Genomic DNA, 57116 nt, shown 5'->3' on the forward strand with positions numbered 1-57116 from the left:
GGCTTCACGAGCAAATGCTTCTAGAGCTTTCTTATCCATGTTGCTTATCCTTAGCCATGACTGGCTTAATTATAAGCAGATACACAAATTAAATTACAGTCTCCTTTTATTTGCCATTCTATATCGAGTATATGTAGTAGATCTGCGCTTTCATTCTAATGATAATTCCGCGTATTACATCTAAGAAACTCATAAAGCTATTCGGCTTCTCGCCACTTATCCATGCTAATCCTACAGAGCCTACCGGAATGTCATAGTCCGCCCCCTCTTCCAGCTTAAGCCTTACAAAATGGTGTTTATTCTGTAAGTTCTGCACTGTCGTCTTCGCCACTGAAGGTTCTAGCCCTAATAAGTTTGACTGTGCTTCTGCTGTCGCTTCAACTATGCCTTCCACTTGCGCTGAAAATACTTTACCCGGATAGACAGGGCTGGCAAATTCAGCCGCTTGACCTACTTTCACGTTTCTAATTGCCTGATGATTAACACGAGTCAAAATGTACTTTTCATCGGTATACATCTGGATTCTTGGTACAACCCCAACGTACTGTCCCTCACGCAAAATAAAGTTAGTAACATAGCCGTCTGTTGGCGCATACACTTTTGTTTGCTCTAAGTTCCACTCTGCTTGAGCCAATGCTTCTGTTGCACTATCAATTTGAGCTTGCTGGTTTTTCACCGTCAGCTTGGCTCTATCAATCGCAATCACCGCTTTCTCTTTTTCGACTAGGTATTTGTCTATCTGAATAATAATGGTGTTCAGTTTTTGCTGAGCTAACTCAACCGCATTCTTTTGTTCATCAATCATACTTTCGGTAATGGTGTGTTTTACCGCGCTATTCTGTTTTTTATAGCGATCTAGTGTTGTCTTTTTCCAGTCTAAATCCGCTTCAGCTGCGCTTTGTTCACTTTGGCTTATCTCAATCGTTTTGTCTGCTGTTTCAAGCTGAGCAATGGCAACTTGAACATCTTCTAACGCAACTTGATAAGACACCATAGCAGACGAGAGAGTCACTTTAGCCTGATTAAGAGCAATTTGATAAGGCTTGTCGTCCAACTCATATATAAGTTGACCGGCAGTCACGCTTTCATTTGGTTTAACATGAATGGCTTCTACTTTACCTTTGATATTAGTATTGCCCGGTCGTAATTGAATATGAGGCGACTGAACAATGGATCCACCGCTAAGATCCATCGGCGTGTAGTTGATCAACCCGATCCAAACAAATATTAGCCACGCGCCACCGCCAATGTAGGCAAACCCTTTGCTAAACTTGTTCCAAGGCATTCCTACTAGTCGCAATAAATAGATAAACAGAGCCCATACCGCTAAACCTTCAAGCATGATTGTTCTCCTCTTTGTTTGGATCGATGTCTGACTCTAATTTGGCTTCGCTTTTCCAGATATCTCTAATTCGAATCAGCGCTTTTTCAGCATCCAAAAATGCAACAATGACCGCCAGTACCCAAACCCAATGCCAAATAAACCCTATCCAAGTTAATGTAGTAATCAAACCAACTTGTTGGTGCTGCTTACTGTGAGCCTGATTAATTGGCATTTCATGGAATTTCCAAAAACCAATGGCAACGGCAATAACACTGCCTAACAACACAGTCGCAGCCACAACATGAAGCACCGTATCAGTGCCAGTACCAACAAATGGAACACTTAATAAACTCAAGATAACGCCCTCAATTAATAACTTGGCTGAATTATTGTCTATTAAACACTCTATTCTCAATGATAATGTACAGATCCTTTTAATTTAGCTGTTATAATGAGGCTTTCTGTTGCAGGGTTGTGCTATGTTTGAACCTATCTCCTTTATTCGATCGGTAACCATTGAAGAGATATACAATAATTTATACAAGTATTATCGCGTTAATCCCGATGAGTTAGACTTGCCTGCATCGATCTTTCGTAATCCAATGACATTGATTCCTTGTCACGAAGTCGCCAACTGGTATCAAAATATTGAAGTCGTATCTGGCGATGCCGACTTTATGTTTAATCTCTCTAAATACGTTCACTTCGATCGCTTGGGTAGCTTAGGGCAGTGGTTCTTATCCGCAAAAGATCTGGCGTTGACCTTCAGGCGCTTTAATTATGGGATGAGCTGTGTTCAATCTGGTGCTTACTTTTATGGAGTGCAGAACGGAAAGATTCTGAAATGGACATATAATACCGACAGTTTTTCTGGGCGTGCGCGCTTTCACGACAGCGTTCGTGTCTTGCTGCTCATGATTGGCTTGCTAAGAAAATATTTAGGCGACGATTTTTGCCCACTAAAAGTTTGCCTTCCCTACCGCAGTGAGCAAAGAAAACGTTACGAGGCGTTTTTTGGTTGTGAGGTTGAATGGAATAGTCCTCGAACCGAACTGTGGTTAAATATAACCACAGTCACAAACCAACACTACGTAGAGTATCAACCAGATAACCAAGCTGGGATGAACTTTGGCTACTTAGACAATTATATTAATATGCCTCAGCCCAACGACCATATAAAAGTCATCTACGAGCTGATCAACTACAGTTGTCACTTTGGCACTCCGTCGTTAAACAAAGTCTCTGCCATGATAGGGTTATCACCGCAGCAGTTTCAACGGAGGCTAACCTCACTTGGATTCAATTTTACCAATATCACCGGATACGTATTGTGCAATATAGCGGCGCAGCTACTGCAACATGAAACAGACATAGAACAAATTGCCAAACAGTTGGGCTATCAGCATAAATCCAGCTTTGTACGCACTTTCAAAAAATATCGTGGATTAACTCCCAGCGAATACATTAAAAGCTTACAGTGACCTAAGGGCTGTTGACCTTTCGCAACAATTTTTTGCAGCAGTTTGTTGGTGTTTTATACAAGGCTGCACCTGTGCAGAGTAGTCATCTACGCAAATCAGGTGATAACGCGGTAGAAAGTGCCAACAAACGCTGCCCGAAAGGTTCATCTGAAAATACCTTGAGCTGTGTTATGAGTCGTTTACATCGAATAACGATGCTGCTCTCCTCATACCTTGCTCGAACCCCTTTCAGGTTGAACAAAATCTATTGTCGAAAGATCAACAGACCCTAGAGATATGCTCTGTTTTGCGCAATTTCAGGATCGTTTATCGTCGGCTTCAGCCAAACCTTACTAAAATCAAACCAACCTAACGCATTGCATTTCGCATTTTGTAAAGATCCACACTGATCTTTACTTACACCTAACCAGCAGTGAAACATCGGAATGATTTGGTTATTTTCAACCAGTGACTTACCAAGCTCTCTTGCTGGGAAAGGTTGTTCTTTCTCTTCTCGCCACAGATCCACTAATCGTTGCCATTGGGCAAAAGTATCCGAATTACTTAGTAACTCGATATCGCTATAGCCTAACAGCCAACTTGCAAGCGCATCGTCCCGATAAGTCGCTAGCCCCATAGGTTTAAGCCAAATATCGACAATATTGGAATCATCAACTGTTTGCTGATACTCGATAAACTCAACCCGAAGGCCAATATTAGCTAACAGCTTTTTAATCACCTTGGCCAAGATGGGAAACACCGGATGCTCACCATGGTATGCCACTGTAACCGGCTGTTTGCTTTCTGTTTTTGGAGGCGTCGCGCTACCGACAGTATGGTACCAACCCGGTTTTAAACCGTGAGCAGGCAATAATCCCAGTTCAATCACTTTGTCTTCAGGCAACTCATTGAATAGATTAAACGAGTTTAAAATGGAGCTAAGGTATCTCGCCCACTCATCATCTTTGGCAATACCCTGCTTTCTATTTAAGAGCAGATAAGTACAGCCTGGATCCAAAGCTACATCATTATCGCCAACGTCGGTTGGTTTGCTGGGGTGCGATAAACTTGGGAAAACAAACGAGGAGTGAGCTTCATCCACTACCCACACTTCCACTTTATCTACCAGCGATCGATAGCCAAAATATCCATCAAATGCTTCTAACACCAATCGTTGGTCATCATTTCTCTCAACCTTATAAGGTCCAGTACCAATTGGATAAAGGTCACCATTCGTTGAGATCCACTCTGATGGTGGTAGTACCTTAGCGCACGATTCAGTAAAGAGCAGCGGTAAGTGCCAATCGTCTTGGTTCAGATAGATATCAAGCACTAAAGGCTTAGGTGAGTCTACTTTTTCGATATGAGAAAAAAGAGGCAATGCCGCGAGAGCCGTGATTGACTCGGTGATATGACCCTGCTCTAACAAGTTGCCATTATGAAAACGAACCCCCGGCCGGAGGTAGAACCGCCAATGCCGAGCACTGAGAGCTTGCCATGAATGAGCTAGATCAGGCTTCACTTTCTCATTTTCATCCATCACGGTTAAACCGCTAAATATCTGACTAATGATATTCTGTTCAGAACGTCTATGAGGCTTGGAAGGATTTAACATAGATAAAGGACGATAATACGGCAGGCGCATCACCTGCTGGCCTTCGCTATGCTGGATGCCGAGATAACCGTGCAGAATTTGACTCAGTCGACTGACGTCTTTACCAAGTACATTTAACGCTTGTTCTATTTTACCTTCTTCGAGGTAACGTTTGGCCAAGCTTTCACTGACATCATTTTGATTTTGAATGAAATTTAAGCGAGACAAGTTCCCTCTTCCCGCTGCTGGCATCCACTCTATCCAGCCTTCATCACTCAACTTATTTAAAACAATACGCGCATTGCGGCGCGTACAAAACAGAATATCCGTAATATCCTCTAGGCGAATATCACTGTCTTTGCCTTTAAAATGTTCGAATAACGCTTCAAATTGAGTACGAAGTCTTGGACTGCTCATAAAGAGGAAATCTCGCTATTTAAGCAAATATAAGTATTTCCTATTTTATCACAGTAACCCTGTGTCAGTTAGACGCAACGGTTACATTTTTTTATGGCGCGGCTAAAGAATAGGCAAACTCATTTCTTTAGCAATTTGTTCTAACTGCTCTGCCTGCGGTAGCTTAACCGACCATTTGCACTCACTGCCATTAACAGAGATAACATTTGCCCCCTTACCGATAAGCTGAATGGCGTCATTTTGAGCCTGTAAGGTTGTTTTATAAGCATCATCTAAACGAACCACCAGCTCAAATGCATTAACAATGATTTTTCCGCCTTCAATTGGGATAACCATTATTTTTCTCGCTTATGCTTTTTAACCGCAATGGTTAAACGGCTGGTACACACTAGTCGTTCCCGGTTATCTGTAATGGTAATTTGCCATACTTGGGTCGTCGCCCCTAAATGCATCGGTTCTGCTTTACCAATAACATGACCACTGCGCATGGCTCGTATATGATTGGCATTAATATCTAATCCGACACAGTAGTGGTTTTGATCAACACAAAAATTCGCCGCGATTGAGCCTAATGTTTCTGCCAGCACAACAGAGGCACCACCATGGAGCATACCTAACGGCTGATGAGTAAAACTACACACAGGCATAGTGGCAGAAATAGTATTATCGGTTAATTGACAGTACTCAATGTTCAGATGTTCCATCATTGTGTTTTTCGATGTAGCATTGAGAAGATCAAGGCTGATCTCTCTTTTCCAGATAGACATATTGTGTCCTTAATGAGTGACGTTTTGTAATACCCTTAGCAGCATCAGATAATCTTGAATAGGGTCTATTATATTTTTGTATATTGTAATAAGAATTTAACTAAAAAATCTTCGCTCAAACAACTACTAACAAAACAAAATTAATCATAGACGACTTTCTAAGGCAATTCCTTGCTCAGACATTTTTCAGTTTTACTATAACGTTATAAAAAGCATGCTGTTATAATTGAGGTAATAATTAAAATCAAATTGGATAGAGCATTTTGACCTCACATAAATTCGCCATTTTAACGTCGGTTGTACTTTCGCTTGCTGCATGTACCTCTTCTCCTACCGGAAGAAGTCAATTGATCCTCTTTTCTGATCAGCAGATGAGTTCATTAGGGTCACAATCTTTTGAGCAGATGAAAAGTAAGCAGAAAATAAGCACCGATAAAAAAACCAATGAGTACGTGCAGTGCGTAACGAACGCAATACTGCCTAATGTACCTAAGCAAGACGGTTTTTCTGAATGGGAAGTAGTGGTGTTTGATAGCGACCAAGTTAACGCATTTGCCCTCCCCGGCGGTAAAATAGGCGTCTATACCGGATTACTAAAAGTCGCAGAGAACCAGCATCAACTTGCCACGGTTATCGGCCATGAAATCGCTCACGTACTCGCGGATCATAGCAACGAAAGAATGTCTCAGACTCAACTGGCTCACGCCGGTTTGCAAATAACCAATATCGCTATGAATAATTCTGAATATAAAGTCGCGACAATGGCGGCGTTGGGCTTAGGTGTTCAATACGGTTTACTACTCCCTTATGGACGAACTCAGGAGTCAGAGTCAGATATTCTTGGTTTAGAACTAATGGCAAAAGCAGGATTTGATCCGTACCAGAGTGTCGACTTGTGGAAGAACATGGCCAAAGCCTCTGGCGGTAATCAGCCACCTGAACTGTTGTCGACTCACCCGTCCCACAGTACGCGAATTAAAGATCTCAAAAACAAGGCAGACTCGTTACCTCGTTACGATGTAGAAACGCCACAGTGCCAAAAACCATAATGTTGTGGAATTAAATCACAGCGTAATATACTATTCCGCCCAATTAGTTAGCCGACCATACCGCTTAGAATCTTTGCGATATGGTCTTGCTTTCCCTTTCTAAAATACACAGGTAATAAATATGTCTACTGAAGCAACTATGCTAGAGCGCTGCGATTCTAAATGCGAATTGTGCGGCTCTTCATCATCTTTATCTGCTTTTGTGGTTGCACCGCACAGCCAAGTGACGGTTGATCATGCAGTTATGCTATGCGACACATGTCACTCACAAATAGAAAACCCAGAAACAGTAGATGTTAACCACTGGCGCTGTCTTAATGACAGTATGTGGAGCCAAACACCTCCTGTTCAAGTTATGGCATGGCGACAACTTACCCGTCTTGCAAAAACTGAAGGCTGGGCAACCGACCTACTAGATATGATGTACCTAGAAGAAGACGTGGCTAAGTGGGCAGAGACTGGGATGGACGCAGACGGCCAAACACACGTTGATTGTCACGGTGCTGAGCTTAAAGCGGGTGACAACGTCACCATCATTAAAGACCTACCGGTTAAAGGCTCTAGCATGGTAGTAAAACAAGGCACAATGGTAAGAAACATTGGCCTTGCCAAGGATGACTTAGACCTGTTCTCAGGCAAAGTAGAAGGCCAATCCATGTGGCTACGTTGCGAATATTGCCGTAAGAAGTAATTTTACTGTGCTATATTTGAATTAGAGAAAAGGCGCTGATTTAGCGCCTTTTTTTGTGTAAAACATTCCATAGTCTCGCTTTCAATATAACCTTAATCATGACGAACGTTGTCTTGAACTGGCGCATCCATGCACTATCAAATTTAAGTACAACTGCAGTTATGCCTTTCATTTATTACTGTTATGCACTGCTACGTATTGTATCAAAGGCATATCCTTGCATTAGAACCTTAGCATGGCATATCCGTTTTACATCATCACTCGTTTCAACACGTTCGACGATAATAGATAACTCCGGAAACTTACTGGTAAGCTTTTGTAGCTCCCTTGAAAAGTTCTCATTTCTTGAATAATCAACTTTAAGGTAGTGATACACTCCCAATCCGACTTCCTTAATCCGAAAATCCTTCTGTATATCAAAGTCATCTGCTGCTAATAATACTCCGGATTGATCCAACTTAAGCAACGCCTGTTTTATTTCAGGACACCCGGAGCAAAAACTTAATTCCCTTTCGGTTATTTCAACAACTAATATGATATCAAATGCTTGCAATAGACTATTAAATAGAATGACTTCATTAATGAGCATTTCTACACAGAGACAGGAGCGTTCAACATTAATAAAAAGCTTTTTCCCTCTTAGTACATTTAAATCCCTGCCATTGAGCAAAGAGCCCAATAACCGAGTCATCAAATTGCTAACTAAAAAGGGACTATTAATTTCGTAGTTAAGTACGCTCTCTTTCTGTCCAACATTAACATCAGTGAAATCAATCAGGCATTCATAACCAATGGATACACCACGACGATTAACTATTGGCTCAAGCTTGTAGCCAAATACCGTCGAATATAACTTATCCGAACTAGAACTTAATAAATTGTTTAAATGAACGCAAGCCATAAGGCACTTCCTTTTTTGATAGCTAACAACATGGTTTATTTACTATCTAAACTGTCATTATTTCCGAAATTATATTTATTGCTAACAGGTACAGCTCGTAGCGACAGATCCCTAGTTATATTCAATGGTAGAAATAACATTGATCTCGTAATTGCCACTTTTCGAGTCGTTGTTCGCTTTCAGATGTGCGGTAAAAGGAACTTCAAATCTATTCCCCGTACCAAATGAAGGCAGTTTGGTTTTCCTTCCGAACACAACATTTTTGTTGGTGGAATTATCGAATAGCTGTAAGTTAACCTTTACGCCATCTTTGCTATAAGAGGCGAATGTCGGGTTAGAAGGATCAAAAGAAACCGAAGAGGACTTCACTACATCAAAACTGTAGCTGATATTTTTAGTCCCCCCAGAGGATACATTTGGGCAAAATATACCTAATTTGAAGTTCTTGCTGACACCTTCTCCACCTCGCGTTACAGAATCAAATTCAACAAAGGAAGGAACCTCCTTTCGGCAACTTGGATCATACAACTCTATAGTCGGTCCCTGTATTTTGAGATTAGAGTGCCAGACACTTTGGGGGCTCTGCTCATGTAAGTAAGTTGAAAACCTGACCGGAGAGCTCAGCCATATATTTTGTAACCTTGTAGAAGCAGACGACGAAACATTCTTATTTTTGTGCACATAGAACATAGTCACACTATAACTTCTTCTAACTATGTCATTCGGTTTATAGTCCCCTCCCCAGCCGTAACGCTCTAACAAAATAGATCGCGATTCTCCACCGTAGGTTCCGGTTCTCATTCCTGTATTCTTTGTCAGTGTTCCGGCCACATCACTTTTCGGAGGCAGTCTCAAAACTAGACCATCGATATTGCTCTTATAAATTCCTTCCGTTCCCCAGCTAGGTCCTGAAATAAAGCTCCGGCTGGAACCTGAAAAAAAAATACCTAACGATATATTATTGCTGGGCGCCGATGTATGAGTTTTGCAGGTAAAATTAAAATGCCCGACAATCTTTCCAATAGGCGATCTGAAACTTGAATCCATAAACTCCGTTCCTGTCGGTATCTTACCTGACTGCCCTCTTAGAGAAACGTACTGAGTAGTTACAGAGATCGGATTGCACTGTCCGGCTGACAGGCTCGCATAAGCGCCAGCACTCCAGAAACAGAGAGTTAGCAGCGTCATCTTTTTAGTAAAGGGAGAAAAAGGAATCACTGCGCTACCTCTTCAACGTCGATCTGCTGAGTGGTTAAACCGCTTACTCCCCCAAAATCATTAATATAGGCATAGTTAAAGGTAAGCCTACCTTTCTCTAGTTTTTCCCGACTTACAGCAAGTTCATAGTCAGAGTAGGGAGAAAGATTCACAAAGACATCGCTTAAGGCGTTTAATTTGCCGTCTTTTTGGTATTCAAAGTCGGTAATGGCAAAGTTGAAGGGGGTTGGATTGTCTGCTTTCAGCAGCAGTTTTTCGCCACGCTCAACCAGCTGCCAAGTTACTTTTTCAAACTGCTTGCTGATATCGAGTTTATTTAGCTGTTCAGGGCGAACAATAAGTTTGATTTTAGTTCTTACCGCGATACGCAAGGCGTTCTTATCGCCGTCTGTTTTCTTTGGGATCTCCTGAAATACCAGTAGATAGACGCTTTCTCTCTCCTTTGGCAGTGCATCGACAACAGGTAGTACTTTCACTCCCCCTTTAGAATTGCCGTCAATTCGGAATATAGGTGGGGTAACGACAATAGGAATTTTTTTTCGTTCTCCCTGCAATGTTTCCATCCATACCTGAACCATATAAGGTGAAGAAGAGCTATTCTCAACATCTACCTGATGCTCCTTCGGTTTTAGCTCCACAATTTCACGGGTGCGTTCAGGCCGAACACCTGAGTAACCCGAAAAACTAACCGTGCTTAATAACATCAGTAAAAGAGTAACCATTGTACTGTTAATAATGGGTTGACGAATTCTACTCACAGGAAACCTTCTTAATATTGGTTAAATTGTTAACATCAAACTCAGGACTTGAGTTCACTTCAAAACGACACTCAATACTCTCTACGGAACTTCCAATCCGGTAGCTCAGTTTTTCTCCCATTGGTACACCAGATAAATAAACAATATTTTCATCACCAACATAGGAGACAATCTTTTTGTCGTTATTAAACACAGGCTGGCCGAACAGAGATTCCTTTGCAGTTATTCTGTAAAGACCGCGGTTGCCTATCATGGCGTTCGGTTTTACTTTTACTAAACTACCTTTCGACGGATAAACAGGTTTAATCTGCCCCTGAAGCTCTACCATTGGGCTCTCTTCACTATTCAGGTAGACACGGTTCTCGTCATAAGCGGTAATATAAGGAACAACCCCAAGGCCTTCTTTATTGGTGCGGTTATTGTTTCCGTAACCAAGCTGCACGTTTTCTGCTCCCTGACCAAGGTCGATCAACAGGCTGGTTTCGCCAAGGCTTTGGGTCATCAGCACATTGTCTCCGGTCAGCAGAACACCCCCGCTGACAGACAGGCTGGAATCATACCTCTGTTCATTAGCCGACAATCCAAAGGAGTAGCGTCCTTTGGCTGACTGCCAACTAACATTGGTGTTGGCCGCCAATACATCGTTATCTGATCCGTAATTTAGCGAGGCACTATATTGGTAATCGTCGTTACTTCCGCTATAGGAAATGTTGTGATTGTTTACGCCTTTGTTATCAAAGTCGGAGTTCAGCCCGAGCCGGCCTGACGAGTAACCCAAAGGAATAGAAAGCGAGACACCAAATGCAACATCATCTTCTGAGGATCCACTCCTCTCTTCCTGCCGGCCATAAACCCGCACCGGAATGCCCGCCACATCAAAACCGAGGGACGCATAGAGTGATCGACTGGTTTCTCTGTCTTGCTGATGGTAGGTCTTAATATTGTAAGAAATATAACTGCTTATCTCGCCGATAGGCTGCGATAAACTGAGAGTAAACTCGTTTTTTGGTGCTGATAAATCGCTTCGTTGGTCGTGTCGATCAGCCAAATAATCATTCAGGTTATAAAAATTTTTCGAGTTATAGCGCAACGCCGCTAAACGGATATCTGAACCAGTAGCAAAAAAGCGTTTTGCGTATTCAATACCCAACTTATAACCAAGCTGATCACCATCATCAAATTTAGCGCTGGATACCGCGCTTTCCATACCGACGGCACCAATCATGCCTAAATTGTAATATCCATTATATCCACCGGACAGGTAATCCGAATCTGCGGTTAAAGTGGCAAAAGTGCCAAGGGTAAACCGGTCAAAACCTCTCGAATAGTAGCCGGACATCACTACCTCTTCTCCGTAGTCAGAATGGTAACGACCAAACGAGAGTGAATAGTCATTGCGACCGGGTCTTAATAGGTTGGGCAAGCGCGAGTATACGATTGTACGATCTATGGTTCTTCCGTCTGACTCTTCTATGCGCAGCAGCAGATCAGAGCTTGTACCGGGAAGATCTAACGAGGTAATTTCAAATTCACCGGGAGCCACTTTAGATTGATAGAGCAGCTTCCCTTGCTGCAACACAGATACCGTTGCCTGTGTTGAGGCATAACCCTTAATAACTGGCGAGTATTCCCTTTCTTTGCGGCTAAGCATATCGGACGGGTTTTCAACACCAATACCTGTTATCGCCAGACCATTGTTTAGTGAACTGTTGGTTTCAGAGCGGATCTGACCAGCACTAATGCGCAGTTTTGACTCATTCAGATCCGTGTAGAGATAGGCGTTACCCCAATTCAGGTTGGCTGTATCAGCGGAATAAGACACAGAGCCGTTAATTCTTGCCCTGATCTTAGCATATTTACTAAAACTATTGAGAGACAGGTAACCTGACAGATCATCGTCTGAATTTAACCCAGCAAACCCGTTGTAATTAAGTTTGGTGTGGTTGATCCCCTCGTCCCATACCACATCATTAAGATAAGAAAACGCACTGGTATTTTTATGGTAGATATTGGGAACCTTCAAAGTCAATGTTGAAAAGCTAGACTGATACTCGGTGGATGCACCTTCAAGGTAATCACTGGCTATCTGACACGAAGAAGTAGCTACTTTCTCGGGCAGTTTTTCAAGGTTAATACCCAGCTCATCCAGTTGCTCTGGCGTGAAGCAAGGCAAAACCTGACCATTGCGTTTTACAAATAAAATGTCCATTTGAATTGGCGCATTCGGGTACAACTCAACCGCTACCGAGTGGTTGCCCTCGGTAATACCGAAGTCAAACCAATCCATATTAAACTGCGAACGGTCATACCCTTGCGGTAATTTGAGGAATGCAATATCAAACTCCTCACCAGCCGTTGTTTCTGCCGCGCTGCTTACAGCCGGGCTTATCAGCATCGCCAATAAGCCCGAGGTAAGCATCGCTTTTACCTTGAACCTTGCCACCGACAGGATTACTGGTAAGTAACACTAAATGCAACGCTTGCACTTACATCCCCTGAGGGTGAAGAATTTCCGCCATAGTTGTAATACTTAGCGACTAAAGGCAGATTAAGAATAGCATTGGAGATAGGCCTTGAGGTGGCATCCATTGTGATAATCTGGTTTTTATCGTGGGCACCGTTGATTATCATTTGGTCGCCGTTATTGTCACCACCACCAGAATAAATGGCGATACCAATACCCGTCGCTCCGCCACTCGTTTCATTAACCAGTACATTGGTTGCGTCGGTGTCAGTTGTGCCTTCGAATGTCAATCCTACGGTTTTCTTGCCAGTAGATAAATCACACTTCTCAAGACTGATCACAAAAGGCATGCTACCAAACGCCGTCCCTTTCGCGCTCAATGCACTATTTGAAATTTTTTCCAGTGTCACATTGAGGGTTTTTGATTTGACACTACAGGTTGGCGCATAAACTGACCCGGCAAAGGTTATTTGACCATCTGCCGCGTATACACTGCTCGATAGCACTGCTGAGCACAACAGTAAACTTGCTTGCTTAAAGGACTGGCCATTATTTTTACCTATAAATATTTTGCTAAACTTCATTACTACTATTCTCCATTTGTACTTGTGTTTTCTGGGCGTCATACTATATTGGAGTCAACGCCTGACGAATTAGCATTAGAGAACTGTTTTTAACTGAACTGCTAAAAATTCATCACCTCGCTATATGTATAATAAAAACTTATAAATCATAGAAATAACTCATTAAATTGATACCAACGACATCAGTAGATTTAAATGCAACTCAATTGCATATATATTAATTAGGAGAGACTGTAACTTATGAGTCTTAGATTTCATGAACAACTTGCAAAATGGTTGGATGAAAAAGAAATAACCCGAAAAGATTTCATCGCTTTATTACAAAGTCACTATCACGCGGAATTTTCAGGATTAGATTCTGTCACTTTATCTCGCTGGATTAAGGGGCACAGCACACCAAGTGTTGATAAACAGTTGTATATAGCAAAATGCTTAAATGTAGACATGGTTAACTTAATTACGGATATCGAACTCAGTAAAAGAAAAACACCAGTCAAACACAGCACGGCAATATCTGAACTATCAAAAATTCTCGATAAAACAACATCATACTTCTCTTATGACATAATAATCGGTGAAGCAGATATTGAAATTAAAGCGCTAACTCATAGCGAATACGTTGAAAAATTTGGTAATTTCGACAAAAATGCGTCGGCACTAAAAGGTTATTATCAGGAGTTAAATAGCATGGGGAATGAGATTAATTACTCCTGCATACTGATCAATAATGAGCATAACAATACCATTGGGCACTTGTCAGGCATTACAGATATTCGCAAATTAAGTTTATTTAAATCTCTTAATGATATTCCAAAGAGCGATTTCGAAAGAAGTTGCATTATACATCTAGGAAAATACACAAGTTCAAAGCATTATTTTGAATTGGTTTATCAAGCCCTTTGTCTTTACTTATTAAAATATTCAAGCCGTCTTGATAAAGCCTATTTTTTTATTCCAGACTTCACCGCTATGATGCTTTTCTGCAAATTGGTGCTTAAAGCAAAGATCATAAAATACTTCCCGTCTAGTACAAAAACAGAGATCGGAGTTTATCTTGTTTCATTCGATATATTAAAAGTAATTGCATCACCGATCATTACTCAGGAAATTAGGTCCAGATTAGAGTGTGTCATGAACTGCGATCCTAACTGTAGGAAATGTAACTTGCGTGACTTCTTATAGTTGATATGGTCAAGAAAAACCGATGCCCCCTATTCAAAATCTAAAGTCATGTTAGTGTTGGTGGACTCAAAGATAATAATGACCACCAGCGCATGTTGATCCTTACAAAAGTAGAAACAGAACCCTTTAACAATAGCCCCTACAACCTGCAAATAGATAACTATCGGCAGGTTATAGCTTAAACAGTTGCAGCCTAGAAAATATTAATGCTTAACGACATTAGTGTTGCTTAAGGATATGTCACCCGTTGGGTTTATGAGATGTGGTAGGATTTTCGGTAGGTTGAGTTCAATGTCTTTGTCCGTCACTGGTGTAATGGTTTCGTTATACCAACCCAGTAACCCAAGAACGGCATAGCCAATTGCGTCATCCTCTTCACTATGCTCAATAATGATCTGTAAAAAACGCAGGATCGCTTTTTCATTCGAACCCGCTTGTCCCCGTGTCTGGTGAAAAACAACGGTTGCTTCTTCAATTAGGTTATCAAACTCAGTTTCAATCGCTACTTTGAACGAACCGCCATCAACGGAAATTTTCATTTTTGTCCCAAATATCTACATTTTAATTAGTGCAGAATTGTAACGATTTCCATTAGAATTGTCGCGTTCTAGCATTCAGTTAAACTTTGCAAATATTGATATTGTACTTGTCCACATAACAGAAAAAGTGGTGCTAATGGCGATAATTAGAATATAAGAAGTCTCGTTACTTAAACTTTTCATGAAAATGTTCAATTAAAAAATCAAGAAACAAACGCAGTCGTTTTGGCTGATACTGACGACTTAAGTAAATCACATTTAGGTCTGCCCCTGCTTGAGAAGTCGACGAGTTAAAATTCTTCATATAACCGTCTAGCACCGTGACTAAGCGATTCTGCTCGATGTCATCTTGAACATCGAGAATGGACTTTAATGCTATTCCCGCACCGTCTAATGCCCACTGGCGAATCACTTCACCATCATCAGAATAACGCTTTGGTATCACAGTGATCACACTATGCTGTTCTTGGCTTTGAAAGTGCCATGTTTTTAACTCTTCATTACTCCGAATCATCGCTAGGCAGTCATGATCAACTAAATCTTGTGGCGTATTTGGTACGCCCTTTGTTGCAAGGTATCTAGGTGATGCACACAAAACTCGTCGACTCGACGCGAGCTTACGCGAGATTAAATTACTGTCGGCCAGTTCACCGTAACGAATCATCATGTCCATCCCTGATTCCGTTAAGCTGGATAAGTTATCGTTCAGATATAGATAAGGAACCACATCTGGATATAGCGCGTTAAATTGTGACAATATTGGCGAGATGTACTGTTTACCTATGTCTCTTGGAGCGGAGATTTTTAACGTCCCGCGTACTTGCGTATTTCCGGTTTGGAGGCGGTTCTCCATCTCCTTAACACTATCAATGAGCTCCAAACAAGCTTGATAATAGGTCGCGCCGGAGTCAGTTAATGAAATGTGCCGAGTACTGCGATTAAGAAGCTTCACTCCGTAGCGTTCTTCTAGCGCTTGTAGCCGTGCAGTGACAGTTGCAGGGGATAAACCTAACTCTCTACCTGCCGCCACCAACCTTTGATTTTTGACAATGCTCACAAACAACGTCATATCAGAAAACTTGTCCACGCTCTCTCCTGCGATCTCATTGTTCGACTGAGATGAATAATAAATTCACATATTACCCAATTATCAATTATTTCCAAATCAATATACTTATTTCATCGTAGTGTGACCCCAAAAACACAGTGGGAATCAACATTAAAACTATCGGTGTACAACTAATAAAGTAAGGAACCAGCAATGAGCAGGCTATTTGAAAGCGCACATCTAAAGCAATTGAAACTACAAAACAGAATCGTTATGGCACCGATGACGCGAGCACGTACCACTCAGCCGGGAAACATCCCAAACGAAATCATGGCCACCTACTATAAGCAGAGAGCTAGCGCTGGGCTTATCATCTCTGAAGCAACACAGATTTCTGATGACGCACAAGGTTATTCATTCACACCAGGTGTTTACAACGATGAGCAAGTAGCCGGTTGGAAAACCGTTACTCAGGCGGCAAAAGAACAAGGTGCAGCCATATTCTGTCAGCTATGGCATGTTGGTCGCGTATCGCATCCTGTTTTCCAAAACGGCGAGTTACCCATAGCTCCATCAGCACTCGAACCGGTTGAAACTCAAGTTTGGATCGCCGATGAACAAAACAGTGGCAAAATGGTGGATTGTGTAAAACCAAGAGCGATGACTGAAGCAGACATAGACCGTGTTATCAAAGATTTCGCCAATGCAGCAAAACGAGGCATCGAATCCGGCTTTGACGGTGTCGAAATTCATGGTGGTAACGGCTACCTTATCGACCAATTCTTACGTACTAATTCTAACCATCGAACTGACAGTTACGGGGGCACACGTCACAACCGAATTCGTTTTTTATTAGAAGTGGTTGACGCAGTAACTGCCGCTATTGGCGTGAACAAAGTAGGCGTACGACTCGCCCCCTTTATCACATTTAAAGATATGAACTGTCCCGATATCGTCCCAACGATTTTAGAGGCATCTAAGCAACTTCAAGCACGCGATATCGCCTATTTACACCTGTCCGAAGCAGATTGGGACGATGCGCCAGTGATTCCTGAAAACTTCCGCATTCAACTTCGTCAGAATTTTACAAATACTATAATCGTAGCGGGAGGCTACACCCAAGAAAGAGGCAGTGAAATAATCGAACAAGGATATGCAGATTTAGTCGCGTTTGGACGACCATTTGTCTCTAACCCAGATTTGGTTGAACGATTAAAGCTTCACCAACCGTTAGCTGAACTTGATGGGTCAACGTTGTTTGGTGGCAACGAACATGGTTATACCGACTACCCTACTATTGGTTAATGTCGGTAGATATTAATCACCCTCACACCTTAAACACTGAATTGTGCCAAGGTGTGAGGCCTTCGATTCCGAACGTCTAGAAAAGTAATGTAAACGGGTAGCGGGTTCTCACAGCATTTTATTATGTGTGCTTCTCTAGATACACACGAACAAATCCAAACTCCGCATCGGTTTCTTCATTCACGATTTGCCAACCATTCTTCAGATAAAAATTAATGGCTTGTGTATTGGATTTGAACGTTTCCAGTTTTAAAAACGTATGGCCTGAGCTGGCCATCGTTGACTCAATATATGCCAAAAATGTAGAGCCTAATCCTTTACGTTGCACATTCGGGCTAACCATCAAGATATGAATAAACGCCTCTTTCAACACGCAATAGCCAACGAGGCTATCCCGCTCAATTGCAACTAAACAGTTTGAAAGGTTATTCGTCACTTCTTTATCGGATTCACCAGATGATAAATACCCGTCCACCGACTCATCACCAAGAAATGAGCGATAACATTTATCAATGGTGTCTCTCGCGAGAGTTTGAATTGACGCTAAGTCTGACTCTGTTGCTATTCTAAATTCCATAATTATTTCACTATGACTGTTTTTATGATGTCTTGATTCTAAGTTACTCAAGTGATTTCACAATAACGCTCATAAACGAAAAAACCACGAAAGTGCCGAGTGTTATGAATCTTTTTAGATAGTTTGTTAACGGTAGATTTGCGAAAAGCTAATTACACAGCACATAGGTGATTTAAAGGAGCCCAAGCTAACTCATCAAGATCAGCTAACTTTTTACTCCAGATCCAGCCATTTAACTCATATTCTTTTACTAGTATTTCATCAACGATTAAATTATGCTCTTTGGCATAATAGTCCTTAAGTACGGTCACTTCTCCATTATCAATAACGAGTATTTGTTTAGGAACCCAGCCTTCTTTGTTTTCGCCACGGCAGAAAATCCAGTTTGCCCAATCCCCCTCTGAGTCGGATTCCTCTACCAATTGCAACGTCTCACCTTTTACTATTCGAATAGGAGATTTAGGTGCATCTTGATAGTCTTTAACCACTTTGTATTTCATAGCTTATCTCTACTCCATTCATATACCATCGAGTTAAGTGATGAACGACACTTACCACCCAACCTAACTCGTTGTACCTTAGATACTTAAACCAATTTGAGTTTAATCACTAAGTATTTTAAATCAGTCTCAATCGCTTTATTCTGCGAGTTCTTTTAAGTCTAGCGTCATGGTAGTTGAGCCTGAAAAACCGATTAACCATTTTAAGTACGGAAAACTATCTGACTTTACTGCAACAAACCCTTTAGATTCATAAAGCTTCTTTGCTCGCGGGTTGCTATCGATAACGTCCAAGCGTACAGAGGAATAACCGTTGTTTAAGGCATAACTAATAATATGTTCAAGTAATAAAGAACCAACACCCTTACCTCGGGAATCACTCTCCACGGCAATACCGTCCATAACTAACTCACCATTTTCCGGCTGGCGCTCAAATAAGCTAAATACCGCACAAGCCCAAAGCCCGGGAAGAACGCCGAGTTGATTCATTAACCCTTTGGCGCCAATACCTCCCGTAAGCGAACCTGAAGAGATATTAAAGCCACACAGCCCGACGATATTGTCATCGCAATAAGCAGCAAATGAATATTCGGGAACAAAGCTTTTAGAGAGAGTAATGATACGACGAGTTTTATTAGGAATAGCACGACTAAACTTAGAACCGAATGCCTCTTCGTAGAGCTCAGCGACGGCCATCGAGTTCTGCAAATCCCAACCTTGTTTGATATGAATAGTCATTAGTTCTCCTCAAAATACCAAGTGTTGTGTATCCGTCCATTCCACTTTGTAACGATTTAGGCTCGATACTCATAAAGATTATTTTGTAACCCATATAGCTCTACTCTCTTTTGGAAGCTAAAACCTACTTTCTTTAGTAGTTTATTTGACCGCACATTTTCCAGAAGAGTGACTGCATAAACGGTATCTAATAAATAGGTGTCCATAGTTACAGTTAACGTCTTTTTAGCCGCTTCACTAGCATAACCTTCTCCACAAAATTCTGCCAAAAGCGCATAACCTAGATCGGGATATTCCAGTTCATCTCTTTTTAATACCCCACACATACCAATGGGTGTGAGGTCATTCTTTAAAGAGACCAAGTTCAGACCAAAACCATTTTTGTCATAGCTCGCCATTGGACCATGCTTGAGATAATGAATAGCCTCTTCTTGAGTACGAACATTTTTATCCGCAATATACCGAATAAACGACTCCTCATTGAGTAACCGGATAATAAACTCAGCATCGCTCAACTCAAACTGTCGAATAACTAACCTTTCTGTTTCACATACCACTTTCATGTGAACACGTCCTCCAACTCAAGAAACGGCTTTTGCTTTATTATGGCTTCAACCACGACAAGTAAACTGGGTTGAGATCTTTCACATCTTGATACAACCAAACCATCCTGTCTACAAACCATGTTTTTGTAAACATAAGCCAAAGCATACTTAACAGCATTAAGTCATAACTTATTGTATAAATTGCAAAACACCAAAAAGGCACTCCTATCACTTGAAGCGCAATGATGATGCGACACATCTTTAAGTGATGAGGGGGAATTAGGTCTTCTTTTTGGCGGTTTAGGTAAATACGCTCGCCAAATGTGCCCTTTGACGCCCAGTTGTTTGTATTTGTTGGTGCCGAGAACAACCGTGGGTTTAGCCAAGTCCAAAAGGAGACTACAAACAGAGCGAGGAGAGTCCACCAGCCTAATACATCCCTGACAGCAAGAGCCATGGTGAAAAGAGGTAAAATGGTAAATCGAGAATATACACTCATGGGGTTAGAGTGCCGTTGCCACGCTTTCTCATCCATCGACATGAGTTTCTCTGTTGCTTTTAAAATGTCCATGAAATCTCCGAAGTTATAAGGCTACAGTACCAATGTACGCAACACTATTTTAAACCTTGCTATCTTAAGCCTTGTTACCCTATGCCTTGTTACCTTAAGTCTTGCTAACATGGCTATCAAAATCAAAGTGGCGAACCCAGCAAGATTTCTCGAGTATGCGAACTAATTAATTTGTTTTAAAGTAAAATCATTCAACTCAGACACGGTTTTGATGATGTAGACTTTTTTGCTACTTGAGTAGCCCATTAGCCTCGCAGAGAAGTCATCGTTCCAAAACTTAGGGCATAACTTCAGTGTCTTATAGCTATTCAATGTACCTTTTAGTACTGAACTTCCATCAGGCCAACCTTCCGGCTTTACAAATAGCCCTTTCAAAAAACGCTTAGTGACAAACCAGTAGCTAACTGAGTATGACAAGTCTATATAAACCAAAGTGTCTGCTGCCGCTAAACGCTCATTAAAAGAACTGATAGGACCAAAACCATCAATGATCCAAGATTCAGAACGGAGAATATCGTTGTGTGCAGCATCAAATTCCTCTCGCGCTACAAACTCACCATTTGGTTTGTAAACGATGGAATCTAATTGATGAAGCGGTAAACCGCTCACCACTGCTAATGCTTTGCTTACTGTTGATTTTCCGCTACCCGGCTTTCCAAAAACGGCTACCTTTTTCATTTAAATCCCTCCAAGAGACTATTTCCCAAAAGGTAGAAAAAGAAAACCCACCTTCTAGGGTGGGGTCGATTTATCAAAAGCATACCAAAATCCCACCATTCCTAAGGAATGATGATAATTCGATTGTTAAGTTGCACTTGATTAAATTTCATTCAACTACTTTTATATAAATGCGGTCAGTTGTCAATTTATCTTTGTATACGGAATAGTCGCTGGTAAAGCATATAGGTAGTAACCGACACTATCACTAAAGCTTACGCATATTCAGCTAAGACCCGAATGTCATTAAGTTCTTAAGCCACTACAGCTGTTAGTTTAATTTCCATTGTTATTCCACGCACATAGCACTCTGTTGAAGGATGAGCAACACTATTTTAAACCTTGCTTACGTGGCTATCAGAACCAAAGTGCCTAGCAAACCAAAGTTTAAACGACTAAGAAGATATTGTTTCCAAAATATCTGTTGCATGGAATCGATTTCTGGATTGCTCAAAAAGGGTAACAAAAATGTGCTCAAGCAAATGGATTGACCTGACCTAACACTCCCTGATTAAAGTTGCTGGTCATGGAATCGAACATCTGCTGGGTCAGTTTAAAATCGCAGTATCGCAAGTCGTTAAATTTGCCGGTTCGGGTAATGGTGACGATGCTGCGTTTTGTTGAGGTATCCACCTTAACGGCATCGGAAGGCAGATAAATGACACCCTGCGGCGCTGAAGATGACAGAGCCAGTATTACACCAGCCGCGAGGTAAAAGCGTTTTATAAGATTTCCTATGCCTGTAAACGAAAAGAGCCCGAGCAATGCTCAGGCTCCATATTTCTACTCACCCGAAAAGTACTTGAGATACTAAAGGCTTCGGATGACAAAATTATTGGTAGAGACAGTACTCGACTAACTGTTTTTCTACACTCTGATTTGTTCTTATAAATAAAAGCAACGTAACCTTTATCTCTTGCTCAGACTCATAAATTTCATACAAAAGCCTGAAATTACCTATATTGGCATTTCTAACGAAATTGACACCTAACTCCACCAATTCCGGACACCTTGAGTAGGAATAGGGTTGCTCCATAGCCTGCGTCTCCAAGGTATCTAACACACTATCAACCTTGGTGACGACTTCAAGTTCATCTGACCAAAGGCTTAAATGCGTAATTGCATTATCTAACTTTTTATCAAACGTTTCGGCTACTTCAATTGTTACTGATTTCTTGTTCATTGTTGTTCTCCAGCGTTTGTTTTCTATCTGACAAACGAGCATGGAGATTACTTAGTGAACTTACACAACCATTAGCAACATCTTGTTTCGCAAGCATAACTAATTTCATCATTGCTAAAGCATCATCACGTCTTTCTTTCTCTTCATAAGATTCAACAACGTACTTTGGCACACCATTTAGTGTAATTACTAAAGATTCATCTACCGGCAAGTCTGCCGCGTTCTTTTTTAAATAGCTAACCGTCTCGGTTCTCATCTTTCTTACTCCTATGGCACGCCTCAGATTTAATCTAATAAACCCATTTCAGCTGCTCTTACGTTACAAATGTTTAGAAAGTCTTCTCAAATCTTCTAGACGCACTTAACTTAAAACATAATTGGTGCCTCGTCAGCAAAAAACCATATTTAGCCTAACTAAAGACTCACTATTATTCCCATGATTCTAAACTGAACTACAGTTGCTATTTCCTTCAAGCTAAAGAATAAATACAATGCAATCAAAACCATATAAGTAACAAATAAAAAGGTACTGTAATGTCTGCCTTAGAAAAAATAGGAATCATTGTTGGAATCCTTGCTAGCTTGCCTCTCATTTTTGAATACTATTTACCAAGACTAAACTTTCTAAAAATCAATCTGTTTAATCGCAAGACGACCTCAATAAATGCTCACGAGATGTGTGTTGCGTTTTTTGACAAAGATAAGTGGAAAGAAATGCCTGACTATCTTTTGGAAAGCACTAACCGAGCCATGACAGGAACGCAATTACATGCTTCGGAAATCAGGTTTTTGTTGTCACTGAAGGATCCCATGAGCAAGTGCCAACACTATGGCGACTGTAGAACCTTTCTTACTGTGAAGCAGGATGAAACAGGAAGAGAACAGATAACACTAAAAGAAGATATAACCAAAATATTGAAGCTAATTCTAAGAGGCCTTTTCATATTTTTCTATATAGTTTTTGTTGTTCTAGCTATAGTCCCCATAATGATGTTTGATACAGTGCTACAAAAAGCAGGTGAAACCGCCTTCATCATTTTACCAATATGGTTCATTTTAATGGGTATTTGTGGGATATTTTTTCTCAATCTCGGCTCAAACTTAACGCTGGCAGAACGTATAGTTGCTGAGAAATGGCACGAACTAAAAAAAACGATAAAGCCTGAGCACTAGTCACACTTATTCAACTGCCGATGCAGCCAGCAGATCCATAAACATCACAGGACTGCTTTCCTGATTATTATGTTCGGTATCGAGAAAGGTAAAACCATTGCGGTAATAAAAATCTATCGCCTTAGGTTTTGAATCCGTAACTAAAAAACGGCAACCAATCATCGGGGCGATCTCTTCAACTGAAATTGCTGTGGCTAACTCAACCAGCTCCGGACCAATACCATAGCCTCGATAACGGCTATCGACAGCCAGGCGTGCAATTTTCACAGCTGGTAAGTAGGAATATCGGTGTACACCTGGATAGTCATCCAGCATGTAGGTTCCCTTAAGATCGACCTCACTACAGGTTAGCGTAATATAACCAATAATCTGGTTAGTATCTCTACCATGTTCATCTCTCAGGATACAAACATAAGTCTGCGATACCATTGAGACAACTGAGCTATAAGCTTCTCTCTGTATATAGGTTTTTAGAGGCTGGAATTCGGAATCGCCGGTTTTAAAATTTTTGGCGCTATCTTGTGCTGAAATGGGGCGGATGATGTAATCAATAACAGAGCTCATCGCGGCTGATAAACTCAGTTACACGTTGTTTCGCGCATTTTAGCTAATGCAGCGTGACCACGTTTCAAAGTACGCTTTGCACGGGGGTTGGTCTTTTTGGTACGAACCAGTTCAGCGAAACGCGCAGCATCTTCACCACTAAGCTCAACACGACCAAATGTAGAGGTTTTGATTGCCATATGTACACCTTCAGCGGCTTTTAACACATTAATCAAATTTGATATGCAGGTATGTTAGAACAAAGCTGTTTGATGATCTATCCCTACACATGTACAAATATACATTATAGTGTGTCAAAATATTATTAGCCTGAGCAGCCGCTCATTCTTTTATCTCTCCCCTATGCCGCGACTGAAAGCTCCAGCTCTTCCAATGCATCATCAGGTTTGTCGTTTAGCTAGGAAAGCATGGAGTAGAGCTGATCGCCAGTGAGGGTCTTAAAGCAGCCTTCGTCTTCGTTGGCCAGTAAGGTACGCCGCACATTTTAGCTGCTTCAACGGTTATGGTGTGGGGAGCTTTTCTGGATCGATGTTGTGCAAACATATTGCCGCTTATCAGCGCAAAGTTGATCAACACCGGAATAAACACGGGGCCGTCGATAGCAATAAAGTTCCTGCAACGTTGGCTGAATGCTTACAACAAGCAAAGCCAATATTCAGATTTAGGCGTCAACGGCCAGATAGGCTCAGCCAATATCAATGCGCTATATGCATACCTAGAACTCACAAAGAACGGGAAAAAATAATGCTTTGGCAGTCACTAAATTGCAGCCAGGGAGCAAGGTATTTGGAGATAACAGAAGCCTGCTAAATCTCAAGTTCCATCGGAACATATCGCATACCATTGATATTGAGCTCTTCAGATAACGCCTTAAAACCCACTTTTTGATAGAAGCCTAACGCATAGATTGAAGCTTTAACTGTTATCTTATTGCTATCACATCTTTGCTTCATTTCATCTACCAGCTTGCTAGCGATTCCACAACCATGATAACTGCTATCAACGTATAATTGACCGAGATAATTCCCATCTCGCCACGCTATATAGCCAACAAGTTTATTGTTATATGATGCCTTCACCGCCTGATAGACAGTTTTATCTAAAACTCTTTCAACATCCGCTTTTAAAGCAACCCTTAAAGCCTCTTTGCCTTCTGTATTCAGTAAAGGAGCAACATGCTTTTCATTTACCGTTTCAGCTAAGATTCGAATGTCATTAAGATCTTGAGCCACTACATCTGTTATTTTAATTTCCATTTTTACTCCAAGCACATAACACGCTGTTAAGGGATGAACAACGCAAACCACCCATCCCATTGCATCATAAACACAAGATTCAACCGGAATAAATAAGATTATTCGCATTCATCTCAATCTCAAAATACATTCCATTCCCTTTACTGAAAAGAGAGCTTAGAAATACGCTAAAACTCCTTTTTATCTATTAAACCATATCAAATTTCCTACAAGGCATTCTGCTAGTGCCAGCACATCCATATAAATTTACGTCTATTTGAAGAGTGTCCGTCCCCAATGACGGATGACACCGATGATGATTCTGGAATATATGACTCTCCCTTCGCCTATTGGAGTCATGGCTATTTTTCTAAAGAAATATGTCTCAGCGAAAGATGAAAAAGCATCAAGAACTTTTAAGGGAGTGGTACTAAGTCACTCTTTTTCAGTTTAAAAACCGATAGTAACTCTCTATACTAAGCTTTCATTGGCAAAATCCAATGACGGGATTGGTCTCCCGCTTAAATCAAGGCGTATAAACGCCAGCGTATTGCTGGTTTTTTTGTACGCGGCACCTGCACATCTCTATGGTGGGCTGGGTGAGAGCACTTCGGTGCGCCGTTACTTGATTGCGGTAAGACCAATCTCATTCAGTTCGCCACCCTATGATTGGTCTCATTGAGCGTGGTGATCTATTCATCACAAATCAAGGAGGCAATTATGCCTTACCAAATCTCTGTTCCTTTTCATGGATCCACTTTGATCCTGATTGATCATAATAACGAGCCATTTATTCCACTCAAGCCGATCGTTGAAGGCATGGGAATAAACTGTAGTTTCCAACTAACAAAGCTTAATCAAAACCCTTCTCGCTGGGCTATTGCAGTGTTAGCCGTGCCTGCCATAGATAAACATCGGCCAGTTCCTTGTATTCCCCTTAGGAGACTGTTCGCATGGTTACTCACGCTTAGGACTTGTTGGCTTAGCCCTACCGCGCAAAACAACATTTCCCTTTATCGAAATAAGTGCGATAGCGAGTTGTGGAAGTACTGGAGCCTCACTCATCAATTGTCCCCAGCGAAACACTTCATCAATAAGATGAACTAATACGCCTAAGCGAGCATTTGGCGGGGAAACTCACATCTCAGCAAGTTCGTGTGGCTATTCTCGCCCATCTTTCGTGTATTAATTTCGCGAATATCTATTTGATGTATTATTCTAGTACTACATATAAAACTAAACTCTTATGTTAGGACGTTATGGATAACTCAGGCCTCTCTTTCTCTACTTTTATCTTGGCGTTATCTCCTAAGGCTAGCAGAGGATAAAAGAATGAATACACTGAATACCACTCTTCTATTAGGGGCGCTTTTTTCTAGCTTTGTTAGCGCCCAAAAACCGATTGTTCTTGACGACAGTTACCAACACGACAAGTTTGGCACCCTGCCCCATGAAACGGTTAAACAGTTTCGCGCCTTTACCGCCAGTATGGACTCGCTAGATATTGATAATCCATCAGCCATACATAACGCCATGGGCACCCCTGAATGGGTTGCCTATGAGATCAAGCAATACGGTGGTGAGTGTATTCCTACTAAAAAACGCCCTAAATGGGCGTCAGAGACGCAATTTGTAGAACAAGGGATCGCGCCAAAAGACAACTCCTACGTCTATTCAAAAGGGTTTCGTAAAGATAATCCCGACTGGTTCGTTCGCGGCCATTTACAAATGAAATTGATTGCGGAAAGAATGTGAGCAGATGCCGCCGCCAATACCCACACCTTTTTAAACGCTGTACCTCAGCGTTCTAAATTTAACGGCGGAATATGGTTAGACCTTGAGTACATTACCACCGCGTGGGCAGATAAGTTTGGTAGCGTTTGGGTAGTTACAGGCCCTATCTATTTAGATCAGTTTGCTTATGCGTTTGTAGGGCAAGATGATGAGTTCCCAGTGGCGATTCCAGATGCTCTATTTAAGATTGTGATTAAAGAGAACGGCGAAAGCATCGACACTCTCGCTTTTATCTATCCACAGATCAGCGCTGGCTATTATCAGAAACATTTTGACCATAGCCGTTACCTAACCAGTATAAAAGAAGTGGAACAGTTAACTGGGCTCTCTTTTCTTAACTCGCTTGAAACCAAACAAGCGAAGAAAATAAAGTCGTATAGAGCGGATGACCTATGGCCTTATCAAAAATCCGATATTATCAGAGCGTGTAAAAAACAAAAAAAGAGTGAGTCATCGAGCAAAGGTTAAGCAAAATAACTCCTTTGTATTATTTTTAAGAATTTTACGGTTCTCAAATATGAGAAAGCGTGATAGAGTGCTTGCCGTTAGGTTCTCTCAAAGGTTTCTAACATCGAGCCTCGGCCAGTTTTCTGGTTGAGGCTCACTCATTTCTAGGGTAAACAACTCTACTCGCCAATTGTTATACATAACCAATGGCTAAACTTAGCCAGTTGTTAAACATAGCTGATTGTTCAACATAGCCAAACGGCAGACAAAAAAAAGCCCTCGACACATAATGCCAAGGGCTCGGTATTCTGTTGCATTCGATTAACGGTAAAGACCCAAATCTTTCTGCATATGGTTAGATAATTCACTAGAGTAATAAGACTTTTCAACGTCTCCTTTACCAAACAAAATATCCAACATGTGAGCAATCAATCCTTTGATGTTAACCGTATAGGTTTTTTTGTCCATAGAGGTTGGTACAACGATATCGTTAGCGTGCATTACCTGAGCCATAAGCGCCTCTCTGATTAATTCTGATTACTGACCTGATAGAGAGAATTTTAGAGGGTAATTGGCAAGATATTAAATGACAAATATTGGTATTTCGCATAAGTTTTTCTAATGATACAAGCTGATAACAAACCAAGGTATAAAAATTCAATCTTAGTGAATTATAATAGCATTTCGATTAATAATCGTGCATAAAAGACAGTATCTGACGATACACAGCAGAATCAAGAAACATTTTATTAACATGTAATTTGTCAACCAGACGGGCTAAACGATAAAAATAAGTTATCTAAATTCAAATAGAGATAAGAGTAAGGAATCCGCTAGAAAGAACTAGCAATTGGTAAACTGGCAGACGTATATGATGTAATACTTAAGAGTTACAGCATAAAAAACGATTTAGCCTTTTTTTAGGCAATAAAAAAGAGTCTTTCGACTCTTTTTTCACATACCTGATAGTGGTACAAGATATACTAACGCAGACCAAGCACTTACCCAGCCAACAATTACCGCAGTATCAATCCAGTCTCTGCTCCACATAACAGCCTCCGAAATAAACAGTTCAATGGCAACACCTTACATATAAAAAGATGTTTACTCGCTCATTTATTAAGCAATCAGCGTGCCAATACTTCTAACCTGTTTGTCCGACCTCATTATTTGGAAGTTGGTTCAATTTTTCTGGATGAGATTTGATAAATGCCACAAAACAATCCGCCATTGAGTAATTTGTAACCACAGCGTTGTCTAGCATATGGGTTATGGCAAAATATCCCTCTTTCCCTTTCATGGTATAAGCTGATGATGTCCCAGTATATATACGCTCAGGCTGAACGCTAACCCACCCGCCTGCATCATCAAATATCATAAAGTCTGTTAATCGCTGGCCTATTGGTCGTTCTGGATGATAACTAAAATCTAAGTTGTGGCAATATGGATAACTACCCGACCCTGTCCCCAACACACCGTTATTGGTGGCGTTGTTTATTGCCCCTTCTATCGCTTCTGCAAGGTAGCGCCCTTTTATCTGGTACACACCAATTGGAACGGCAAATGGCAATACTTTTCCGGCAATATCCGCTTCGGTTATTTTGCCAGGGTTTAATGAGCTTCTAATGCCGCCAGCGTTATGAATAGCAAACTGTACTGCGTGGCCCTTGCTCTTCATCATATAATGGAAAGACTCTGCCACTAGAGGAACCAGATCACTTCCCCCAGACTGATCCGGGATACGCACATGCCTAAGTGGTTTGTCTATCTCAGCGATGGTTGTCTGCTGTAACTGACGCACAATGGGGATATATTTATCTAATAATATCTCTTGAACGTCACTGTCTTTCTTACACACCACGATATTGTCATTGGCTAATAACGCTTCGGTAGCCTTACTATGAATCGATTGGTCATGAACACTTGATAATGTTGCGTCTAAACATAGTCTCCGGCCTATAAGAAGCTCGTTACGGCCATTAAAGGAAGTAACGCGACCATCTCGGGCAAAGTCTATTTGGCAGTGACCGATGGCTTGCGCGTGATAGCCAGCCTGAACAACATGGGTACCATTTACTTCAATACCGTAATCTGGCTGCGGCTCAAATCCTATAGAAGAAAAATCGCCCATTAATGTGTGAGAGTGCCCACCAATAATGATGGCGACCCCTTCTACACTTTCTGCTAGCTTAATATCAACGTCATAACCCAAATGGCTAATAATAATGATCTTATTGATATCGTTAGCCTGTATCTCTTCTATGGTGTTTTTTACTGTGCTAAACACATCTTTAAACGACGTATCTGGATCTGGGTTAGAGATCTCACTCATCAAGTCCATTGATACGCCAAATATCGCAATCGGCTCGCCATCGACTTGTTTGATCATATAGTTGGCGGTCTGTTTTGCCGCGTTATAACAAAGTAGATGGGAGTAGCTAGAAAGCTTATGAGGCTTGTCAGGATTTTCAGTCGAAATATCCCAGTTACCTGCCAACAGTGGAAAATTAATCCGTCCAAGAAAATCGGCAACAGGTTGATTACCCATGTCCAGCTCGTGATTACCTAATGCCATGGCATCAATGTTCAGCGCATTAAGAAGTTCTGCGTTAGCCACCCCTTTAAAGAGTGAAAAATAGAGCGTTCCTTGAAAACAGTCACCCGCATGAAAAAACAGAAACTCTCGGCCGTCCAACTTAGCTTGCTGTCTTAGCCATTTAGCTCTTGTTGCAATTCGCGCAAAGCCACCATTACTCACATACGGTGTCACCGTTTGTTGCTCTACCTGAAGTTCAAGCTGCAAAGATTGTGGCTCAAAATAAGAATGAGTATCGTTGATATGCGCCAATGTTAATTGAACGGGCTTATGTTGGTGTTTGGTCATCAGTTATTACTACTCGCGGAACAAAATTTTGGATTTGAGATTTACCCCTGATTCAATGCGATAGCTGAATCATCAAAAAGCGTAAGAGAGGCATGTTACTCCTTTAAGATGACATTTTCATATATAAATTTGAATCACTTCACCGTGGGGGAGAGATAGAAGCTGTAGACATGTTGATGTCATTCCAATATCACTTCGTGGCAAGCCACACTTTTACCTTGTGTTTGCGGTAACTAAAACCGTAAATAGTGCTTAAATTTTGGTCTGATAAAAAGCGAGCAAAATAAAATAAACTTGAAGTGTGATAGTAAGTTAAGCGAAATGTCAGTTTCTCATATATGCTTAAGTTAACAAGACAGGAGTACTATATGCAGTTAGAACGTGTAGAAATATCTGGCTTTCGTGGCATTAGACGTCTTTCACTCGCTTTCGATGAACTTACTACCTTAATTGGTGAAAACACTTGGGGTAAATCTTCTCTCTTAGATGCATTAACCGTGGCACTTCCCGCTGACGGGTCTCTGTATGAGTTTGAAATGCAAGACTTTCATGTGGATTACTCTATCGCCCATCCACAAACCCAGCACTTACAAATTATCATCTCTTTCTTGCCGAGTTATGAAGGTGAAGAACACTCTGGCCGTTATAGAAGGCTCAAACCTATTTGGGCACAGGACGAAAAAGGTCAAAAACGCGTTATCTACCGCGTGAGTGCCACCAGAGACCTTTATAAGATCACCACCAATTACTGCTTCTTAGACGGTCAAGGCACGCCGCTGTCGTTGCATCACTCAGAAAAACTAGCACAAGAATTGATGAGTCTTCATCCTGCAATACGCTTACGTGACGCACGCCGATTTGACCGAACCATCATTGGTAACGGAGATGATGTTCAAAACTCTCGTATCGAACGTCGCATAGAGAACACCTGCCGCAGATTGTTAGCCAAACCGGGGCATGTTAATAAAGGGGAAATTAAGAGTAGCCTCTCCTCGATGAAGAGCCTTGTTGACCATTACTTTTCTTTTAAAAATACGTCGAGGAAAAATCCAAGACGTCAACGAGATAGCTTGCTATTGACCTCCACCAGCACCATTTCTGGAGGCCTTAACCAAGTGATTGAAGAGACGAAAGACAACCAAACTCGGTTACTTGTTTTAATTTTATTGAACTCCTATCTACAAGCAAAAGGACCAAACGAGTTACGCCGCTGTGCGCGGCCTATTTTGATAATCGAAGACCCAGAAGGTCGCCTTCACCCAACTCATTTATCACGGGCTTGGAACTTGTTACAGATGGTTCCTACCCAAAAAATATTAACCACAAACAGTGCGGAGTTGCTCTCTTCCGTTCCCCTTTCATCCATTAAGCGATTAATACGTAAACCAGACAAAACCATTGCTAAAAGCATTCCTCCTCGGCTACTAAGCAAGGATGAGATTCGCCGAGTCGGTTTTCATATTCGTTTCCATCGCTCCAATGCCCTATACGCTCGTTGCTGGCTGCTGGTGGAAGGTGAAACTGAAGTTTGGCTATTTAGCGAACTGGCAAAACTATGCGGTTATAACCTTGCATCCGAAGGGGTTCAGATCATTGAGTTTGCACAGTCAGGGCTTAAATCACTAATTAAAGTTGCTAAAGCTTACGAAATAGATTGGCACGTGGTAACCGACGGAGACGCCGCGGGTAAAAAATACGCCACCGCGGTGAAATCTCAACTCGGTGGCGAGATGGAAACTCACCGCCTGACTGAGCTTCCCGATAAAGATATAGAGCACTTTCTCTACGCAAATGGTTTTGATAGTTTCTTTAAACAGCTGGTTAAAATTCCGCAGGACCACCCAATACCAGCCAAAAAAATCATTGTTAAAGCATTGAAGAAATTTGCCAAACCGGATCTTGCATTAGCCATCGTTTCCTACTGCGAAGAACAAGGGCCGCAATCTGTACCGTCACTTATTCGTAAAACGCTAAAACGTGTAATGACCATGGCTAATAGCAATACCTAACGTTTCCTCTACAGATAGCGAGTGAATTTGGGCAAAAAAAAAGCATGCCAAACGGCATGCTACAGTATCAAATTAGTTGATAACAAAACGGGATTCTTTTTTAACTTAAGATAAAGAACCTTAAGCTGACGATCACAGCAGCACTACCATGCTGCTGTGGTAATTTAGGTAAGGTTACTGAGCTGACTGCACTGCGGACGGTTTTGCTTCTGACTGTCTGTTTCGTTTTTCTAACCACTCTTTAAGAGCAATACCAGACGCTTTCATTAGATAACCAAAAATACCACCAACAATAATAGACGGAACAACAAAACCCCAGTCTCCGTTTGCAGCAAAAGTTGCACAAGAACCAATAAAAGTACCCGGGATATAAGCCAACCAAGTTTGCTTAGCCTGAATGCACATCATAAAGGCCACTAATCCAGTGACAACGTAACCCAAAATTTCAAGTGCCAGAAAATTCGAAGCATGGATAATCACCATAGCCCAGAATACACCGGTCATATTAGTCAGTAGACTTGAAGCAAGCCCTTTCAGCCCTTCTTTTGGTGATGCAAAGTAACTGGTACAACCTAGAAAACCGGCCCAAGTTAATAACCCTAGAGAGATCGACATCCATCCCCATACGGCAGAAAGAATTCCAGTTGTAATTGATATAGCTAGCAATACGTTCATAAACGCCACCAAAAGTTGACTCATTAAACAAGATGGCATTTTAGTCGACTACTCAGGTAACAAATATGATATTCATCACAATAATTACTGTACAAACATATAAATTGCATTGAAAATGTGACGCAAGCGGTTAATCAACAGATTTAGGTAATATCAGAAAGGAAAAGATCTGCACCAGCTTAATCCCTAGCTTTTTGCATCACACTACCCGCACCAAATTGGTCTCGTACTCAATACAACACCAGCGGAGGAGAATAGAAGTGCTACTTGCGTGTTGCGAGACGACGGCGAATCTCTTGATAACTTTCTATAATGAACGTCGCGACACCGCTCTCTAAATGCGCGTTGTTGTATTCATCGCATAAGTGAATATAGTTTGATTGAAACTTATCCACCGCTTCTTGTGACGTGCCGGCAAATATTACATCCCCTTCCACTTCAAAGCCGATCGACAACAGTTGCTGTTTATCATCCAAAAACGAATCACTCGCCATTGCTAAATAAGTAAACTGTTGACGATGAGTATTTGGTTTACAAAAAAATTGATATTTAGTCATCTTGCAATATCCCTCAATATAGATGTGTAAAATTACTAACCAATAATCTCCGACGAATGATTACTAAAATCAATCGTCGTCGAATTTTAACGATTCTGTGTTATCAACTCAGTCAAAGCACACTATGCACCTTAATCTACCTAAATGCATAAAATCATTGTAATAAAGTCTTATTTATTGGCGTAGTTAATTTTGCTAACTCTGTGATTAATCGAACCAAGTCACCCAGAAAACGCCTTTAGCGTTTTTCACTAATTTTTCAATAACCTCAATCATGACAAATTTCTGCCATACTAACTGTTGACCTGTCTAAAGCTTTACACTTTATAGTGCTCACAAGTTTCGAGGAACAACTGCTATGTATCGAATTTCTGAACTGGCTCAAAAGGTAGGACTAAGCCGTTCAACCTTACTCTATTACGAAAAGTTAGGACTCATTGCAGGCCAACGGCAACTAAATGGCTATCGACACTACTCTGATAAGGATTTGCAACGACTGAAGTTGTTACAACAGCTACAGGCAGGAGGGTTATCTCTTAAGGAGTGTCAATCTTGTTTAGAAGGAGAGATCAACCGGTCAACCTTGATGAAGAGATTGCAAACCCTAGACACTGAGATAAAAGAAAAACAGCATGCAAAAGAGTTACTTTCTTCCATGCTTGGCATGAGTTCGATGCGCAAATGGCATGAAAGTATTGAAAAAAGCGCCCCTTCGGCTCATTTAGATTGGTTGATAAAGCAAGGCTTCAGTGAAAAAAACGCATTAAGACTAAAATGGCTTTCAAAAGATATGAATAAACATGAACAATATATGGCTGATTTTAACTCTATTTTTCAAGGGTTAGATCGGCTGGGACCCGGAGATGATAGTGATACACTCAAAGCACTACATTCGCTGCCAATCAAGAGTGGAAATGCGTTAGAGATTGGCTGTGGTAAAGGGGTAACTACAAATTTGCTTGCTAATTATTCGGCCTTTCACTTGACCGCACTCGATAATGATGAGTACAGCCTAAGTTGTGTTAAAGAAAAAATGACAAACAACTCAAATGAACAGCGAGTAACAACCGTCTGTGCCAGCATGACAGCAATGCCATTTGTTAACGATCATTTTGATCTGCTTTGGTCTGAAGGTAGCGCTTATATTATGGGGGTCAAACAAGCCCTTAAAACTTGGAAGGCGTTTCTGAAGTGTAATGGCTATTTAGTTATTAGCGACTTGGTTTGGCTAACTGATAGCCCTGATGAGAGAGCAAAGGCGTTTTGGCAACACAACTACCCTAGCATGGCCTCGCACGAGCAACGAATCATAGATATGACGAAAGCAGGCTATGAAGTAATAGAGAGCTTTACGCTGAGTGAACAGTCATGGCGCAACTATCTCGAACCGTTAAAGAAAAAGCTCTCTCAAGTTGATATTGAAGATTTTATTTCCGATGCAGGTCATGATCTTCAGCGTGAACTGCAAATACATGATCAATATTTGGGTCAATATAATTACCAAATATTTATATTAAAAAATAAAGGTTAAACAATGAACATTAGAGTAGAAACTGACTCAGATAGTAACAAAATCGAGACACTTATTTATCGAGCATTTGAAAATCATCCACACCATAAACCAGGTGCGAAACCAACAGAGCATTTGATTGTTAGTAAATTAAGAGAGGCAAAAGCACTGACCCTCTCTCTAGTGTGTGAAGATAAAACAAGTGTTGTCGGCCATATTGCATTTTCTCCAATTATGATAAATGGCGAGAAATCTGGCTGGTATGGTTTAGGCCCACTGTCTGTTATACCTGAACGTCAAGGTGAAGGTATTGGAAGTGCACTTATTCGCGAAGGGTTGTCTCAACTTAAAGCGCAGGCTATTGAGGGTGTCGTGTTACTCGGAGAGCCAAGTTATTATTCGAGATTTGGCTTTATTTCTCAGCCTAGCCTAACATTAGCGGACGTCCCTGCTGAGTATTTCTTAGCTCTATCGCTAACCCAGACAATACCATCTGGCGAAGTGGCTTTTCACACGGCATTCTTTGAGTGATCACACGCTACAAAGCGATTAGCTTTCTGTTTTACCAATCCATGTTATTTTGCCACAGCAAAAAGAGTTAGAGTGCATACCCTAACTCTTTTAATCTCTGCTGGATCAACAAATGGTTATGATTTTGCCTGTCACGGCAAGGTTTTTGTACGCGTTAAAAACAAGCTAGAGTCTACAGTTTAAAGGGTTTATCTTGCATCATCCTTAACCCTTCGCGTTTGATACAGTCCGCTAGTGGATTCTCCGCCATATCGACTCGCCAGATAAATGAAAGTGTCCGATCCATGGTGAGCTCTGGGACGTTCAGCGCGACCAACTTGCCGCTTTCGATATGCTTTTCAACATCTAAATAAGGTAAGCAAGTAACGTATGGTCCGTTAGCAACCATACTCCTTAATACTGGTACGTGTTCATATTCTCGCCACACATCTAAATCAGCAATTAAATGATGAATGGAGCTATCAAATATTTTTCGGGTACCAGAACCTATCTCTCTTAGAACCCATTTCGCTTGTTCTAACTGAGCTAAACTGACTTGATCTCGCTTAGCAAAAGGGTGATGGGCAGAGACAACAACCGTCAGGTGATCTCGACACCACACCTCTTGGTGAATTCGACTGTCATCGCAGCGCCCTTCTATAATGCCAAGGTCATATTGGTAGTCGAGAACAGCATCAATAACACCCTTAGTACTCTGTACGCCCAGATCAATACGCATCTCTGGGAAGTCATTATCAATTATGCTTATAAGGTCTGGAACTAGGTGTTCAGCAGGGGTTTGGCTTGCGCCTAACCGTATTTCTCCGCTGATTAAATGCTGCTCTACAAAACCAAGTTCTATCTGTTGTGCATCTTGCAATAGTCGTTTTGCTTTCGGTCTTAACCACATTCCCCAATGCGTTAACGCCATTCTTTTACCCTGCCTGTTGAACAGTGGGCGCCCTAACATTTTTTCCAGCTGCGCAAGAGACATGCTAGTAGCAGACTGGGTTAGTGAGAGTCTTTCCGCTGCTTGGCTAACACTTCCTGTGTCTGCTACAGCTTCAAAAACAGTTAACTGTTTTAGTGAATAACGCATAGATGATCCCTGTAGATTTTACCGTATGCACCATCTTACATAAGCATTTTAAGTTCATCAATATTTTTGATGAGGTAATTGAATATTATCAATTTTACCTCTAGCAATTCTCACCATAACCTAACTCTCAAGCCATCTGGTCTTTTAGGTGGCGTTAACGCTAGGAGCAGTTATGAAAAGAAAATTTAGGGGAGTCAACGATGTCGACAGCTAACCCACCAGAGATGAAGGCCGTTTTGTCTCCCAAAGAGATGATGACGGAAGCAGCAAGTTTTGCGTATAACAAGACGCAAAAATCCACTGCTATGATCATTAGTCTTGCCATTATGGCAGGCATATTTATTGGTCTTGCCTTTTTATTCTATATCACGGTGACCACAGGAAGCAGTTCTAGTTGGGGAATCAGCCGATTTGTCGGCGGTATCGCTTTTAGTATGGGGCTTATCTTAATCGTGTTATGCGGCGCGGAGCTATTTACAAGCTCGGTACTCACCAGCATTGCATGGGCAAATAAACAGATTCGATTAAACAAAATGGTCTCTATCTGGGGTCAAGTGTATATCGGTAACTTTATTGGTGCGTTACTGCTGCTTTTATTGGTCTCCATCGCAGGACTTTACCAGCTTGATCACGGCCAATGGGGAGTAAATGCATTAAACATCGCCCAACATAAGTTAGAGCATTCATTTAGCCAAGCATTCGCTCTAGGGATCTTATGTAATCTGTTGGTCTGTCTAGCCATATGGCTGACCTTTAGCAGTCACAATGCTTTAACCAAAGCGCTCATGGTTATGCTACCTGTCTCTATGTTTGTTAGCAGCGGCTTTGAACACTGTGTCGCCAACATGTTTATGGTCCCTCTGGGTATTGTAATTCAATCAACTGCGCCTGAATCATTTTGGTTACAAACGGGGTTGTCCCCTGATCAATACGCCAATCTGAACGTCTACCAATTTATTACCAGCAACCTTATTCCTGTAACCCTAGGCAACATAGTTGGGGGAGCCGTGCTGGTTGGACTGGCAAACTGGTCCATTTATCAACGCCCAGCGTTAAAAACAACTCAAACAAAATCTATTTCATCAATTTCGCTTACAACGTCAGTTAAGGACATCGCCATGAACTCTAATTTAATCGCTCGTCAAATCATGAACAGCAACGCATTTGCTCTACAAGCAGACATGCCTACTGAGCTTGCTATCGATTCTCTCACAGACAGAAATTTACAAGGTGCTCCTGTTTTAAACGTTCAGGGCGAGTTGGTTGGTTTCTTCTCTGTTCACGATGTACTGATTGATCTTTGGTGCCAAGACTACTTGCCATCCGCGAAACAAAAAGTGGTCGACATCATGACAAGAGACGTGGTTGCTATAGAGTCAACAGAATCTCTGCTTAATATCATTGAATTTATGTGTATCGACAAAGAACAACTTTACCCAACCACCAGCATGGGTATAGCAACTCAATTTACCAGTTTGTCTTTAGAGGAGAGAGCAAAGAATATGAAGGTAAATAGACCTCAAATCTTGCCTGTTATCGACAATGGTATTTTTGTAGGCACCATTTCTCGCAAAGAAGTGATGATCGCGGTTCGCTCCATATATGGAGAGCGCATTAACGTTGTGGAGAGCAATACTGTCCTAGAGAGCGCGTAATACACTACTCACCAATAAGATAGAATAACGCCCCTTCCATTGGCTAACACGACAAAATAGTGAAAGCATATAAGGGGCGTTTTTTAGTAGACGGTGATGTTCAAACGTCGTTGCCGACGATTATTTTCTAACACCTTCTACCACTAATTCCATATCAACAGTATCCACCATACCCATGGCTTTGATACCAAAGTCTTTTAGTTGCAGCGTTGTAGTGCCAGTAAAACCAGCGCGATAACCACCCCACGGGTCTTTACCTTCACCAATGAACTGCGCATCGATAGTAATAGGTTGAGTCTGGCCATGAAGCGTTAGGTCACCCATCACTTCAACCATACCATTGCCTTTGTCAGTCACTTTACTACTGACAAATTTAGCATCAGAAAATTTGCCGGCATCAATAAAGTCTGCGCTGCGAATGTGCTTATCACGCTCAGCATGGTTTGAATCCAAGCTGGTTGTATCAATCATTACATTCACTTTTGATGCTGCGATGTCGTTAGCATCATAGGAGAAGTCTCCACTAAAGGTATTAAAGCGTCCTTTTATAAAGCTATAACCTAGGTGACTTACAGAGAAGTTTACCGAAGCGTGCGCTCCTTTGGTGTCAATAACGTAATCGGCAGCATTAGCGGTTAACGGCATAGCTACTGCAAATGCGAGTCCCATCGTTAAAAGTTGTTTTTTCATTTTATTACTCCTGTCATTTTTCGTAGCGTATCGTCTTTGTCTATAAGGTGGTGCTTAATCGCTGCTGCTGCGTGTAAGCCAGCAAAGCCGATCAATATAAACGCACTGTAGTAGTGAACTTGCCCAGCAAGATCGGATTGGTTAGGAAACAACTCTCCTAAACTGGGTAGAGTGAATAGCGAAAATACCTCTATTCCTCGCCCATCAGAGGTCGAAATTAGATAACCGGAGAGAAACAGAACAGCCAACAATAGATAAAGAAAATGATGCACCGCTTTTGCTGCTTTCACTTCGTAAGGCTTGCCTTCTATTGAAGGGGTTGCCGTCACCGTTTTCCATAACACTCTGAAAAGCGTTAGTGCAGCGAGCAATATACCGACGGATTTATGCCAGAAGGGTGCCGTTTGATACCAAGAGCTGTAATAGTTTAGGTCTACCATCCATAAACCTAATGCAAACATGGCAATAACAACAACAGCAGATAGCCAGTGGATCAGCTTTGCAATGAAATTGTAGTTCTTTACGTCTTGTTTCATATCTATCTCTGAACGTTATTATTCGCATAAAAGTAAAGTTAAATGCGAATGTTTCTCTTTCAGGTAAGTATCAAACAAATCTAGAACAACAAAAAGTGATCATTTTTGCTGTTATTGTTCAAAAAAATTGAATCTAACTATCAATGAGATAATCCGTTTGTTGATCAGTGATTTATACCACCAAGTACCGCTAATCGTATGTTGAGTATTTGCCGGTTAACATCACTTTCAACACACTAGTTTATAATTCACTCTCTTTCTCAATTTGGTATAGCTCATCTGAGATATCGAGTATTTTTGCGTCAATCACTTTTTGTGCATCTCGCACACCTTGGTTATAGAACACAGGACCCATTTTTTTACTTACAAAATCAAATAGGAAATCGGCATCAAACTGCCCTAGTTCCATATCCAATTCATCTTCAAAAAAACGTTGCAGCTCTAACAAAATGTCCTGACGCTGCTTACTAGTAAAACTCATTTCTGACACGGTTAATTCCTCTCGACAAATAATTAATGAAATTTACCACGGTTAACTGGGGTCTTGTTGTTTATATATAGACAATTAGGAAACGTTATGTTGATCAAAACAACTAAAAACTGGCATCTAAAAGAGAACGATACAACGTCAGAAACCATATACCAACAACGACGCGATATCATTAAAAAAATGGGCATTCTCACCGCTACTGCTCCTTTTGCCAGCAATGCGACAGCCGGTTTGTTTGACTTCTTTAGTAAAGCAGACGACGCCGTCCTTGATAACCGAAAACCGCTGGCGTCTATAGCTTCTCCCTATTCTGATACGTCACTTCCTTTGACGCCAGAAAAGAAAATACTCACTTATAATAACTTTTACGAGTTTGGTACCGCCAAAGATCAACCTGCGAAGAACGCCGCTAACTTTGTTACTGACCCGTGGAGTGTGGAAATAGCCGGTGAAGTACACAAACCAACAACCATCGACTTTGCCGACATCATCAAAAAAATTGATATAGAAGATCGTATCTATCGCTTGCGATGTGTTGAGGCATGGTCGATGAATGTTCCTTGGCTTGGCTTCCCATTAAGCAAGCTTATTGAGTTCGCGAACCCAAAAGGCAGTGCTCAATATGTGGCATTTCAAACCCTGTATGATCCAAAAAGAATGCCGGGACAAAAAGATCGGCGACTTGGGGGTGGGATCGAATACCCTTATGTTGAAGGATTAACGATTAAAGAAGCAATGCATCCGTTAACTTTTGTTGCGGTAGGCCTTTACGGCAAAACTCTTGCTCCACAAAATGGCGCACCATTGCGTCTGGTCGTTCCTTGGAAATATGGCTTTAAGAGTATTAAATCCATCGTAAAAATAACCCTAAAAGAGTTTCAGCCAAACACGACCTGGAACAAGCTTTCTCCCGGTGAATATGGTTTTTACGCCAACGTTAACCCCAATGTTGATCACCCTCGCTGGAGTCAAGCATCCGAACGTTTTATCGGAAGCGGCAACGTATTCAGCGCACAGCGACAAGATACCCTGATGTTTAACGGCTACGCTGATGAAGTGGCATCGCTCTATAGTGATATAGACCTAAAACGTCAGTATTAACTGCAAATCCCGATTGGTGAGCCAGATTGATGATGAATACTCCCTTTTTAACCAACAAAGTCACCCTTATTAAGCTTGCTATTCATGCAGCATCCATCGGGTCATTAGTCTGGTTAATTCTTTCTGCCGTTAATGGTCATTTAGGAGCCGAACCGGTAGACGCGATAATACACTTTACCGGCAAAAGTACCCTGCACGCACTCTTTGCCACGCTCCTTATTACCCCAGTAGTACGATTTTTTAAATGGGGACAGCTTATCCGAGTTCGCCGATTGGTCGGTTTATACTGTTTTTTCTGGGCTAGCCTACATTTACTTTCGTACGCGTGGCTAGATTTAGCATGGGATGTCTCGTTACTTGTAGAGGAAATCACCACCCGTAATTACCTCATATTTGGCATGCTTAGCTGGATACTTTTATTATTACTTTCAATAACCTCAGTAAACTTACTGCGCCGTAAACTTGGCAGTTCTTGGCAAAAGCTGCATAATTGGATTTACGTCATAGCGATACTTGGTCCAATTCATTACAATTGGTCATCTAAATCTGAAATACTGGAACCTAGCCTATATCTATTGGTTGCAGTGATTCTGCTTATAGCACGCAAAAATAAAATAGAACGTTGGTTATTTAGGTGAGAGAGACTTCTCTTCATCTTAGGAGAGAAGTTTGCTTAAAGATCTGGTTATTCAATCAATTCACGATTTTCAAAAAGATTGCTTAAAATTGTGTGAGAATCACTATCCTACGGTGCACAACCGGGGAATGAGTGAGCACCATTTAGGCAGAGCTTTTGCCCGAAGAATGGCAAGTACTCTCGACAAGTTTAACCAGCCTAATCAGTTTGAGCCTATCGATACGGTGTTATCACCGGAACATGCTCATCACTATCGCATCGCGTCAGGTTTAGGAACCGTATGGGTCATCACTCACCACTTAACCAGCGCCAATAAAAACTGTAGAGACAAGCTATTAAAAGATATAGGTGAATGGCAGGCTGAATACGGCTTTGCCATTCAGCCTAATGATCTGTTGGTGTTGCTTAGCGATCACTGGATATCTCGCAGTAAACACAGCAGAGAGTTACTTGATTGGTGGATTGGCGAGCTGCCTGATGATATTAACGAATATAGCCAACAGGGGATCTCTCTGTATCAAAGCCAATCTAAGTTGATAAACGATTTGGATCACTGCTTTCAATTGAGACCTTGCTATTTAAGATTTGGTCACCCGCTCATTCGTTCGTCTGACCATCAGTTAGTACGAAAGTATATTCAGCTCTATGCCATTTTAGAGTGGCAACGCTAACGATAGAGGCTTGATCAGCCCTTACTTAGCAACTCGCTTTATTCTCACGACCAACAGGCAAACTTGCATTGAGTTCTTGGTGATTTTCTTTTATTCTTTCGCGCTACTTTGTCAGTGGCGCTTTTATCCTAGCCCGACAGCACTTACTTATTAACAATCGTTGACCTAACGATGCCATAATTTAGCGATAATCACTCTATGAACCGTAAAAAAAAGATCAACGACACTCTTAAGAAAAAGCAGAAGAAAATGAACGCTAAATTGCATAAAAGCAACAAGCCTCGTTATATTTCGAAAGCTGAACGTGCAAAGCTGGAGCTTCAGGAGCAAGAGGCACAGCAAGTTGAAAGCAGCGACAATGTTGACAACGCAACTGCCGCTGACGATCAGCAAGCGTAACTAAAGCAGCAACGACTCGCCAATTGGGTAATACTCACTGGCTGAGTCGATTAGTGATTGAGCAGTAAGGGTTTCCACACCATACACTTCGACTTTTTTGCCATGTTTTTCAATAATTCGTTGTGCTAGAAGATCAAAATCACCATCTCCGGATGCGAGAATAACCACGTCTGCTTCTGCGGCTAACTCAATCGCGTCGAGGGTAATGCCAACATCCCAATCCCCTTTTGCAGAACCGTCTCGTCTTTGAATGAAGGGTTTCAATTTCACGTTAAAACCGATGCCTCTTAAGATGTGATGAAACTGACGCTGTTTTTCGTTGTTGCTGGCAATGGCATAGGCGTTGGCTTGAACAACGGTTCTATTTTGCGTTGCTTGGCGCCAAAATGCATTGTAATCGAAGTGTTGTTGGTACCTGTCACGCGTTGTGTAATAGATGTTTTGTACATCAACTAAAATGGCTACTGTTTCCATTTTTTTCCTACTTATCGTCAGTTGTTTTACTTAATCGCATATGGCGATTAGATGCATTGGCTTTAGGCTTTTCGGGCACCGCTTTTTTTTCATGTCGTAAATGACGAATCGCTAGGATCGGATGATTCAATAACATCCTCGGGCCAGCGTATATCATCACTTGTTTCATCTGTTCTTTAGGTTCAGGTTTGTAACAATGAATAGGACATTTATTGCAGGTCGGTTTTTCTTGCCCATAAGGACAACGATCCAGTTTTGTTTCTGCATAAATTAACAGTTCTTCACAGCTGGCACATAAACCACTGTTAACGCCATGATGCTTTTTACAATAAATTTCCATCATTGCAGAGACTGTTTTAAACTCTGTAGCTAACTCCCCTACCAGAATTTTACTCTGTCGCATACTGTTTCCATCTTACTTCTTGGTGGCAAATCATACCTAACAAGTGCCATTTTACTAAGTAATAATTACTTTCCAATTTTTGAGTATAAGAAATAACTTTTTATACCATGCACTATATCCCATCCATGAAAGCAATACCTTGAACTAGATAGTCACAAAAATGTAGTATGCACTCCTAATTCTAATAGGCTAATCGCCATATTGTAATAAAGAGTAAAGTCATGCTATCTATTTTTGATATCTATAAAATCGGGGTAGGCCCATCAAGCTCACATACTAACGGTCCAATGATCGCAGGTTATCAGTTTGGCCAACTCATTTCCGATAAACTCAATAACGTTTGCAAAATTACGATTGATCTCTACGGTTCCCTCTCGCTAACGGGGCGCGGACACCATACAGACAAAGCAACGGTAATAGGCTTAATGGGTAACCGCCCTGACGCTATTGATATAGAGGCAGCGAATGCACTGCATAAAGAGAGCATTCACAATAAAAAGCTGGCCCTATTAGGACAACATACTATTTCTTTTGATGCAGAGACTGACATTGTGTTCCACAGTGATAATCTTCCTCTGCATGAAAATGGCATGTCTATTTCTGCTTTTGACGAGCAAGGTAACTTGATCGACAAAGAGGTGTATTACTCTATCGGTGGTGGTTTTATTGCCACAGAGAATGAACTTAAAAACGGCAAAAGCAGTGATGATGTGACTTTAGAGTTCCCATTCAAATCTGCTGAAGAGTTACTTAAGCAAGCAGAAATCCACGGATATTGCCTAGGCGGATTAATATTACGTAACGAACTCGCTTACCGTTCAGCGGAAGATATCGATGCGAGAGCTGATCAAATCTGGCAAATAATGTCCAGTTGTATTGAGCGCGGACTCACAACCGAAGGGATCTTAGAAGGTGGACTTAATGTGACCCGTCGTGCCGCTGCTCTATTGAAAAAGCTGGAAGCCAACAGCGCTTTAGAAAGTGATCCAATGGAAATCATGGACTGGATCAACGTATTCGCCTTTGCTGTCAGCGAAGAGAACGCAGCTGGTGGTCAAGTTGTCACTTCTCCAACAAACGGCGCGGCTGGTGTTATTCCTGCGGTGTTAATGTATTACCACAAGTTTATCAAACCGCTCGATACCAAACAGATCAAAGATTTTCTTGCGGTGTCTGGTGCCATCGGCATGCTTTACAAAGTAAATGCGTCAATATCAGGTGCCGAAGTGGGTTGCCAAGGGGAGATAGGTGTGTCGTCTTCCATGGCTGCTGCCGGATTAACCGCGCTACGTGGTGGCAGTAATGAACAAATCTGTATCGCAGCAGAAATTGCCATGGAACACTCTTTGGGCATGACCTGCGATCCTATCGGCGGTTTAGTCCAAGTGCCTTGTATCGAACGTAATGCTATGGGTGCGATGAAAGCGATCAACGCATCACGCATGGCCTTAAAAAGAACCAGTAAATGCTTAATATCTTTAGATAAAGTTATTGATACCATGTATCAAACTGGTAAGGACATGAATAAGAAGTATCGTGAAACATCACTTGGCGGCCTAGCGGTTATTCATATCGCACCACCATGTGAGTAATAACGACGCTAAACCGAGCTATTTTAGCTCGGTTTAGTCAATACAAAATGGACTAAATCTTTGGCAAAGTCACCTCAATCAGAGTGTTCCAAGTGTCATCATTCGTCTCTCGCTATAAATTGACCTCACAGTTTCTTAGCAATTCTATCAATTCATTCTCCGTTTGTGGCTCTCTTGCCAACTCAACCTCTGGTGACGCACCACCTCTTAAAATGTACGCTTTAGTGCCACAATGGTCATAATGATACCAAAGACCATCTACGCAAACGTCGGTATAACAACGGGGGTCTTTTTTAAGTTCCATATATCGCTCTCCTTAGGTGTTACTTAAAGGATAGTTGTAATCCATAGTTTTTGTACGGATTTGGACTAAAGTCTTAAATCTGTTGACTGTCCGGCTAATTTTTAGACGCTTGCACGGCATTAGTGCAAATACTCTATTGTTCGCTTTTCGAATAATGTAATCTATGGGCGGGAAATTTATGTCGTATTGAGAAGAGTAATGAATAGCGAATCCAAACCTTGGTTAAACAGCTTTCCTGATGATGTTCCAGCAGAAATAGACGCAGACCAATATCAGAATATTAACGATATGTTCCGTGAGACATTTGCTAAGAACGCAGACAAAGCCGCTTTTGTTAACATGGGCCACTCGTTAACTTATAGAGAGTTAGAAGAGAAAAGCACCGCATTTGCGGCCTATTTGCAAGTTACCTTAAAAATGAAAAAAGGCGATCGTATTGCGTTAATGATGCCTAACTTGCTGCAATACCCCATTACCATTTTAGGTGCACTAAAAGCAGGATTAGTGGTGGTTAACGTGAACCCACTCTATACACCTCGTGAGTTACAGCACCAACTTCGAGACTCGGGTGCCACTGCCATCGTGGCGGTGACCAACTTTGGTAACAACTTACAAAAGGTGGTATCTCAAACCAGCATCAAACATGTAATTTTGACCCGAATCGGTGATGAGCTCGCACCGTACAAAAGAACCTTAGTCAACTTCGCGGTAAAATATATTAAGAAGATGGTGCCTAAATACAACCTGCCCGGTGCCATCTCATTAAAAAGAGCCTTAACTCAAGGCAAAGGCTTGACCTTAGATCCACCGAGCATTTCTAGTAGTGACCTTGCTTACCTTCAATATACAGGGGGAACAACGGGACTGGCTAAGGGTGCGATGCTAACCCACAGAAACATTATTGCAAATGTACTCCAAGTTTATGGACATTTTGCGCCAAGAACATCTTTAGAGAACGAACATGCGGTAACCCCGCTTCCTCTTTATCACATCTTTGCTAACTCGGTTAGCATGATGCTCATTATGTTTTTTGGTGGTACAAACCTTCTTATTACCAACCCGAGAGATCTTGACTCATTTGTAAAAGATCTAAGTAAGTACCCTTTTACCATGATGTTTGGCTTAAACACCTTATTTAACGGCTTAAACAACCATGCAGGCTTTAAGAATCTTGATTTTAGTAAGGCTAACTTTACCATCGCCGGAGGCATGGCAACGCAAAAGCATGTGGCCGATGAATGGCAAAATATCACTGGCATGCCAATCGTTGAAGGGTATGGATTAACAGAGTGTTCACCCGTTGTTGCAGGGGGCGTTCACACTCAACAAAGCTTTGTTCCTTCCATTGGCGTTCCGTTACCGAGTACTGATCTGCGCATCGTCGACAGTAATAACAATGAGTTAGACGTTGGTGAGATCGGCGAAATTCAAATTCGCGGCCCTCAAGTCATGAGCGGGTACTGGCAACAAGATTCTGAAACCCATGAAGTGATGCACGAAGGGGGTTGGATAAGCTCCGGCGATATTGGCCGAATGGATGCACAGGGCTTCTTCTATATAGAAGACCGCAAAAAAGATATGATTTTAGTCTCCGGCTTTAATGTGTTCCCTACCGAAATTGAAGAAGTTGCTACCCTGCACCCCCGAATCATCGAGGCCGCAGCGGTAGGTATTGCTGATGACGTCGCTGGCGAACGAGTAAAACTTGTTGTGGTGACAAATGGCACAGCAGTAACCGAAGACGATATTAAGAAACATTGTCGCCAACATTTAACTGGCTATAAGATCCCTAAAGTCGTTGAGTTTAGGGATGAGTTACCAAAAACCAATGTTGGAAAAATATTAAGACGAGAGCTTAGAGACTAGTTTTAAGTTAGTAATCTATCCTTGATAAAAAGCGATTAGCTCAGTGGTGGGCTAGTCGCTTTTTTGATTCCAACGAGTATCTCATCAAAAGCCCGTTACACCTTTCTTCAAGATAATGTTGCCATATTTTGCTAACTCTCCAGTTAACACAACAGCGGTACATGATTGCGTTCGTTGATAAAATGCAAACCTCTCTAACCGTGCAATATTGGCAGAGTTTATCCCTTCCGAACTCATTGCTTTGATATATCGTTGTTCTACAGACGGGTCTAAGCTGTCTCCCTCTTCAGGTTGCATCATGAGTATGGGTTGCTCTACATATTGGTCGAGTTGGAACAGCATAATCACGCCTTCAAGCAGGGTATCAATAGCAACCCCATCGCAACGTATAACTTTTTTACCGTAGGTATGTGCGGGAAAATGCGCATCTGCAAAAACAATCTCATCACCATGGCCCATTTCCGCCAACGTTGATAAAAGAGTAGGAGTAATAGCTGGATGTATACCTTTGAGCATATATCATTCCTTTGATTTGATTGACTAAATTTTGCAAAGTTAGAAATACAAAAACCTTCTGAAAATTACCATGAATGTCTACAGGGCGTTCGCTTCTTTTTTTGCTGCTGTAGCATGAGGGACAAGAGACAGGAAAGAGCCAACCTCGCTAGGCTCTTTCCTGAACTAAATGACTATTCTACTTACCGAATGGGTAAAGCAGAGTTTGCATGTCTGGGTTGTCGATGTTTTCAGCCGTCACTACTTTAACCGGGATATCGATAACGCTTGTTACTTTCTTCCCTTCTAGTACATTGTAGAGTGTCTTCAAACCTTGGTAGCCAATTTGATAAGCATCTTGTACTACAAAGCCTTGAATAGTGCCGGCTTTAAGGAACGCGATAATACCTTCGGTACTATCAAAACCCATCACCTTAACTTTACCTGCAATACCTAAGCTATCGATTGCGTTAGCAACACCAAGAGTAGAGCCCTCGTTAGTAGCATAAACCGCTGAAATATCTGGGTTTGCGCGTACCATATCGATGGTTTTATCCATCGCTTTTTGTGGATCACCATCGCTATATTGAACTTCTAGTACCTTGATATTGGGATAGTGTTTCGCCATTGCATCGATAAAGCCATTAGAACGCTCCATCGCATTTTGAGTACCTGCAACATGGGCAATGATACCCACCTTACCTTCTCCACCTAACATTTTACCTAACGTTTTAGCCGCATCAGCACCAGCTTTTACATTGTTTGTTGCAATAAAGCTTTTCGGAATTTCAGAGTTGATGCCTGAGTCAAATGTCGCAATTTCAATACCACGAGACTTAGCTTCTTCAACTGGAACTACGAGTGCATTGGAGTCCAAAGCTGCCAATAGTATCGCGTCTGGCTGTCGAGCCATCATATCTTCCATTAACTGTATTTGTTCAGAAATCTGCGTTTCAGCAGCCGGACCCACAAAACTCGTTTTAACACCTAACTCTTTCGCGGCGGTGTCAGAACCAAGTTTAACGGTTTGCCAAAACTCATGCTGGTAACCTTTACTTACCACAGGAATATACATTTCATCTTTCGCCTGCGCGGCACTCATTCCTATTGTTGCTATAGCGGCAAGTAACGTAAGTTTCATAGATTTCATCATTAATTCTCCATTTATATGTAGGGTAGTACTGTTATCAAATCGTCAATTTTTCATGTATTACTTAATTTTTTTTCTAAGTGTATCTAGGTAAACCGCCGCGATGACTACTGCTCCCATTGCAACCATTTGCCAAAATTGCGAAACCTCCATCAGGTTTAATCCGTTTTTTAGTATGCTCATGATGAATGCACCGATAATGGTTCCGCCTATGGTTCCGATTCCACCCATCAAACTTGTTCCACCAATAATCACCGCGGCAATCGCTTCAAGTTCATAACCGACACCAGCAGTTGGTTGGCCTGAGTTCAAACGTGCTGTAATGATGACGCCGGCAATACCTGTCATAAGCCCACAAAATGCGTAAACAAACATTTTGACTCGATCTACCTTAATACCAGAGAGGTGAGCGGCGTCTTCACTGCTGCCTACCGCGTAGATATAACGTCCAATGACAGTGCGTTTAAGTATGAATGCGGCGACAAACGCTAATACGCCGAAGTAGATGACTGGATAAGGGATAGCATCAAAGAGTTTGCCCTGCGCCAGTAATTTAAATGTTGGGTACTCGGTAAAATAGAGCGCACGCCCGTCGGTTAAGACTAAGTTGATACCACGAATAGACATCATTAAACCTAGGGTTGCGATAAAAGGTGGAATAGTAATCCGAGTAATTAATGTGCCATTAACAAAACCACACAGTGCGCCAGCTAAAGCACCAACAATAATGCAGATAGGTAAAGGCAAGCCTGCGGATGCGGCAAGACCAACCGCGACACCAGAAAATGCCATCACAGATCCCACCGACAGATCTATACCTGCGGTAATGATCACGTAGGTCATTCCTATCGCAATAATCCCAATGACTGACGTTTGAAGGGCCACCGTCAATAAGTTGTTAACGTTTAAGAAATAAGGTGTGCCTAAGCTAAAGAAGATCATAAGCAAAACTAGACTGATTAAAGGGGCAAACTTCATTAATAGCCCTTTATTTACCAGCGATTTCTTTGATGACTTATCTTTTGGTTCAGTAGCGGCCGTTACATTGCTATTCATGTTTTTATCCCTCTAAAGTCGCATATTTCATTATGTTTTCTTGGTTGGCATTTTCTGCCAATAACTCACCCGTGATCATTCCGCTTTTCATCACCAGTATTCGGTCACACATCCCTAATATTTCCGGCAGCTCAGAAGAGATAACAATGATTGATTTTCCCTCTTTGGTGAGCTTATTTATCAACTCATAAATCTCTAATTTGGCACCGACATCAATACCTCGAGTCGGCTCATCAAATATCAGAATTTCGGTATTTTTGCAGATCCATTTAGCGATGATTATTTTCTGCTGATTACCGCCACTTAAATTGCCCGCCAGCTGTTCTAAATTTGGAGTTTTAATTCTCAGTTTCTGTTTCAGATCTTTTGATATCTCGTTAGAGCTCTGTTCATCGATAATGCCTAAGTTGCTTGAATAATCTTCGAAGCTGCTCATCATGATATTGTCTTGGACTGACATACCGAGTGCTAAGCCGTCTTTCTTTCTGTCTTCTGTCAAATAGGCGATGCCATGCTTAATGGCGTCATGAACAGAATTGATCTTCAAACAAGTCCCAAACAGCTCTATCTCACCACTGTCGATAGGATCAGCACCAAAAATGGCTCGCGCAACTTCAGAGCGCCCCGCTCCCATCAAACCAGAGAAGCCAAGAATCTCTCCTCGCTTAAGTTCGAAGTTCACATCGCGTAATACTCCCTCACGATTTAAATTGCTTACTTTTAGAACCGTTTCGTCACTAGGTTTGTTAGTTCTTACTGGGTAGATGTCTCCTAAATCACGTCCAACCATCATGGAAATCAACTCATCGATCTGAACGGTGTGATAATCAACGGTTCCGATAAACATGCCATCTCGCATCACTGTCGCTCTATCAGCGATTTGAGCGAGTTCCTCTAAACGGTGGGAGATATATACAATCCCCACCCCTTGTGCTTTCAACATGTTAGTGACGTCAAAAAGGCTCTCAATCTCAGACTCTGTTAATGCCGCCGTAGGTTCATCCATGATCAGAACTTTAGCGTTAACAGAAAGCGCTTTTGCAATCTCGACCATCTGTTGCTGAGCGACCGTCAACTCTTCCACTAATGTGTCTGGTTTTATATCCAGATTTAATTTATCCAATAGGGACTGAGTGGCGTGCGCCTGAGAACCATCATCGAGTAACCATTTATGTTTTATCGTGTGCTCTCGGCCTATAAATATATTTTCAGCAACGGACAACTCAGGAAACAGGTTGAACTCTTGATGAATGATGGTTATGCCTTTTTCCTGAGCAGATATTGGGCTCCTTAAAGTGACTTGTTCACCTTCATAAACGATATGCCCTCCATCAGGAGTATGCACACCTGACAGCACTTTCATCAGGGTTGATTTACCAGCGCCATTTTCACCTAACAGGGCATGAACCTCGCCTTTACGTAGGTCAAAATTGACGCTATCCAGCGCTAACACTCCAGGAAAGCGCTTGGTAATCTCATTCATTTGTACGATCGTTGTGTTCATACTTCCGTCCGCTGTTATTTAGCTAGAAATACTTTCATATTTTGAGTTAACGCTTGTGCGACAAAAGCCGTGACTACGGTTTCTAAGTAGTCTTCCTCAACATAGGCAACCGTAATATGGTTACTTTGGTGACCAGCCATTAAATCGTTTTTCGATACTCCATCTAAGATGCAGTTCATTAATGGCCATTCGCGGGTTGTTGCTTCAAGTCGACGAGTAAATTCAGCTTCAGGCAGCTCAAATGCTGATCCCGTACCTACATGCATAATCACTTGTTCACCTTCATAATGAGCTCGCGCCCAAATGAACTTACCCGCTTTACATTGGCCTGCAATCGAGGACCCGCCAAGAGGGAAATACATGGCTGGCTGACGATAACCTTGAGCAGATGAAATCCCCCCCTTTAGGTGTTCAAACGGTACCGAACCAGAAATTTCAAAATCCCAATAGAAGGTTCCTTCATACTCACTCCCCCAACGAATATCGTGAAGGGTCGTTTCTGATGGAAGGCTTAATGAATCTAAAAGTCGATAGAGCATTGTTTGCGGGATACCGGTTCCCATATCTACCTCGTTGATACAAGGAATCGGTTTACCCTCACGGATAATCTCTCCATTTTCATCCGGGATAGGAAAGCGGGTAGTTGATCCAATAGCACCTTCAGCGAAATCAGATGCTGCGCAGCTATCTTTCAAGCCTTGTTGATATTGAACACCAACACTGGTTAGGCCAAATCGCTTAGTAAATCGAGCCATCGCAATCATCATTGCGCACTGTTCAAGCAATTGCTGACGCGTTAACTCTGTTTCTTGGTCACTGCCATAATGGAATGTCATTCCACGATCTTCATACCACTTTAAGCACTCTTCTCTTAGCTCTGGTGAGACCAAACTCATTTCATGCAGCAATGCTGACTGAGACAAAGCCTCCATCGGCATACCTATGTCTACAAGGCTCTTTTGTGGAAAGACACCATTCATCATCCCCATGCAGAAACTATCGAATAAACCCATAATTTCTTTATTCTTAACAATGTATTCTCCAACCTCACAACCTATTTTTGCAGCTGCTGTGCTCATCATTGGCGATTCAAATGTGACTTCATTTAAATACGATGTGTCGTAATTGATTTTTTTCGAAGAGAGCCAGGTTTCCATATTGTTTAAGAAAAACTCATCATCTAAATTTTCAGACCATAGACGTGAGTAATCTCGACCCAAACTCGTCAAGGTACCCGCCATGCATAGCGCGCCCACTAGCCCCGGCCATTCACCGTCAAAATTGGCCAGCAACAAAATAGGACCTTTGTGTGAAACTAAAGATGGAGCAAGGTGATGTGAGTATTGCCAAGCCGTCATCACCACCACTATAGGTGCATGTTCGTCAATACCCGCAAGGACATCACAACCTTCTCGTTGGCTGGCAATAAAACCATGACCGTTGTCAGCATTTACCTCGTGACCACGAACAACCTTATAACCGAAGGTTTCATTCATCACTTGAGTGAATTTATTCTCGAACGCATGCTGTACAGGCCAACATTTATTGTTTGCACTTTCACGAAGATCTCCTGGTGAGACCATCACAACAGTCTTGTCACCAACCGGCGCGCCTGTCTGTTTTTTAGGTAATTGTAGGGTTAATGTATCCACTTTAAACTCCGTTAAATTTGATAATAAAATTGGCTTTGTTAAATATTTTCCATCATGGTTTTGTACTTCATTTGGTCTTGATACATTTCTAAGAAAACTTTGTATTTGGCATCATGAAACGTTTTTCGCTCTCTGTTCGGTTCAATTTTTTCCCCTGTGCTACCCATTATTTTTGCGGCTTCCGCTAGACTCTTATGCACACCACTTGCGGTTGCACCTAACATCGCAGCCCCTAAAATTACGGCTTCAGGTTCTGAAGGCAGAACAACATCACATCCTGTTATATCTGCATGTTCACGCAGCCATAATGGGTTTTTCGTGCCTCCACCACACATGGTGATTTTGGTAATGTCATGGCCGTTTTGACGCATTGCTTCGATAATATGGCGGGTGCCATAAGCAACAGACTGAATTGCAGCTAAGTACTCGATCGCCAAAGCGTCTAAGCTCTCGTCGAGGCTTAATCCTGTAATCATTCCTTTTAGTGTGGGGTTTGCACGAGGAGAACGATTACCATGGTGGTAACCCAACATATGAAAATTCAGCATCAACTTTGAATTGTCTTGCTCAAGCTCTGCTACTTTCTGGTTAAGTATTTCGTAAACGGAACGCTTTTCTATTTCCGCTCGTTGGCGTAAAGAATGGTATTCAGATGAACCTCGTATCACATGATCAATAAGTGCACCGGCGGCACTTTGTCCACCTTCCAACAACCAATAGTCGGGTAGCATCGCGCCCCAATAAGGTCCCCAAACTCCCGGCACAAACGTCTCTTTTTTGGTAACAGTCATGTGACAAGATGACGTGCCACCGATAACCGCTAATGTGGATTCGGGCTCATCACCTATAATGGCTAAACCACCAGCATGTGCGTCAATTATTCCTGTCGACACTGACGTATGAGTTGTTAACCCTAATTCGCTGGCGGCTTCGTTAGTCAGTTTTCCAACAAATGAACCTAGGTCTTCAATGGTTCCATCAATTTTTCCGTCGTCAATGATGTCAGTAAGGTTCATCTTTTCTAATAAGCTGTGTGCCCATCTATTTTCATGAGACAAATAATTCCATTTACAGCTCTTTGTACAAACACTTCTTACGGATTTACCTGAAGCCTTAAATACTAAAAAATCAGCTAAATCAAAGAACTTAGATATATTTTCATATTTCTCTGGTAGATATTTTTTCAGCCATAAGATTTTGGGGAGCTCCATTTCTGGGCTGACTTCTCCGCCAACATATTTTAATGCGTCATCTTTAGTAGAATTTATTTCATTCGCTTCTTCTATTGCTCGATGATCCATCCACATAATAATATTTTGTCTATTATTATTACTGCTAGACACTGTGGTTGGTTGATTGTCAGAATCTAATGCAACAAGTGAACATGTTGCATCAAAACCTATTCCAGACACCTCTTTTGCATCTATTTTACTTTCTGATACTGCATCTCTAACAGCGTTACATACACTCTTCCAAATATCTGTTGAAGACTGTTCAACATGATCCGTTTTAGGTCGAAACTGGAGGATGGGATATACAGCCATCCCTAACCTTTTACCATACTCGTCAAATACACCTGCTCGGGCACTACCTGAACCAACGTCAACACCTATTAAGTAGTTACTCATCGAAAACATCCTTCTCTACAGCTTATTTTTATACTTGCTAACTCGTGTTAGCAAAAGTTATAGCAACAAGACACCTCTCTCTCAATGTATAGAAAGGTAAAATGTGATATAACTCTTTTTAATCTATATAAATGCAGTTAAAAACATGCTTTCTCGCACATTTTGACTTAGGTATTTTAGAAAATATATTTTGATTACGAGGTAAATACAGTTAGCAATGGCAATGACAATTGAACAAATAGCAAAAAACCTTGGTGTATCAACTACCACGGTAAAGCTTGTATATAATGGCAAAGCAGACAAATATCGTATTTCTTCTAAAACACAACAACGAGTAAATGAATTCATTGAGAAAAACGGCATTATAGTTAATCAAACCGCTAGAAGCCTTAAGCTTAAAAAATCAAATACTTTAGGATTAGTAGTAACTAGCGTAACAAACGTATTCTTTTCTTCTTTAATTGAACACTTTGAGAAAGAGTCACGAAAAATAGGCTACCAGCTTATTACCGTATCAACAGATGGCTGTGAAAAAAAAGAAAAAGAAGTGACCGTTAATTTAATTGAACGTGGTGTTGATGGGATATTTATAGTACCAAGCTCTGAAAACCAGCAATTAGATACAATAAAAAAATTTACTCAAAAGCCGATTATTTTCTTAGATCAAGATTTTAAGGTTAAAGATCAATCGGTAGTGATGAGTGATAACTACCAAGCGTTCACAGAACTGACACGGGAGATCCTAGCAAAAAAAGTGTCTGAAGTTTATGTGGTGAGTGGTGACTCTGAGTTGCCTTCTATCCGAGCTCGTTTACAGGGCTTCGTTGATGGCTATAAATCTCTCAATCAACAACCTGTTTCAAATTGGCTCTACGCGGTTCCTAAAAATAAATTTCAGGATGGCTATGAAGGAATGCAAGCGCTGGTTAGGGAGAACAAACGTGTACCTGAAGCGGTAGTATTTTCGTCATTACCCATACTAGAAGGTGCGCTGCATTTCCTTAAAATTCATAAAGGTGTTATTCCTAACTCCCTTGTGATCGGTACGTTCGATGAACATACCATGCTGGAGTTCCTACCCAATACCGTGGTCTCTGTTCAACAGGATTCAGCCTCAATAGCTCACAACGCATGTAAGCTGATGCAAGAGAACATTGTTAAAAATCCGGTTTCCAAGAGAATTATTGTCCCAGCTAAGGTGATAAGCCGAGGTTAGTTATTTTGAGGGGCAAGCTAATCATTTCCATTTTACTCACATCCCCATGCACAGCTCAAACTGCCGTTTCGGGTTGGGTTTATTACCGTTGGGCTCAATAATCTGGTCAACGTTGGTTAAGGTAACAAACGAGAAAATAGCTATTTATTCATACAATGTTTGCTGTACATGGATTATGAGGAGCCTTAATCCTAATAAGAAAAAGGCACCCGAAGGTGCCTTGAGGATTAGCCCAGCCGCTCACCTAGAAGCTTCACCAAGTCAATCAGCTTAACTCCCAGTTGCAGCGCAAGCAGGATGATCTCGAGAACGAGAATCAACATGTCTTACTCCTATACAGGATGCAGGACGTGCCGGGATTGCCTTACCACTATTCGTACCCGGCTATCATGCTGTTGTGCGTACAGCGTGATGCCCCGCGGTGAAGGCATAGCCAAGATTCTCAGGCCTTGGCTAACGAATTCTGTTTGTAATATTTAGTTACTGTTATGGCAATACCAGTACTGCTTTGTACTTGACGATGGGCCACATAAGCGCCTATATTGAGCTTGTGCGTATAGCGTGATGCCAAAACAAATAAGCCCTGACTCTCAATCAGGGCTTTTTTGTTTCTGCTAGGTGCCGAAGTGCCGCCCTTCCGGACAGTCATTTTACTGAAATTAAACTTTCAAACAGGATTTCTAAAGAATTCTTACACTTTAGCCAGTGTGGCCGATCAGGTGAAAGCAAAAACGCCCCGTAGGGCGCTTTATCTTTATCTCAGTTCCAGCTCTTGTTCCTGAACTTTGTGGTGGTGCACCAGCATCAGCAGAAACATACCTATTTCGTTATTCAGGGCATGGTCGCCGGTGGTGTCGGTGGAGACGGAACCGATAATAAAGTCTTCGACCTGCAGATAAAAGTCGGGCTGGTATTGAACTTGGTTTGACGTTGACATAGTAACTCCTTTGGTATTTGAGTCACCAACCAAAGGTTCCTAATCAATGGGTGGTGAACTGAACAAGGTTA

Annotated in this window: 61 protein-coding genes and 1 pseudogene; 20 read left to right on the forward strand and 42 right to left on the reverse strand. The window is 41.6% G+C overall.

The window, feature by feature from the left end:
* Window positions 1-118 precede the first annotated feature (118 nt).
* Window positions 119-1342, reverse strand: coding sequence for a biotin/lipoyl-binding protein (locus F0227_RS06875; RefSeq protein ID WP_171752456.1), 1224 nt, complete (start codon window positions 1340-1342; stop codon window positions 119-121).
* Complete coding sequence (locus F0227_RS06880) at window positions 1335-1679, reverse strand: MFS transporter (protein WP_171752457.1); 345 nt, start codon at window positions 1677-1679, stop codon at window positions 1335-1337. The genes F0227_RS06875 and F0227_RS06880 overlap by 8 nt, the downstream gene beginning before the upstream one ends.
* Window positions 1680-1803: 124 nt before the next feature.
* On the opposite strand from F0227_RS06880, the gene F0227_RS06885 reads away from it, so the two are divergent.
* Window positions 1804-2805, forward strand: a complete 1002-nt coding sequence (locus F0227_RS06885; RefSeq protein ID WP_171752458.1) for an AraC family transcriptional regulator — start codon at window positions 1804-1806, stop codon at window positions 2803-2805.
* 268 nt (window positions 2806-3073) lie between these two features.
* Here the strand turns inward: F0227_RS06885 and F0227_RS06890 are convergent, their stop codons facing one another.
* From F0227_RS06890 to F0227_RS06900, 3 genes are all read right to left on the reverse strand, one after another.
* Complete coding sequence (locus F0227_RS06890) at window positions 3074-4795, reverse strand: SgrR family transcriptional regulator (protein ID WP_171752459.1); 1722 nt, start codon at window positions 4793-4795, stop codon at window positions 3074-3076.
* A 102-nt stretch (window positions 4796-4897) separates the two neighbouring features.
* A complete protein-coding gene (locus tag F0227_RS06895; protein WP_171752460.1) occupies window positions 4898-5131 on the reverse strand; it encodes a DUF3389 family protein in 234 nt (77 codons plus the stop codon).
* Window positions 5131-5562, reverse strand: a complete 432-nt coding sequence (locus F0227_RS06900; protein ID WP_171752461.1) for a hotdog fold thioesterase — start codon at window positions 5560-5562, stop codon at window positions 5131-5133. Before F0227_RS06900 ends, F0227_RS06895 begins: the two co-directional genes overlap by 1 nt.
* 260 nt (window positions 5563-5822) lie before the next feature.
* Between F0227_RS06900 and F0227_RS06905 the strand changes: the two genes are divergently transcribed.
* Both F0227_RS06905 and F0227_RS06910 read left to right on the forward strand, forming a co-directional pair.
* Window positions 5823-6611 (forward strand): M48 family metallopeptidase, encoded by a 789-nt coding sequence (locus F0227_RS06905; RefSeq protein ID WP_317919229.1) that lies wholly within the window; start codon window positions 5823-5825, stop codon window positions 6609-6611.
* 121 nt (window positions 6612-6732) lie between these two features.
* A complete protein-coding gene (locus F0227_RS06910; protein ID WP_171752462.1) occupies window positions 6733-7302 on the forward strand; it encodes a PhnA domain-containing protein in 570 nt (189 codons plus the stop codon).
* Between the two features lie 181 nt (window positions 7303-7483).
* Here F0227_RS06910 and F0227_RS06915 read toward each other — a convergent pair whose 3' ends face one another.
* From F0227_RS06915 to F0227_RS06935, 5 genes are all read right to left on the reverse strand, one after another.
* Window positions 7484-8203: an EAL domain-containing protein gene (locus F0227_RS06915; RefSeq protein ID WP_171752463.1), complete on the reverse strand. Its 720-nt coding sequence runs from the start codon at window positions 8201-8203 to the stop codon at window positions 7484-7486.
* Between the two features lie 111 nt (window positions 8204-8314).
* Complete coding sequence (locus tag F0227_RS06920; RefSeq protein WP_171752464.1) at window positions 8315-9004, reverse strand: hypothetical protein; 690 nt, start codon at window positions 9002-9004, stop codon at window positions 8315-8317.
* 413 nt (window positions 9005-9417) lie between these two features.
* Window positions 9418-10179 carry a molecular chaperone gene (locus tag F0227_RS06925; RefSeq protein WP_171752465.1) on the reverse strand — a complete coding sequence of 254 codons (762 nt, stop codon included), beginning with the start codon at window positions 10177-10179 and terminating at the stop codon, window positions 9418-9420.
* Complete coding sequence (locus F0227_RS06930; RefSeq protein ID WP_171752466.1) at window positions 10172-12598, reverse strand: fimbria/pilus outer membrane usher protein; 2427 nt, start codon at window positions 12596-12598, stop codon at window positions 10172-10174. Before F0227_RS06930 ends, F0227_RS06925 begins: the two co-directional genes overlap by 8 nt.
* 32 nt (window positions 12599-12630) lie before the next feature.
* A complete protein-coding gene (locus F0227_RS06935) occupies window positions 12631-13227 on the reverse strand; it encodes a fimbrial protein (RefSeq protein ID WP_171752467.1) in 597 nt (198 codons plus the stop codon).
* 240 nt (window positions 13228-13467) lie between these two features.
* On the opposite strand from F0227_RS06935, the gene F0227_RS06940 reads away from it, so the two are divergent.
* The gene (locus F0227_RS06940) at window positions 13468-14409 is read left to right on the forward strand and encodes a helix-turn-helix transcriptional regulator (RefSeq protein ID WP_171752468.1); all 942 of its coding nucleotides are present in this window, start codon (window positions 13468-13470) and stop codon (window positions 14407-14409) included.
* 203 nt (window positions 14410-14612) lie between these two features.
* Here the strand turns inward: F0227_RS06940 and F0227_RS06945 are convergent, their stop codons facing one another.
* Window positions 14613-14948, reverse strand: a complete 336-nt coding sequence (locus F0227_RS06945) for a hypothetical protein (protein ID WP_171752469.1) — start codon at window positions 14946-14948, stop codon at window positions 14613-14615.
* A 166-nt stretch (window positions 14949-15114) separates the two neighbouring features.
* Window positions 15115-16035 carry a LysR substrate-binding domain-containing protein gene (locus tag F0227_RS06950; protein ID WP_171752470.1) on the reverse strand — a complete coding sequence of 307 codons (921 nt, stop codon included), beginning with the start codon at window positions 16033-16035 and terminating at the stop codon, window positions 15115-15117.
* Between the two features lie 174 nt (window positions 16036-16209).
* Between F0227_RS06950 and F0227_RS06955 the strand changes: the two genes are divergently transcribed.
* The gene (locus F0227_RS06955) at window positions 16210-17301 is read left to right on the forward strand and encodes an alkene reductase (RefSeq protein ID WP_171752471.1); all 1092 of its coding nucleotides are present in this window, start codon (window positions 16210-16212) and stop codon (window positions 17299-17301) included.
* Between the two features lie 121 nt (window positions 17302-17422).
* On the opposite strand, the gene F0227_RS06960 is transcribed toward F0227_RS06955, so the two are convergent.
* The 9 genes from F0227_RS06960 to F0227_RS07000 form a co-directional block, all read right to left on the reverse strand.
* On the reverse strand, window positions 17423-17878 hold the full coding sequence (locus tag F0227_RS06960; protein WP_171752472.1) for a GNAT family N-acetyltransferase: 456 nt from the start codon (window positions 17876-17878) through the stop codon (window positions 17423-17425).
* A gap of 152 nt (window positions 17879-18030) precedes the next feature.
* Complete coding sequence (locus F0227_RS06965; RefSeq protein WP_171752473.1) at window positions 18031-18378, reverse strand: SH3 domain-containing protein; 348 nt, start codon at window positions 18376-18378, stop codon at window positions 18031-18033.
* A 138-nt stretch (window positions 18379-18516) separates the two neighbouring features.
* Window positions 18517-19116, reverse strand: coding sequence for a GNAT family N-acetyltransferase (locus F0227_RS06970; RefSeq protein ID WP_171752474.1), 600 nt, complete (start codon window positions 19114-19116; stop codon window positions 18517-18519).
* A gap of 56 nt (window positions 19117-19172) precedes the next feature.
* A complete protein-coding gene (locus tag F0227_RS06975) occupies window positions 19173-19679 on the reverse strand; it encodes a GNAT family N-acetyltransferase (protein ID WP_171752475.1) in 507 nt (168 codons plus the stop codon).
* Window positions 19680-19719: 40 nt separating this feature from the next.
* A complete protein-coding gene (locus F0227_RS06980; RefSeq protein WP_171752476.1) occupies window positions 19720-20232 on the reverse strand; it encodes a DUF6653 family protein in 513 nt (170 codons plus the stop codon).
* A 162-nt stretch (window positions 20233-20394) separates the two neighbouring features.
* The gene (locus F0227_RS06985) at window positions 20395-20910 is read right to left on the reverse strand and encodes an adenylate kinase (RefSeq protein ID WP_171752477.1); all 516 of its coding nucleotides are present in this window, start codon (window positions 20908-20910) and stop codon (window positions 20395-20397) included.
* 513 nt (window positions 20911-21423) lie between these two features.
* Window positions 21424-21714, reverse strand: coding sequence for a hypothetical protein (locus F0227_RS06990; protein WP_216613351.1), 291 nt, complete (start codon window positions 21712-21714; stop codon window positions 21424-21426).
* A 67-nt stretch (window positions 21715-21781) separates the two neighbouring features.
* Window positions 21782-22132 (reverse strand): type II toxin-antitoxin system RelE/ParE family toxin, encoded by a 351-nt coding sequence (locus F0227_RS06995; RefSeq protein WP_171752478.1) that lies wholly within the window; start codon window positions 22130-22132, stop codon window positions 21782-21784.
* Window positions 22107-22388 carry a type II toxin-antitoxin system Phd/YefM family antitoxin gene (locus F0227_RS07000; protein ID WP_171752479.1) on the reverse strand — a complete coding sequence of 94 codons (282 nt, stop codon included), beginning with the start codon at window positions 22386-22388 and terminating at the stop codon, window positions 22107-22109. The genes F0227_RS06995 and F0227_RS07000 overlap by 26 nt, the downstream gene beginning before the upstream one ends.
* A gap of 278 nt (window positions 22389-22666) precedes the next feature.
* On the opposite strand from F0227_RS07000, the gene F0227_RS07005 reads away from it, so the two are divergent.
* Window positions 22667-23305, forward strand: coding sequence for a hypothetical protein (locus F0227_RS07005; protein ID WP_171752480.1), 639 nt, complete (start codon window positions 22667-22669; stop codon window positions 23303-23305).
* Window positions 23306-23311: 6 nt separating this feature from the next.
* Here F0227_RS07005 and F0227_RS07010 read toward each other — a convergent pair whose 3' ends face one another.
* The 3 genes from F0227_RS07010 to F0227_RS07020 all read right to left on the reverse strand — a co-directional run bounded on the left by F0227_RS07010 (window position 23312) and on the right by F0227_RS07020 (window position 25125).
* Window positions 23312-23869: a GNAT family N-acetyltransferase gene (locus F0227_RS07010; protein ID WP_171752481.1), complete on the reverse strand. Its 558-nt coding sequence runs from the start codon at window positions 23867-23869 to the stop codon at window positions 23312-23314.
* Between the two features lie 14 nt (window positions 23870-23883).
* Entirely contained in the window at window positions 23884-24048 is a 165-nt protein-coding gene (locus F0227_RS07015; RefSeq protein ID WP_171752482.1) for a hypothetical protein, read from the reverse strand.
* Between the two features lie 627 nt (window positions 24049-24675).
* Entirely contained in the window at window positions 24676-25125 is a 450-nt protein-coding gene (locus F0227_RS07020) for a GNAT family N-acetyltransferase (RefSeq protein ID WP_171752483.1), read from the reverse strand.
* 699 nt (window positions 25126-25824) lie between these two features.
* Between F0227_RS07020 and F0227_RS07025 the strand changes: the two genes are divergently transcribed.
* The 3 genes and pseudogenes from F0227_RS07025 to F0227_RS07035 form a co-directional block, all read left to right on the forward strand.
* Entirely contained in the window at window positions 25825-26211 is a 387-nt protein-coding gene (locus tag F0227_RS07025; RefSeq protein ID WP_171752484.1) for a phage antirepressor N-terminal domain-containing protein, read from the forward strand.
* 225 nt (window positions 26212-26436) lie between these two features.
* Complete coding sequence (locus tag F0227_RS07030) at window positions 26437-26859, forward strand: hypothetical protein (RefSeq protein WP_171752485.1); 423 nt, start codon at window positions 26437-26439, stop codon at window positions 26857-26859.
* Window positions 26860-26877: 18 nt separating this feature from the next.
* Window positions 26878-27366, forward strand: a pseudogene (locus F0227_RS07035) (DNA/RNA non-specific endonuclease); the annotation flags it as partial.
* Between the two features lie 300 nt (window positions 27367-27666).
* On the opposite strand, the gene F0227_RS07040 reads toward F0227_RS07035, so the two are convergent.
* Entirely contained in the window at window positions 27667-27858 is a 192-nt protein-coding gene (locus tag F0227_RS07040; protein ID WP_171752486.1) for a hypothetical protein, read from the reverse strand.
* 631 nt (window positions 27859-28489) lie between these two features.
* Entirely contained in the window at window positions 28490-30229 is a 1740-nt protein-coding gene (locus tag F0227_RS07045) for a bifunctional UDP-sugar hydrolase/5'-nucleotidase (protein WP_171752487.1), read from the reverse strand.
* Between the two features lie 368 nt (window positions 30230-30597).
* Between F0227_RS07045 and F0227_RS07050 the strand changes: the two genes are divergently transcribed.
* A complete protein-coding gene (locus F0227_RS07050) occupies window positions 30598-32238 on the forward strand; it encodes an ATP-dependent endonuclease (protein WP_171752488.1) in 1641 nt (546 codons plus the stop codon).
* A 174-nt stretch (window positions 32239-32412) separates the two neighbouring features.
* Here F0227_RS07050 and F0227_RS07055 read toward each other — a convergent pair whose 3' ends face one another.
* Both F0227_RS07055 and F0227_RS07060 read right to left on the reverse strand, forming a co-directional pair.
* Window positions 32413-32913, reverse strand: a complete 501-nt coding sequence (locus F0227_RS07055; RefSeq protein WP_171752489.1) for a DUF1097 domain-containing protein — start codon at window positions 32911-32913, stop codon at window positions 32413-32415.
* A 263-nt stretch (window positions 32914-33176) separates the two neighbouring features.
* Window positions 33177-33470, reverse strand: coding sequence for a hypothetical protein (locus F0227_RS07060; protein ID WP_171752490.1), 294 nt, complete (start codon window positions 33468-33470; stop codon window positions 33177-33179).
* A 358-nt stretch (window positions 33471-33828) separates the two neighbouring features.
* Here F0227_RS07060 and F0227_RS07065 point away from each other — a divergent pair, with 358 nt between their 5' ends.
* Together F0227_RS07065 and F0227_RS07070 are read left to right on the forward strand one after the other, a co-directional pair.
* Complete coding sequence (locus F0227_RS07065; RefSeq protein WP_171752491.1) at window positions 33829-35001, forward strand: MerR family transcriptional regulator; 1173 nt, start codon at window positions 33829-33831, stop codon at window positions 34999-35001.
* Window positions 35002-35004: 3 nt separating this feature from the next.
* A complete protein-coding gene (locus tag F0227_RS07070) occupies window positions 35005-35511 on the forward strand; it encodes an N-acetyltransferase (protein ID WP_171752492.1) in 507 nt (168 codons plus the stop codon).
* Window positions 35512-35683: 172 nt separating this feature from the next.
* Here the strand turns inward: F0227_RS07070 and F0227_RS07075 are convergent, their stop codons facing one another.
* Complete coding sequence (locus F0227_RS07075) at window positions 35684-36589, reverse strand: LysR substrate-binding domain-containing protein (RefSeq protein ID WP_171752493.1); 906 nt, start codon at window positions 36587-36589, stop codon at window positions 35684-35686.
* Window positions 36590-36789: 200 nt separating this feature from the next.
* On the opposite strand from F0227_RS07075, the gene focA reads away from it, so the two are divergent.
* On the forward strand, window positions 36790-38244 hold the full coding sequence (focA, locus tag F0227_RS07080) for a formate transporter FocA (RefSeq protein WP_171752494.1): 1455 nt from the start codon (window positions 36790-36792) through the stop codon (window positions 38242-38244).
* Between the two features lie 120 nt (window positions 38245-38364).
* On the opposite strand, the gene F0227_RS07085 is transcribed toward focA, so the two are convergent.
* The 3 genes from F0227_RS07085 to F0227_RS07095 form a co-directional block, all read right to left on the reverse strand.
* Complete coding sequence (locus F0227_RS07085; RefSeq protein ID WP_171752495.1) at window positions 38365-38934, reverse strand: YceI family protein; 570 nt, start codon at window positions 38932-38934, stop codon at window positions 38365-38367.
* Window positions 38931-39470, reverse strand: a complete 540-nt coding sequence (locus tag F0227_RS07090; protein WP_171752496.1) for a cytochrome b — start codon at window positions 39468-39470, stop codon at window positions 38931-38933. The genes F0227_RS07085 and F0227_RS07090 overlap by 4 nt, the downstream gene beginning before the upstream one ends.
* 241 nt (window positions 39471-39711) lie before the next feature.
* Complete coding sequence (locus tag F0227_RS07095) at window positions 39712-39951, reverse strand: DUF2164 domain-containing protein (protein ID WP_171752590.1); 240 nt, start codon at window positions 39949-39951, stop codon at window positions 39712-39714.
* Between the two features lie 96 nt (window positions 39952-40047).
* On the opposite strand from F0227_RS07095, the gene msrP reads away from it, so the two are divergent.
* From msrP to F0227_RS07115, 4 genes are all read left to right on the forward strand, one after another.
* Window positions 40048-41061 (forward strand): protein-methionine-sulfoxide reductase catalytic subunit MsrP, encoded by a 1014-nt coding sequence (msrP, locus tag F0227_RS07100; RefSeq protein ID WP_171752497.1) that lies wholly within the window; start codon window positions 40048-40050, stop codon window positions 41059-41061.
* A gap of 29 nt (window positions 41062-41090) precedes the next feature.
* Window positions 41091-41699, forward strand: coding sequence for a protein-methionine-sulfoxide reductase heme-binding subunit MsrQ (gene msrQ, locus F0227_RS07105; protein ID WP_253822060.1), 609 nt, complete (start codon window positions 41091-41093; stop codon window positions 41697-41699).
* A gap of 31 nt (window positions 41700-41730) precedes the next feature.
* The gene (locus tag F0227_RS07110; RefSeq protein WP_171752498.1) at window positions 41731-42369 is read left to right on the forward strand and encodes a hypothetical protein; all 639 of its coding nucleotides are present in this window, start codon (window positions 41731-41733) and stop codon (window positions 42367-42369) included.
* Between the two features lie 198 nt (window positions 42370-42567).
* Complete coding sequence (locus F0227_RS07115) at window positions 42568-42768, forward strand: DUF2986 domain-containing protein (RefSeq protein WP_171752499.1); 201 nt, start codon at window positions 42568-42570, stop codon at window positions 42766-42768.
* On the opposite strand, the gene F0227_RS07120 is transcribed toward F0227_RS07115, so the two are convergent.
* Window positions 42769-43242: an NYN domain-containing protein gene (locus F0227_RS07120; RefSeq protein WP_171752500.1), complete on the reverse strand. Its 474-nt coding sequence runs from the start codon at window positions 43240-43242 to the stop codon at window positions 42769-42771. It lies immediately after the preceding gene.
* A gap of 7 nt (window positions 43243-43249) precedes the next feature.
* Entirely contained in the window at window positions 43250-43645 is a 396-nt protein-coding gene (locus F0227_RS07125) for a nitrous oxide-stimulated promoter family protein (RefSeq protein ID WP_171752501.1), read from the reverse strand.
* Between the two features lie 221 nt (window positions 43646-43866).
* Between F0227_RS07125 and F0227_RS07130 the strand changes: the two genes are divergently transcribed.
* Entirely contained in the window at window positions 43867-45237 is a 1371-nt protein-coding gene (locus tag F0227_RS07130; RefSeq protein WP_171752502.1) for an L-serine ammonia-lyase, read from the forward strand.
* A 112-nt stretch (window positions 45238-45349) separates the two neighbouring features.
* Here the strand turns inward: F0227_RS07130 and F0227_RS07135 are convergent, their stop codons facing one another.
* Entirely contained in the window at window positions 45350-45541 is a 192-nt protein-coding gene (locus F0227_RS07135) for a hypothetical protein (RefSeq protein ID WP_171752503.1), read from the reverse strand.
* A 198-nt stretch (window positions 45542-45739) separates the two neighbouring features.
* Here F0227_RS07135 and F0227_RS07140 point away from each other — a divergent pair, with 198 nt between their 5' ends.
* Window positions 45740-47407: an AMP-binding protein gene (locus tag F0227_RS07140; protein WP_171752504.1), complete on the forward strand. Its 1668-nt coding sequence runs from the start codon at window positions 45740-45742 to the stop codon at window positions 47405-47407.
* Between the two features lie 84 nt (window positions 47408-47491).
* On the opposite strand, the gene fucU is transcribed toward F0227_RS07140, so the two are convergent.
* From fucU to F0227_RS07170, 6 genes are all read right to left on the reverse strand, one after another.
* A complete protein-coding gene (gene fucU / locus F0227_RS07145) occupies window positions 47492-47923 on the reverse strand; it encodes an L-fucose mutarotase (RefSeq protein WP_171752505.1) in 432 nt (143 codons plus the stop codon).
* A 178-nt stretch (window positions 47924-48101) separates the two neighbouring features.
* Window positions 48102-49055, reverse strand: a complete 954-nt coding sequence (locus tag F0227_RS07150) for an ABC transporter substrate-binding protein (protein ID WP_253822061.1) — start codon at window positions 49053-49055, stop codon at window positions 48102-48104.
* 57 nt (window positions 49056-49112) lie between these two features.
* Window positions 49113-50108: an ABC transporter permease gene (locus F0227_RS07155; protein WP_171752506.1), complete on the reverse strand. Its 996-nt coding sequence runs from the start codon at window positions 50106-50108 to the stop codon at window positions 49113-49115.
* Window positions 50109-50112: 4 nt separating this feature from the next.
* Window positions 50113-51612 (reverse strand): sugar ABC transporter ATP-binding protein, encoded by a 1500-nt coding sequence (locus tag F0227_RS07160; protein WP_171752507.1) that lies wholly within the window; start codon window positions 51610-51612, stop codon window positions 50113-50115.
* Between the two features lie 14 nt (window positions 51613-51626).
* Entirely contained in the window at window positions 51627-53264 is a 1638-nt protein-coding gene (locus F0227_RS07165; RefSeq protein WP_216613352.1) for a hypothetical protein, read from the reverse strand.
* 38 nt (window positions 53265-53302) lie between these two features.
* Window positions 53303-54892: an FGGY-family carbohydrate kinase gene (locus tag F0227_RS07170; protein ID WP_171752508.1), complete on the reverse strand. Its 1590-nt coding sequence runs from the start codon at window positions 54890-54892 to the stop codon at window positions 53303-53305.
* Between the two features lie 223 nt (window positions 54893-55115).
* Between F0227_RS07170 and F0227_RS07175 the strand changes: the two genes are divergently transcribed.
* Entirely contained in the window at window positions 55116-56108 is a 993-nt protein-coding gene (locus tag F0227_RS07175) for a substrate-binding domain-containing protein (RefSeq protein WP_171752509.1), read from the forward strand.
* Between the two features lie 754 nt (window positions 56109-56862).
* On the opposite strand, the gene F0227_RS07180 is transcribed toward F0227_RS07175, so the two are convergent.
* Entirely contained in the window at window positions 56863-57045 is a 183-nt protein-coding gene (locus F0227_RS07180; protein ID WP_171752510.1) for a hypothetical protein, read from the reverse strand.
* Window positions 57046-57116 lie beyond the last annotated feature (71 nt).

Origin of the sequence: Vibrio sp. 99-8-1, from assembly GCF_013114595.1 — a bacterium.
GTDB lineage: Bacteria > Pseudomonadota > Gammaproteobacteria > Enterobacterales > Vibrionaceae > Vibrio.

Bases quoted from the DNA above. Each gene is read 5' to 3' on its own strand.
- F0227_RS07010 (WP_171752481.1), bottom strand. From the start codon at position 23,869: ATGAGCTCTGTTATTGATTACATCATCCGCCCCATTTCAGCACAAGAT.
- F0227_RS07090 (WP_171752496.1), bottom strand. From the start codon at position 39,470: ATGAAACAAGACGTAAAGAACTACAATTTCATTGCAAAGCTGATCCAC.
- F0227_RS06975 (WP_171752475.1), bottom strand. From the start codon at position 19,679: ATGAAAGTGGTATGTGAAACAGAAAGGTTAGTTATTCGACAGTTTGAG.
- msrP (WP_171752497.1), top strand. From the start codon at position 40,048: ATGTTGATCAAAACAACTAAAAACTGGCATCTAAAAGAGAACGATACA.
- F0227_RS07000 (WP_171752479.1), bottom strand. From the start codon at position 22,388: ATGAGAACCGAGACGGTTAGCTATTTAAAAAAGAACGCGGCAGACTTG.
- F0227_RS07030 (WP_171752485.1), top strand. From the start codon at position 26,437: ATGAATACACTGAATACCACTCTTCTATTAGGGGCGCTTTTTTCTAGC.
- F0227_RS07050 (WP_171752488.1), top strand. From the start codon at position 30,598: ATGCAGTTAGAACGTGTAGAAATATCTGGCTTTCGTGGCATTAGACGT.
- F0227_RS07065 (WP_171752491.1), top strand. From the start codon at position 33,829: ATGTATCGAATTTCTGAACTGGCTCAAAAGGTAGGACTAAGCCGTTCA.
- F0227_RS06955 (WP_171752471.1), top strand. From the start codon at position 16,210: ATGAGCAGGCTATTTGAAAGCGCACATCTAAAGCAATTGAAACTACAA.
- F0227_RS06960 (WP_171752472.1), bottom strand. From the start codon at position 17,878: ATGGAATTTAGAATAGCAACAGAGTCAGACTTAGCGTCAATTCAAACT.
- F0227_RS07015 (WP_171752482.1), bottom strand. From the start codon at position 24,048: ATGGCAATCAAAACCTCTACATTTGGTCGTGTTGAGCTTAGTGGTGAA.
- F0227_RS07060 (WP_171752490.1), bottom strand. From the start codon at position 33,470: ATGACTAAATATCAATTTTTTTGTAAACCAAATACTCATCGTCAACAG.
- F0227_RS06890 (WP_171752459.1), bottom strand. From the start codon at position 4,795: ATGAGCAGTCCAAGACTTCGTACTCAATTTGAAGCGTTATTCGAACAT.
- F0227_RS07130 (WP_171752502.1), top strand. From the start codon at position 43,867: ATGCTATCTATTTTTGATATCTATAAAATCGGGGTAGGCCCATCAAGC.
- F0227_RS07040 (WP_171752486.1), bottom strand. From the start codon at position 27,858: ATGGCTCAGGTAATGCACGCTAACGATATCGTTGTACCAACCTCTATG.
- F0227_RS06920 (WP_171752464.1), bottom strand. From the start codon at position 9,004: ATGAGAACCGGAACCTACGGTGGAGAATCGCGATCTATTTTGTTAGAG.
- F0227_RS07095 (WP_171752590.1), bottom strand. From the start codon at position 39,951: ATGAGTTTTACTAGTAAGCAGCGTCAGGACATTTTGTTAGAGCTGCAA.
- F0227_RS07115 (WP_171752499.1), top strand. From the start codon at position 42,568: ATGAACCGTAAAAAAAAGATCAACGACACTCTTAAGAAAAAGCAGAAG.
- F0227_RS07160 (WP_171752507.1), bottom strand. From the start codon at position 51,612: ATGAACACAACGATCGTACAAATGAATGAGATTACCAAGCGCTTTCCT.
- F0227_RS06885 (WP_171752458.1), top strand. From the start codon at position 1,804: ATGTTTGAACCTATCTCCTTTATTCGATCGGTAACCATTGAAGAGATA.
- F0227_RS07085 (WP_171752495.1), bottom strand. From the start codon at position 38,934: ATGAAAAAACAACTTTTAACGATGGGACTCGCATTTGCAGTAGCTATG.
- F0227_RS07020 (WP_171752483.1), bottom strand. From the start codon at position 25,125: ATGGAAATTAAAATAACAGATGTAGTGGCTCAAGATCTTAATGACATT.
- F0227_RS06935 (WP_171752467.1), bottom strand. From the start codon at position 13,227: ATGAAGTTTAGCAAAATATTTATAGGTAAAAATAATGGCCAGTCCTTT.
- F0227_RS07070 (WP_171752492.1), top strand. From the start codon at position 35,005: ATGAACATTAGAGTAGAAACTGACTCAGATAGTAACAAAATCGAGACA.
- F0227_RS07175 (WP_171752509.1), top strand. From the start codon at position 55,116: ATGACAATTGAACAAATAGCAAAAAACCTTGGTGTATCAACTACCACG.
- F0227_RS06930 (WP_171752466.1), bottom strand. From the start codon at position 12,598: ATGCTTACCTCGGGCTTATTGGCGATGCTGATAAGCCCGGCTGTAAGC.
- F0227_RS07140 (WP_171752504.1), top strand. From the start codon at position 45,740: ATGAATAGCGAATCCAAACCTTGGTTAAACAGCTTTCCTGATGATGTT.
- F0227_RS07125 (WP_171752501.1), bottom strand. From the start codon at position 43,645: ATGCGACAGAGTAAAATTCTGGTAGGGGAGTTAGCTACAGAGTTTAAA.
- F0227_RS06875 (WP_171752456.1), bottom strand. From the start codon at position 1,342: ATGCTTGAAGGTTTAGCGGTATGGGCTCTGTTTATCTATTTATTGCGA.
- F0227_RS07155 (WP_171752506.1), bottom strand. From the start codon at position 50,108: ATGAATAGCAATGTAACGGCCGCTACTGAACCAAAAGATAAGTCATCA.
- F0227_RS07055 (WP_171752489.1), bottom strand. From the start codon at position 32,913: ATGAACGTATTGCTAGCTATATCAATTACAACTGGAATTCTTTCTGCC.
- F0227_RS07150 (WP_253822061.1), bottom strand. From the start codon at position 49,055: ATGATGAAATCTATGAAACTTACGTTACTTGCCGCTATAGCAACAATA.
- F0227_RS07120 (WP_171752500.1), bottom strand. From the start codon at position 43,242: ATGGAAACAGTAGCCATTTTAGTTGATGTACAAAACATCTATTACACA.
- F0227_RS06965 (WP_171752473.1), bottom strand. From the start codon at position 18,378: ATGAAATACAAAGTGGTTAAAGACTATCAAGATGCACCTAAATCTCCT.
- focA (WP_171752494.1), top strand. From the start codon at position 36,790: ATGTCGACAGCTAACCCACCAGAGATGAAGGCCGTTTTGTCTCCCAAA.
- F0227_RS07025 (WP_171752484.1), top strand. From the start codon at position 25,825: ATGCCTTACCAAATCTCTGTTCCTTTTCATGGATCCACTTTGATCCTG.
- F0227_RS07180 (WP_171752510.1), bottom strand. From the start codon at position 57,045: ATGTCAACGTCAAACCAAGTTCAATACCAGCCCGACTTTTATCTGCAG.
- msrQ (WP_253822060.1), top strand. From the start codon at position 41,091: ATGATGAATACTCCCTTTTTAACCAACAAAGTCACCCTTATTAAGCTT.
- F0227_RS06915 (WP_171752463.1), bottom strand. From the start codon at position 8,203: ATGGCTTGCGTTCATTTAAACAATTTATTAAGTTCTAGTTCGGATAAG.
- F0227_RS06980 (WP_171752476.1), bottom strand. From the start codon at position 20,232: ATGGACATTTTAAAAGCAACAGAGAAACTCATGTCGATGGATGAGAAA.
- F0227_RS06970 (WP_171752474.1), bottom strand. From the start codon at position 19,116: ATGACTATTCATATCAAACAAGGTTGGGATTTGCAGAACTCGATGGCC.
- F0227_RS06940 (WP_171752468.1), top strand. From the start codon at position 13,468: ATGAGTCTTAGATTTCATGAACAACTTGCAAAATGGTTGGATGAAAAA.
- F0227_RS06945 (WP_171752469.1), bottom strand. From the start codon at position 14,948: ATGAAAATTTCCGTTGATGGCGGTTCGTTCAAAGTAGCGATTGAAACT.
- F0227_RS07045 (WP_171752487.1), bottom strand. From the start codon at position 30,229: ATGACCAAACACCAACATAAGCCCGTTCAATTAACATTGGCGCATATC.
- F0227_RS07170 (WP_171752508.1), bottom strand. From the start codon at position 54,892: ATGAGTAACTACTTAATAGGTGTTGACGTTGGTTCAGGTAGTGCCCGA.
- F0227_RS07075 (WP_171752493.1), bottom strand. From the start codon at position 36,589: ATGCGTTATTCACTAAAACAGTTAACTGTTTTTGAAGCTGTAGCAGAC.
- F0227_RS06985 (WP_171752477.1), bottom strand. From the start codon at position 20,910: ATGAAAAAGGTAGCCGTTTTTGGAAAGCCGGGTAGCGGAAAATCAACA.
- F0227_RS07005 (WP_171752480.1), top strand. From the start codon at position 22,667: ATGTCTGCCTTAGAAAAAATAGGAATCATTGTTGGAATCCTTGCTAGC.
- F0227_RS06910 (WP_171752462.1), top strand. From the start codon at position 6,733: ATGTCTACTGAAGCAACTATGCTAGAGCGCTGCGATTCTAAATGCGAA.
- F0227_RS06895 (WP_171752460.1), bottom strand. From the start codon at position 5,131: ATGGTTATCCCAATTGAAGGCGGAAAAATCATTGTTAATGCATTTGAG.
- F0227_RS06900 (WP_171752461.1), bottom strand. From the start codon at position 5,562: ATGTCTATCTGGAAAAGAGAGATCAGCCTTGATCTTCTCAATGCTACA.
- fucU (WP_171752505.1), bottom strand. From the start codon at position 47,923: ATGCTCAAAGGTATACATCCAGCTATTACTCCTACTCTTTTATCAACG.
- F0227_RS07135 (WP_171752503.1), bottom strand. From the start codon at position 45,541: ATGGAACTTAAAAAAGACCCCCGTTGTTATACCGACGTTTGCGTAGAT.
- F0227_RS06995 (WP_171752478.1), bottom strand. From the start codon at position 22,132: ATGAACAAGAAATCAGTAACAATTGAAGTAGCCGAAACGTTTGATAAA.